36 protein-coding genes, 1 tRNA gene and 1 pseudogene (2 of these 38 only partly in view) are annotated in these 43273 nt (G+C 55.8%); 28 read left to right on the top strand and 10 right to left on the bottom strand.

Going from position 1 to position 43273, the window contains the following annotated elements; all coding sequences use genetic code 11:
• Positions 1 to 231 carry the start of a hypothetical protein gene (locus SELIN_RS05420; protein WP_013505669.1) on the bottom strand. The gene continues 1350 nt to the left of window position 1, outside the view, so 231 of the gene's 1581 nt are visible here — the first part of the coding sequence; its start codon is at positions 229 to 231; its stop codon lies beyond the left edge, outside the window.
• 400 nt (positions 232 to 631) lie between these two features.
• On the opposite strand from SELIN_RS05420, the gene pta reads away from it, so the two are divergent.
• From pta to SELIN_RS05475, 11 genes are all read left to right on the top strand, one after another.
• On the top strand, positions 632 to 1627 hold the full coding sequence (gene pta / locus SELIN_RS05425) for a phosphate acetyltransferase (protein WP_013505670.1): 996 nt from the start codon (positions 632 to 634) through the stop codon (positions 1625 to 1627).
• Between the two features lie 27 nt (positions 1628 to 1654).
• Positions 1655 to 2941: an acetate kinase gene (locus tag SELIN_RS05430; protein WP_013505671.1), complete on the top strand. Its 1287-nt coding sequence runs from the start codon at positions 1655 to 1657 to the stop codon at positions 2939 to 2941.
• 163 nt (positions 2942 to 3104) lie between these two features.
• Positions 3105 to 4310, top strand: a complete 1206-nt coding sequence (locus SELIN_RS05435; protein ID WP_013505672.1) for a lipoprotein-releasing ABC transporter permease subunit — start codon at positions 3105 to 3107, stop codon at positions 4308 to 4310.
• Positions 4303 to 4983 carry an ABC transporter ATP-binding protein gene (locus SELIN_RS05440; protein ID WP_013505673.1) on the top strand — a complete coding sequence of 227 codons (681 nt, stop codon included), beginning with the start codon at positions 4303 to 4305 and terminating at the stop codon, positions 4981 to 4983. The genes SELIN_RS05435 and SELIN_RS05440 overlap by 8 nt, the downstream gene beginning before the upstream one ends.
• Before the next feature lie 77 nt (positions 4984 to 5060).
• The gene (locus SELIN_RS05445; RefSeq protein WP_013505674.1) at positions 5061 to 7715 is read left to right on the top strand and encodes a valine--tRNA ligase; all 2655 of its coding nucleotides are present in this window, start codon (positions 5061 to 5063) and stop codon (positions 7713 to 7715) included.
• A complete protein-coding gene (gene nadC / locus SELIN_RS05450; RefSeq protein WP_013505675.1) occupies positions 7712 to 8542 on the top strand; it encodes a carboxylating nicotinate-nucleotide diphosphorylase in 831 nt (276 codons plus the stop codon). The genes SELIN_RS05445 and nadC overlap by 4 nt, the downstream gene beginning before the upstream one ends.
• A 55-nt stretch (positions 8543 to 8597) precedes the next feature.
• A tRNA-Trp gene (locus tag SELIN_RS05455) sits at positions 8598 to 8673 on the top strand.
• 157 nt (positions 8674 to 8830) lie between these two features.
• Entirely contained in the window at positions 8831 to 9295 is a 465-nt protein-coding gene (locus SELIN_RS05460; protein ID WP_013505676.1) for a hypothetical protein, read from the top strand.
• A complete protein-coding gene (locus SELIN_RS05465) occupies positions 9292 to 9687 on the top strand; it encodes a hypothetical protein (protein WP_013505677.1) in 396 nt (131 codons plus the stop codon). Before SELIN_RS05460 ends, SELIN_RS05465 begins: the two co-directional genes overlap by 4 nt.
• Before the next feature lie 29 nt (positions 9688 to 9716).
• Positions 9717 to 10424, top strand: coding sequence for a response regulator transcription factor (locus tag SELIN_RS05470; protein ID WP_013505678.1), 708 nt, complete (start codon positions 9717 to 9719; stop codon positions 10422 to 10424).
• Complete coding sequence (locus SELIN_RS05475; RefSeq protein ID WP_013505679.1) at positions 10421 to 11791, top strand: HAMP domain-containing sensor histidine kinase; 1371 nt, start codon at positions 10421 to 10423, stop codon at positions 11789 to 11791. Before SELIN_RS05470 ends, SELIN_RS05475 begins: the two co-directional genes overlap by 4 nt.
• A 207-nt stretch (positions 11792 to 11998) precedes the next feature.
• On the opposite strand, the gene SELIN_RS05480 is transcribed toward SELIN_RS05475, so the two are convergent.
• Positions 11999 to 12439 (bottom strand): MarR family winged helix-turn-helix transcriptional regulator, encoded by a 441-nt coding sequence (locus SELIN_RS05480; protein WP_013505680.1) that lies wholly within the window; start codon positions 12437 to 12439, stop codon positions 11999 to 12001.
• A gap of 189 nt (positions 12440 to 12628) precedes the next feature.
• A complete protein-coding gene (locus SELIN_RS05485) occupies positions 12629 to 13855 on the bottom strand; it encodes an HD-GYP domain-containing protein (protein ID WP_013505681.1) in 1227 nt (408 codons plus the stop codon).
• Between the two features lie 197 nt (positions 13856 to 14052).
• Here SELIN_RS05485 and SELIN_RS05490 point away from each other — a divergent pair, with 197 nt between their 5' ends.
• From SELIN_RS05490 to SELIN_RS05515, 7 genes and pseudogenes are all read left to right on the top strand, one after another.
• The gene (locus SELIN_RS05490; RefSeq protein ID WP_013505682.1) at positions 14053 to 14949 is read left to right on the top strand and encodes a hypothetical protein; all 897 of its coding nucleotides are present in this window, start codon (positions 14053 to 14055) and stop codon (positions 14947 to 14949) included.
• 105 nt (positions 14950 to 15054) lie between these two features.
• Positions 15055 to 15108 (top strand): annotated as a pseudogene (locus SELIN_RS15500) (hypothetical protein); the annotation flags it as partial.
• An 86-nt stretch (positions 15109 to 15194) separates the two neighbouring features.
• Positions 15195 to 15359 carry a DUF485 domain-containing protein gene (locus tag SELIN_RS15425; protein WP_013505683.1) on the top strand — a complete coding sequence of 55 codons (165 nt, stop codon included), beginning with the start codon at positions 15195 to 15197 and terminating at the stop codon, positions 15357 to 15359.
• A complete protein-coding gene (locus tag SELIN_RS05500) occupies positions 15356 to 17017 on the top strand; it encodes a cation acetate symporter (protein ID WP_013505684.1) in 1662 nt (553 codons plus the stop codon). Before SELIN_RS15425 ends, SELIN_RS05500 begins: the two co-directional genes overlap by 4 nt.
• A gap of 25 nt (positions 17018 to 17042) precedes the next feature.
• Positions 17043 to 18878, top strand: a complete 1836-nt coding sequence (locus tag SELIN_RS05505) for a putative nucleotidyltransferase substrate binding domain-containing protein (RefSeq protein ID WP_013505685.1) — start codon at positions 17043 to 17045, stop codon at positions 18876 to 18878.
• Complete coding sequence (locus SELIN_RS05510; RefSeq protein ID WP_013505686.1) at positions 18878 to 19498, top strand: 3'-5' exonuclease; 621 nt, start codon at positions 18878 to 18880, stop codon at positions 19496 to 19498. Before SELIN_RS05505 ends, SELIN_RS05510 begins: the two co-directional genes overlap by 1 nt.
• 304 nt (positions 19499 to 19802) lie before the next feature.
• Complete coding sequence (locus tag SELIN_RS05515) at positions 19803 to 23249, top strand: pyruvate carboxylase (protein WP_013505687.1); 3447 nt, start codon at positions 19803 to 19805, stop codon at positions 23247 to 23249.
• 73 nt (positions 23250 to 23322) lie between these two features.
• Here SELIN_RS05515 and SELIN_RS13835 read toward each other — a convergent pair whose 3' ends face one another.
• The 4 genes from SELIN_RS13835 to folD form a co-directional block, all read right to left on the bottom strand.
• A complete protein-coding gene (locus SELIN_RS13835) occupies positions 23323 to 25284 on the bottom strand; it encodes a sensor histidine kinase (protein WP_083805937.1) in 1962 nt (653 codons plus the stop codon).
• Between the two features lies 1 nt (position 25285).
• Positions 25286 to 25618, bottom strand: coding sequence for a hypothetical protein (locus SELIN_RS05525; RefSeq protein ID WP_013505689.1), 333 nt, complete (start codon positions 25616 to 25618; stop codon positions 25286 to 25288).
• An 18-nt stretch (positions 25619 to 25636) separates the two neighbouring features.
• Positions 25637 to 27577, bottom strand: coding sequence for a methyl-accepting chemotaxis protein (locus SELIN_RS13840; protein WP_013505690.1), 1941 nt, complete (start codon positions 27575 to 27577; stop codon positions 25637 to 25639).
• Positions 27578 to 27704: 127 nt separating this feature from the next.
• On the bottom strand, positions 27705 to 28592 hold the full coding sequence (folD, locus tag SELIN_RS05535) for a bifunctional methylenetetrahydrofolate dehydrogenase/methenyltetrahydrofolate cyclohydrolase FolD (protein ID WP_013505691.1): 888 nt from the start codon (positions 28590 to 28592) through the stop codon (positions 27705 to 27707).
• A 187-nt stretch (positions 28593 to 28779) separates the two neighbouring features.
• Between folD and surE the strand changes: the two genes are divergently transcribed.
• Complete coding sequence (surE, locus tag SELIN_RS05540; protein ID WP_013505692.1) at positions 28780 to 29526, top strand: 5'/3'-nucleotidase SurE; 747 nt, start codon at positions 28780 to 28782, stop codon at positions 29524 to 29526.
• Positions 29527 to 30261: 735 nt separating this feature from the next.
• Here surE and SELIN_RS05550 read toward each other — a convergent pair.
• Both SELIN_RS05550 and traF read right to left on the bottom strand, forming a co-directional pair.
• Positions 30262 to 31083, bottom strand: coding sequence for a hypothetical protein (locus SELIN_RS05550; protein ID WP_013505693.1), 822 nt, complete (start codon positions 31081 to 31083; stop codon positions 30262 to 30264).
• A 112-nt stretch (positions 31084 to 31195) separates the two neighbouring features.
• Positions 31196 to 32533: a conjugal transfer protein TraF gene (gene traF / locus SELIN_RS05555; protein WP_013505694.1), complete on the bottom strand. Its 1338-nt coding sequence runs from the start codon at positions 32531 to 32533 to the stop codon at positions 31196 to 31198.
• Positions 32534 to 32774: 241 nt separating this feature from the next.
• Here traF and SELIN_RS05560 point away from each other — a divergent pair, with 241 nt between their 5' ends.
• Together SELIN_RS05560 and lpxB are read left to right on the top strand one after the other, a co-directional pair.
• Complete coding sequence (locus SELIN_RS05560) at positions 32775 to 34385, top strand: CYTH and CHAD domain-containing protein (RefSeq protein ID WP_013505695.1); 1611 nt, start codon at positions 32775 to 32777, stop codon at positions 34383 to 34385.
• The gene (gene lpxB, locus SELIN_RS05565) at positions 34382 to 35431 is read left to right on the top strand and encodes a lipid-A-disaccharide synthase (protein ID WP_013505696.1); all 1050 of its coding nucleotides are present in this window, start codon (positions 34382 to 34384) and stop codon (positions 35429 to 35431) included. The genes SELIN_RS05560 and lpxB overlap by 4 nt, the downstream gene beginning before the upstream one ends.
• On the opposite strand, the gene SELIN_RS05570 is transcribed toward lpxB, so the two are convergent.
• A complete protein-coding gene (locus SELIN_RS05570) occupies positions 35397 to 35789 on the bottom strand; it encodes a nuclear transport factor 2 family protein (RefSeq protein WP_013505697.1) in 393 nt (130 codons plus the stop codon). The two genes, lpxB and SELIN_RS05570, sit on opposite strands and share 35 nt — an antisense overlap.
• Before the next feature lie 135 nt (positions 35790 to 35924).
• Here SELIN_RS05570 and SELIN_RS05575 point away from each other — a divergent pair, with 135 nt between their 5' ends.
• The 7 genes from SELIN_RS05575 to SELIN_RS05605 form a co-directional block, all read left to right on the top strand.
• Positions 35925 to 36398 carry a nucleoside deaminase gene (locus SELIN_RS05575; RefSeq protein ID WP_013505698.1) on the top strand — a complete coding sequence of 158 codons (474 nt, stop codon included), beginning with the start codon at positions 35925 to 35927 and terminating at the stop codon, positions 36396 to 36398.
• A gap of 107 nt (positions 36399 to 36505) precedes the next feature.
• Positions 36506 to 37306: a hypothetical protein gene (locus tag SELIN_RS05580; RefSeq protein ID WP_013505699.1), complete on the top strand. Its 801-nt coding sequence runs from the start codon at positions 36506 to 36508 to the stop codon at positions 37304 to 37306.
• A 153-nt stretch (positions 37307 to 37459) separates the two neighbouring features.
• Complete coding sequence (locus tag SELIN_RS05585) at positions 37460 to 38707, top strand: hydrogenase small subunit (protein ID WP_013505700.1); 1248 nt, start codon at positions 37460 to 37462, stop codon at positions 38705 to 38707.
• Between the two features lie 19 nt (positions 38708 to 38726).
• Positions 38727 to 40439: a nickel-dependent hydrogenase large subunit gene (locus SELIN_RS05590; protein ID WP_013505701.1), complete on the top strand. Its 1713-nt coding sequence runs from the start codon at positions 38727 to 38729 to the stop codon at positions 40437 to 40439.
• Between the two features lie 13 nt (positions 40440 to 40452).
• Positions 40453 to 41172, top strand: a complete 720-nt coding sequence (gene cybH / locus SELIN_RS05595) for a Ni/Fe-hydrogenase, b-type cytochrome subunit (protein ID WP_013505702.1) — start codon at positions 40453 to 40455, stop codon at positions 41170 to 41172.
• Positions 41173 to 41239: 67 nt separating this feature from the next.
• Positions 41240 to 41794, top strand: coding sequence for a HyaD/HybD family hydrogenase maturation endopeptidase (locus SELIN_RS05600; RefSeq protein ID WP_013505703.1), 555 nt, complete (start codon positions 41240 to 41242; stop codon positions 41792 to 41794).
• A 2-nt stretch (positions 41795 to 41796) separates the two neighbouring features.
• Positions 41797 to 43273, top strand: partial view of a hypothetical protein gene (locus tag SELIN_RS05605; protein WP_013505704.1) — the 5' portion only. The gene runs 338 nt beyond the window's last position; only the first 1477 of its 1815 coding nucleotides appear in the window; its start codon is at positions 41797 to 41799; its stop codon lies beyond the right edge, outside the window.

Genomic DNA, 43273 nt, shown 5'->3' on the forward strand with positions numbered 1-43273 from the left:
CATCTGAGGGGAGGCCATGTAGATTCTGTCGGCGTGGGTGGCTTCTTCGGCGAACCAGTCGGCGGGTATTGCCAGGCGTATTCCAAGATCACGGGCGATAATACTCATGGTGTCCTCTTCGGTAAGTTGGTTCAGGGCGTGGGCCATCGCTGGAAGGAACAGGCAGACGAGCAGGCAGGCGCCGGTCAACCTGTGCAGGACTGCTCTTTGCCGCGCCGGTCGAAATTTCATGGGGTACACTCCTCATGGTTTACGGCGAATATAGCACATGCGGGCCGGTGGTTCACTGACAGGCTGCTGAAAAATCCTCATTTGCGTCAGGATGCTTTGCGCTTGGCTTTGGATGATGCCTGCTGCTGGTTCGCGAATTGTTCTTTTGTGCCACTCATCCCGTGAAGTTGTGCAATGATTTGGGAGTATGCTATGTTACAAAAAAGGTAACCATTCACGGTCTCGCAGCTGTATTTCAGCAGGAGCGCCTGTGTTCCGAGAGCGAGCCCGGATGGCGAGCGGCGGAGACTCGAGCCATGGACGAAAGCGAGTGTCTCCGTGAGGAATGCGGGCGCGTGTGCTGCTACAACGTGAAGAGTTACCAAAAAAGCAAAAAACGTCCTAACTCAGGAGGGTACAGATGAGCGTATTGGAAAGCTTTATTGCCAAGGCCAAGGCCAATCCCAAGACAATTGTTCTGCCGGAAGGGGAAGATCCCCGCACCGTAGAAGCGGCTGCCATTCTCACCAGGGAAAAGATCACCAAAGTGAAGCTTCTGGGCAATTATGACACAATTGTGGCGGAGTTTTCCAAACAAGGATTCAGCACCGACGGTATTGATATCATTGATCCCGAGAAGAGCCCCCTCTACGAAACCTACGTGGAAGCATATCTGGAAAAGCGCAAGTCCAAGGGCATGACTCTGGACGAGGCCCAGGAATCCATGAAGCATGTTCTCTTCTATGGCGCCATGGCCGTTGAGCGTGGCGATGCTGATGGATGCGTTACCGGCGCCTGTCACACGACGGCGGATGTGCTGCGTTCCGCTTTGCGGGTTATTGGCCTTCAGCCCGGTATCAAAACCGTATCCAGCTGCTTCATCATGTGTACCCCCCAGGCCCCCGAGTTTGGCGAAAATGGGTCGACCATTTTTGCCGACTGCGCGGTCAACCCCAATCCCAACGCGGAACAGCTGGCGGAAATCGCCCTTTCCACTGCCCAGAGCTGTCGCTCCTTCCTGGGTGTCGAGCCCCGCGTCGCCATGCTCAGCTTCTCCACCAAGGGTTCGGCCAAACACGAGGATGTGGACAAAGTGCTTACCGCCCTCAAAATAGTGCAGGAGAAGGATCCGAAACTCATGGTTGACGGCGAACTGCAGCTTGACGCGGCTATCATCCCCTCTGTCGGCGAGCGTAAGGCGGCGGGCAGCCCCGTGGCGGGCAAGGCCAACGTGCTCATCTTCCCCACCCTGGACGCCGGCAATATAGGCTACAAACTGACTGAACGCTACGCCAGAGCTGAAGCCATCGGCCCCATCATTCAGGGTCTGGCCAAGCCGGTCAACGACCTTTCCCGTGGATGCAAGGCCATGGATATCGTCAACCTTGCCGCCATCACCGCCGTCCAGGCGCAATAATACAATTACGAGAAGGAGAAGAGATTCATGGATATTCTTGCACTGAACTGCGGCAGCTCTTCGGTCAAATACCAGCTTTATAACTGGAGCGACCGCAAGGTTATCGCCAAAGGTATGGTAGAACGCATCGGCATTGGCGACTCTTTTATCATTCATGAAGTCCCCGGTCGCGATACCTATAAAGATGAATACGAGTGCAGCGACCACGAAAGCGCCATCAACCTGATTGTCAAAACCCTCACCTCCAGTGAAGTCGGGGTTATCGCCGACCTGAAGAGTATCTCCGCTGTGGGCCACCGCGTGGTTCACGGTGGCGAGAAGTTCGTCTGCTCTGTTCTCATTGACGATGCCGTGATCCGTGGCATTGAAGATGTCCAGGATCTGGCGCCTCTGCACAATCCGCCAAACCTTGCCGGTATCCGCGCCGCCGAGCGTCTGATGCCCGGAGTGCCTCAGGTGGCCATCTTCGACACGGCCTTCCATCAGACCATGCCGCGCAGCTCGTTTATGTATGCCATCCCCTATCACCTTTACGAAGATCACGGCATCCGTCGCTATGGTTTCCACGGCACCAGCCATCTGTACGTCAGCAAGCGCGCTGCCGCGCTGCTGGGCAAGCCGGCTACCCAGTGCAACATTATCACCATGCATGTGGGCAATGGGGTTTCCAGCTGCGCCATCAAGAACGGTATCAGCGTGGACACCAGTATGGGCCTGACGCCTCTGGAAGGTCTGATGATGGGAACCCGCAGCGGTGACGTTGATCCGGCACTGCCCATGTACCTGATCAACCGCATGGGGATGTCGGTCAACGAAGCCGACTCCCTGCTCAACAAGCAAAGCGGAATTCTGGGTATCACCGGTCGCTTCACCGACCGCCGCGATGTCATCGAAAACGCCCAGGCCAACCCCAGTGATCCCTCCAAGGGCGCCGATGAGCGCTGTATCCTGGCTCTGGACATGGAGGCCTACCGCATCCGCAAGTACATTGGCGCCTATGCCGCTGCCCTTGGCCGTACCGACGCCATCGTGTTTACCGCCGGTGTTGGCGAAAACGCGGGGCTGATTCGCGAAAAGGCCCTGGAAAACCTGGAATTCATGGGGGTAAAGCTGGATCGCGAGAAGAACCTCAAGACCTTCAGTAAGTCCGGTGAGACCATGATTTCCACTCCCGACTCCCCCATTAAGGTCTATGTGATCCCCACCAACGAAGAACTGGTCTTTGTTGAGGATGTTGTCGGCGTTACCAGCGGCACCTACAGCGATCACCTTTCCTACGCCTATACGTTTGCCCGTCCTGACTATCAGGCCTGAGCAGGCTCTTTTCCCGGCCCCCCGCAACAGCTGTTGCGGGGGGCTTTTTTTTGGGGTACAAAAAGGCTGCTCGCCCAGGGCGGTACGCTTTGACGGCTGCTGAAAAACATCCGCGTCAGGGTGCGGCGACAGGTTGCCAGTAAATCGACCACAAGGGAATTCCATGTACGAACTCACCATCGCCTGGCGAAATCTGCGGGGCAAAAAACGGGAGAAATTCATATCCTTCATCGGCCTGATCAGTGTGCTGGGAATCGCCATCGGCGTGGCTGCCCTGATTATTGTTCTCGGCGTTATGAAGGGCTTTGAGACAGAGCTGCGTTCAAAGATACTGGGTGCCACCTCACATATTGTGGTCAGCAGCTATGACGGCGTGATGACGGAGTATCCAGACCTGGAGCGGCGTATCCGTGCCATTGACGGGGTCGAATCGGCATCGGGGGTGCTGCACGCCAGCCTGATGCTCATGGGGCAGCGCAATGTCAGTGGGGTGGTGGCCCGGGGTATTGATCCCGAGTCCCACGCCCATATCGCATCCTATATAGTTGAAGGTTCACTGCAGAACCTGCATCAGCCGGATTCCATCATTATAGGACGTCAGCTGGCCAGCAAATACCATCTGGATGTGGGCAGCGTGGTGACTTTTCTGGCGCCTTCGGGGCGCATCGGGCCTTTTGGCAGTGTGCCCAAACGCAAGCAGATGCGGGTGGCCGGTATCCTGCAGACGGGCATGTATGAATATGATACCTCCCTGGCCTTCGCTTCCATTGAGACGGTCAGCGATATTGCGGGACACCGCGATCTCTCCGTTAATACCATTGAAGTGCGCATCAGGAATATCTTCAATACCGAAGATGCCATGGCGGCTATCCGCGAGGAAATCGGTCCCATGTACTTCACCCGTGACTGGACCACCATGAACGCCAACCTCTTCAGTGCCCTGAAACTGGAGCGGGTCAGCATGTTTCTGATCCTGTGCGTGATTATTATTGTGGCTTCTTTCAATATCATCAGTACGTTGGTGATGATGGTCATGGAGAAGACCCGCGAGATTGGCATTCTGATGTCCATGGGGGCCACCAGACGCAGTATTTCGCGTATCTTTTTCCTGCAGGGAATTCTGCTGGGGATTGCCGGAACCATCCTGGGAACCATCAGTGGCATTGTCCTGAGCCTGCTGCTCAAGCGCTATCAGTTTGTCAAGCTCCCCCCTGATGTCTATATGCTGGACACGGTGCCGGTGCAGCTGGAGCCTGTTATCATCCTCACGATTATCGCGTTGTCGATACTGATCAGTATCCTCTCCACCCTCTACCCGGCTCGCCAGGCGGGCAAGCTCAGCCCTGTGGAGGCACTGCGCAATGACTGACCCCATGACCCCGAATCAACAGCCAATTCTGCAGGGCCGCCAGCTGGCGCGCCTCTACCATATGGCCGGCCAGCACTCCGTCAGGGTACTTGGCGGTCTGGATATCGACATTCTGCCCGGTGAACTGGTGGCCATCACGGGGAAGAGCGGCACCGGTAAATCGACGCTGCTGCACCTGCTGGGGGGGCTGGATCGCCCCGATGAAGGCGAGGTGTTTTTCCGCGGCGAATCCCTGAAGGGTGCCAGTGAGAATTTTCTGGCCCGTTACCGGGCGGAGCATATTGGTTTCGTCTTTCAGTTTCACCATCTGCTCAGTGATTTCAACGCCCTGGAAAATGTGCTGATGCCCATGACCATTGCCGGACAGCGGGACAGTCAGCGGGGGCGTCAGCTTCTTGAACAGGTGGGCCTCGGGCATCGCTGGAATCATTACTCTTCAGAACTCTCCGGTGGCGAGCAGCAGCGGGTGGCCATTGCCCGTGCCCTGGCCAACCGGCCCAGTGTGCTGCTGATGGATGAGCCGACGGGGAATCTTGACGAGGAGAATTCGGCCCATATTCTGGATATCCTCCAGACCATCAGGCGTGAAGAGGGCACCACCATTGTCATCGTCACTCACAGTCTGCAGCTGGCGAGTCAGTGCGAGCGCAACCTGGTGATCGGAGCCCTCTGACAGGAGTTCAAGTTCCCTTCTTGTCAACAGCCAAGCCATCATCTATACTGCTGCGACTTCATTTACAAGGGGAAACCATGTCTTCACTGGCAAAGTACTACGACTCTCAGCAAAGCGAACGCAAATGGTACCAGGCATGGCTTGACAAGAACTACTTCCATGCCGATGAACATAGCCAAAAACCCGCCTATTCCATTGTCATTCCTCCACCCAATGTCACGGGATATCTGCACATCGGCCACGCCCTGTGCATGACCCTGCAGGATGTTCTTATCCGTTACAAGCGTATGGATGGTTACGAGGCCCTGTGGCTGCCCGGCACCGACCATGCTTCCATTGCCACCCAGATTGTGGTGGAGAAGCAGCTGGCCGAAAAGGGTATTGACCGGGTGCAGCTGGGCCGTGAAGCGTTCCTGGAAAAGGTGTGGGAGTGGAAAGAGCACTCCGGCAGCATGATTGTGGAGCAGCTCAAGCGTCTGGGCTGCTCCTGTGACTGGGAGCGCGAGCGCTTCACCATGGATGAGCAGTGCAACCGTGGTGTGATGGAAGCCTTTGTGCGCCTCTACCACGAAGGCATTATCTATCGCGGCAAACGCCTGGTGAACTGGTGCCCGGTGCAGCAGACCTCCCTCAGCGACCTGGAAGTCATCCACGAGGACGTGGAAGGCGCCATGTACTATATCCGCTATCCCGTCGAGGGCAGCGACGAATCCTTTGTCATCGCCACCACCCGCCCTGAAACCCTGCTGGGCGATACGGCGGTGATCGTGCACCCCGAAGATGATCGCTACCGCCACCTGGTTGGCAAACGGGTTGTGCTGCCCCTGTGCGATCGCACCATTCCCGTTATCGGCGACGATTACGTGGACCGGGAGTTTGGCAGCGGGGCCATGAAGGTTACCCCCGCCCATGACTTCAACGACTTTGAAATCGGCAAGCGCCACGGCCTGCAGATGATCAATATATTCACCGACAGCGCCGACATCAATGACAACGCCCCGGTCAAGTATCGCCGCATGGAACGCTTCGCGGCCCGCAAGGCTATTCTGGAAGACCTGGAGAGCGCCGGACTGCTGGTGAAGGTGGACAAACACCTGCACTCGGTGGGCAAGGCAGAGCGTTCCGGTGCCATTGTGGAGCCGTACCTGAGCGATCAGTGGTACGTGAACGTGGAAGTTATGGCCCAGAAGGCCAGCGACGCCGTGCGTACCAAAGAAGTGCGCTTTGTCCCCGAAAACTGGGAAAAGACCTACTTCCACTGGATGGACAATATCCGCGACTGGTGCATCTCACGTCAGCTGTGGTGGGGCCATCGTATTCCCGCCTGGTACTGTGAGGAGTGCGGACATATCACCGTGACGGTGGAAATGGAAGTACAGCGCTGTGAAAAGTGCTCCTCGGCCCACATCCGCCAGGATGACGATGTGCTGGACACCTGGTTCAGCTCCCAGCTGTGGCCTTTTGCCACCATGGGCTGGCCCGGCAGCACCGCAACCCTGGAGAAGTTCTACCCCACCTCGGTGCTGGTGACGGCCTTTGATATCATCTTCTTCTGGGTGGCCCGCATGATCATGGCCGGCTACACCTTTACCGATCAGAAGCCCTTCCAGGAAGTGTATATCCACGCCCTGGTGCGGGACAAGTATGGCCGCAAGATGTCCAAGTCCGTGGGCAACGTCATTGATCCCCTGGGCATCATCGACCAGTACGGCGCTGACGCCCTGCGCTTCACCCTGATTTCCCAGGCCGGACAGGGGCGGGATATCAAGCTGGATATCGACCGCATTGAAGGCTACACCACCTTTGTGAACAAAATGTGGAACGCCCTGCGCTTCACCCTGCATACCATGCCGGAACACCCCTCCAGTCAGTTGCCGGAAAATCTCGCCATCAGCGACGCCTGGATTCTGGGGCGCCTGAATGCCACCATCGCCGAAGTGCGGCGCGGCCTGGATGGCTATCAGTTCAATGAGGCATCCGCAGCCATCTACCGCTTTATCTGGCAGGAGCTGTGCGACTGGTATATTGAGCTTGCCAAACACCGCCTCTATAAAGGCAGTGATGAGGAGAAGGCCGGCGCTTCGGCGGTGCTGTGCCACTGCCTGCTCACCTCCATGAAGCTGCTGCACCCCTTTATGCCCTTTGTCACCGAGGAGATCTATCAGCAGCTGCCTGGCCATGGCGAATCGGTGGTCATCGACCACTTCCCCGTGGAACTCGATCTTTCCGCCCATGCCGAACCCATCGCTGTGATGGAGAAGGTCATGGCCTCCATTGATTCCGTGCGCAGTGTGCGTGGTGAAATGAACATCTCGCCGGCCCAGCTCCTTGAGGCCTATCTCATAACCGATGACCAGCAGCTGCAGGCAGCCGCCAGTCAGTACAGCGATTACTTTATGGCCCTGGCCCGGGTGCAGACCCTGCACAGAGCCCAGGATGTTCAGGAGCTTCGCGGGCGCAAGGGAATGGTCAGTGCCGTTACCAGTTATGGCGAAATCCTGCTGCCTCTGGCTGATATTGTGGACTTTGAGGCGGAACTGCAGCGACTGCAGAAAGAGTATGATAAAGTATACAAGGATTTCAGCGTATATGACAAAAAGCTTTCCAATGAGGGCTTTCTGAAAAAAGCCGCTGAAGAGGTCATTCTCAAGGATCGCCACCGCCACGAAGAACTCAAGGCCATTCTGGAAAAACTGCAGACCAATATGGCCCAAATGAAGGAGCACCTGTGAACCACTTTGTTGATACCCTGCTGGACCTGGCACTCACCGAAGATATCGGCACCGGCGATCTCACTTCCGAAGCCATTTTCCCCACTGACACTGAAGGCCTGGCCTATGCCGTTGCCAAGGAAGATCTCATCTTCAGCGGACAGTTTATGATCAACAAACTCCTGCTGCGTCTTGATGGGAAAACCGTCTATATTCCCTATATGCGCAGCGGGACCATGGCTAGAAAGGGCGACAAGCTCTTTGAGGTGCGGGGCTGTATCCGCAAGATCCTCACCGTGGAACGTACCCTGCTCAATTTTATTCAGCACTTCTCGGGCATTGCCACGCTGACCCGTAAGTTTGTGGACATCGCTGAGCCCTATGGCGTGAAAATCTGCGATACCCGTAAGACCATGCCCGGCTATCGAGTTTTCGAAAAAAAAGCAGTGCGCGATGGCGGCGGCGCCAACCACCGCATGGGTCTCTTTGACGGCGTGATGATCAAGGATAACCATATCGATTTCTGTGGCAGCATTACCGCCGCCGTTGAAAAGGTGCGTGCAGTCATTCCCCACACGATTCGCGTGGAAGTGGAAGCCCGCACCATGGATGAGGTGAAGGAAGCCCTGGATGCCGGCGCCGATATCATCCTGCTGGACAACATGACCCTGGACGAGTATGGCCGTGCCATTGAGTATATTGACAAACAGGTACTGACCGAGATCTCCGGTGGTGTCAACCTCACCAACCTGGAGAGTTACTGCAAACTCAAACCCGATATCATCTCAACCGGATATATCACCCATTCATCGCGCTCCATGGACATCTCCCTGAAGGTGATGAAGTAAAAACCCTTGACCGGCGACGGGATTTCCTTTATAAACTCCCACTGTTGCCCACTACAGGACACTAGCTCAATTGGTAGAGCACCGGTCTCCAAAACCGGGGGCTGGGGGTTCGAGTCCCTCGTGTCCTGCCATTCGTTTCTCATCACCCCTGGCTTCCGGGTCAGGGGTGTTTCTGTATTTTCCCTTCAGCGCTTCACATTTCTTCACACTGGCGAAAAACGTGCGCAAACTTTGTATGGCAGAGTACTCCGTATTCCCGGGCATTGTCCCGTTGAAAGGAGTATTGCCATGAAATGGTACACGTTATTATTGGTGTTTCTTGCCTTTGTGTTTCTTGTTCTTTTTGTGAATGCCTGTACTCACTACCATAAGGGTGGTCACGCAGCCATGCTTTCCGGTCAGAATCAGGAGAAACTGGTGCGACATCTCGACAAGCGTATGGAGAGAATGCTGCGGATGATAGACGCCAGCGAGGAACAGCAGGTGGCGATTCGCGCCATCGCGCATGCGATTATTGAAGACGGGATCGAAGTGCGTCAACAAGGTTCCGCAGATCGCGTTATGCGTATCTTCACCGATTCCCCGGATCAGGAGCTGCTCCACGCTCAACTGAGCGAGCGCTCACGTGACCTGGCGGAATTTGGTCATCGGACCCTGGATCGCGTTCTGGAAATCAATGCGTTGCTGACTTCAGAGCAGCGGCAAAAGGTAGTTGAACATCTGGAAAAGAAACACGCTCGGAGGGGAGTATGAGTGAAGGCAGAACCAAGGGAGACCAGGCGCCAGAGTTAAGTCAGGAAATGAAACAGTATTTTCGCACCTATTGGGGGAACTTCCCCTTTCCTGTCATGCTGGTGCACCGCACGAGAATAATTATGGAGCGTAATGCCCTGGCAGAAGCGCTTGGGTGTGTGCCGGGTGCCCGCTGTTCGGACCAGGGAACGAAAGAGAGTCACAAGGGGTGCCTGGCAAATCTTGCCCTGCGTGAACAGAGTGCGCAACGGCGGGTCGGATACTTGAAGGAATTTGGCATGATCCTGGATGCTTACTGGATACCACTGGTGGACTTTCCCGACTATTTCCTGCATTTCTCTATTGACATCACCGAGTACGCCGCAGAGCATATGAAATTGGTCGAACTGTAGCCCTGTTGGAGTGTATCGGAAAGGCGCCTGTGGAAAATCAACCGCTTATCCATATCCTGATTATAGAAGACGATCGACGTTTGGCTCAACTGATCAGCGAGTACCTGCAGAGTCATGGGTTGGTGGTGAGGGTGGAGACTGACGGAGAACGCGGTCTGCGGGAGGCATTGCGCCACCGTTATGATGTCATCCTTCTTGATCTCGGCCTGCCTGGGCGTGATGGGATATCGGTCTGCCAGCAACTTCGCGGTCATTCCGATATTCCCATACTCATTACCACAGCGCGGGGCGAAGAAGCGGACAAAGTTCTTGGCCTGGAGGTGGGAGCCGATGACTATATCGCGAAACCCTATTCGCCTCGTGAACTGCTGGCCCGCATCCGTGCTTTTACTCGCCGGATGCGGGGGCAGGTGGGTCCGCGTCATGCCGTGTTGCAGGTTGGGAGTCTGTGCCTTGAGCCTGAGGCTTTGCAGGCAACCCTGGACAGTTCGAGGCTTGATCTGACCAGTTATGAGTTTGCCCTTCTGTACGCCCTGGCCAGTAATGCGGGCCAGGTGCTGTCCCGTGAACGTCTTATGGAGCTTGCCCGTGGAAGTTCTGATGATGCCTTTGACCGATCCGTCGATGTGCATATTTCGCGATTGCGCCAGAAGCTGGGTGATAACTCACGTCCTGTGAAGATGATTCGAACCGTACGCGGTGCAGGCTACCAGTTCGTAGCAGGGGGCAGGCAATGAATATTTCCCGTCGTCTTTTCTGGCGCATCTATCTCAATGGATTGTTGCTGCTTATTGTCGTTGCTGCTGCGGGCACCCTGCTGGCTATCTTCGTGCCGGTGGAATCCCGATATGCAGGCCGCGCTGAACAGCTCTCCCGATTTCTTACGCTGGAGCTCTCACGTCACGCCCCGGATCTGGAGGTACTGCAGCCTACACTGGATCTGCTGGCGCAGGAAGGCATTAACAGTGCGATTTATCGTCTGGATGGGCAGCCCATCGCGCTAGCCGGGGATATCATCCCCCGACCCCTTGGGGAGAAGGAGAGAGAAAAAATCGGCCGTTGGCATCCTCTTCGCCAGAAGCAGTGGGTACATGCCATAGCACTGGAGACCACACCACCTGCCTACCTGTTGTTATCCAGTAACACGCCAGCTCATGGCAGCCGCTTTCTACTGACCCTGGCCACGGTTTTCATCACCATTGCGGTGGTATCTTTTCCCCTGGCCAGAGCGCTCACTCGCCCGCTGGAACAGTTGACGCAAAATGCCCGTCAGTTGGCTATGGGGAATTTGCGGTCGCGCAGCGGCATCGTACGTAACGACGAAGTAGGTGAACTGGCTCGGGCCCTGGATGATATGGCGAGTCAACTTGAAGAGCGCATTCAGCGTGAGCGCGAGCTGTTTGCCAATATTTCCCATGAAATCAGAACACCTCTGGCGCGCCTGCGTGTTGCCTTGGAACTCTGCGAAGAAGTCCCAGGAAATGTGCCGCAGACCATGGCGCGATTGAAGGAAATGGAAGCGGATATTCGCGAGCTGGATCATCTGGTGAGCAGCGTGCTTGGCCATACCCGCCGGGGTGAAGCTCCTGTTACCATTGACAGCTTTCCCCTGCGAAGGCATTTCACTGATCTGAGTGGTTTTCTGGCTGACGTTGTTCAGCGCTTTCAGCGCCACCATCCCCACGATTCTCTGCATTTTCTGCAGCCACAATTTCTGCCTGCAGCAAGCATTGATCCGGAAATGATGCATCGTGTCTGTCAGAACTTGCTGGACAACGCAGTGAAATATCGTGCCAGTGGTACGCCGATCAGGTTACACGCGGAAGTTCAGGAAGGTTATTTTTTCCTGAGCGTCTGCAGCACGGGTAACCCTGTACCTGAGGCGGACCTGCCCCACCTCTTTCGACCTTTTTTCCGTAGCCACAAAGAACACCCTGTTACCATACCAGGCACCGGGCTTGGGCTGGCCTTGTGTCGTCGCATTGTGGAGGCCCATGGCGGGGTGATTGAGGCCAGGCGAAATGCTGGTGGAATGGAGTTTCTGGTGAAGCTGCCTTTGACAGGACGTTCGCCGTGGCATGCAACCGAAGCTCAGGGAAATTGAAACGGCTGCCCCTGACAAAAAGGGAATCTCTGCTCTGGACGCTTAAGTGTTCATGTTCCAGGCGTACGTCCAGGTTTGGTCGGTGGGGTAGGTCTTTGCGTCCAGGATACAGCGCAGCAAAGTGATCCGCAATGGTATCGTGAACAACGCAAATAAAAAGGCAGACAGTCTGTGAACTGTCTGCCTTTTCTTCAAGAAACTTCCGGGTTAGAGGGAGTTCGCCTCTACAATGGCCTGCAGGGCGTTCAGGTTATTGATGTGTGTCTTGAGTCGATCTTCGGTTTCACTGCTGAAAATACCACTGACGATTTTCTTGTAGTCCTGGTTCAGCTTCTCGTAGCGAGCGACACCTTTTTCTGTCAGGGAGACAATTTGGGCTCGTGAGTCTTTTTTGTCACGTTTTCTGACCACGAGACCGGCTCCTTCGAGGCGGTTGACCACGCCGGTCAGGGTGCCCTTGGTTATCAGGGTGATGTCAGTGAGATCCTTGTGTTTCATTTCGCCCTGTTCACTGAGTGCTTTGAGCACCTTGAACTGCGAAGGGGTGATGCCAAGCTTCTTGGTGCGACTGTCGATAGCGCTCTTGTAGGCTTTCTCGAATGCGTTAATTTTCTTGATCAGCTTATCTATGGTGTCCTTTTTGGCCATATCATGCCTCCTTGTTTTGATAATTTAATATAATGCGTACTGGTAATATTCGCATCGGTAACTTTATGAGCAGTAAAAAAAAGACAATGATTTACCTGATATCATCCTTGATACGATAGTGTTGGTCTGTGACACAAGGAAAGGTTTTAAGGGGAATGCTGTCATTATGTCCCAGAAGAAGCCCATGAATCAGAGGAGATGAATTTCCATGCTTTTCAGTTCTTCCACTGAGCGCCTTTTCAGCTGAATACTATCATTGGTTGAGAGGTCTATGTTAATGGGTTCTGCCAGTTTTTCCCGGTTTGCGTCAAAAAAGAGGCGAATTACCGGACTGAAGCGATCCTCGGAGTTGCTTTTTACCACTGTTCCCAGGTAGCCCTGGTACTCCCCATGGGGTATCTGGATATTGGCTCCTGGGGGAAATATATTGAGGATGCGCAGGAAAGCGTCCAGGTACGCTGGGTGAAAACGGTTGTAGAAACGGTTGGTCATGATATAGGCGGCATCAATATAACTCAGAGCAGGCCGGTGCTGACTGTCGCTGGTGAGATTGTCAAAAGTGTTGACGATATTGGTTATTTCCGCAAGGTGTGAGATGCCGCTGAGGTGCTTGGTGTCATTGACACTCCAGGGCTCCTGACTTCCCTTCAGGCCATAGGGAAATCCACTGCCATCGTGATATTCATGGTGCTGGGTGACGACGGTGACCGAGCGTATGCGCTGGGATATGCGAGAATTATTCAGCAGCATGCGCCTTCCCAGCAGTGAGTGGGTTTTCAGAAGGGCAATCTCCTGCCTTGACAGGCTGCTGAGAGGACTATCCAGTATTTTGCGGGGTATCATGATCTTGCCGATGTCGTGAAGGATGGTACCAAAGGCCAGATCTTCCAGGTGGCGATCGGGCAGTTTCAGTTCGCGCCCGAGGGTAAGGGCCATGGCGGTGACGTCTATGGAGTGCTGAAAGGTCTGGGCATCATGTTGCTTGATGCTGTTGAGGGCGATGCCTCCCGATGAATTGATAATCTTCTCCAGCAGCTCGCGGGTATAGTCAATGACGGCGTTGAAGGCTGGAGAGTTCTTGATGAAACTGGTGAACTTGCTGTTGTCCAGCGCGGCTTCTGCCTCCCCCTGAACTTCCTCGCGGATGGATTCAAGAACCTCCTGGGTGTCCTGAAAGGCCTGGCGCACCACTTTTGTTCCCTTGCGGTGGGTCTCCTGGTCGATGGTGGACTCCATCTCAATATCCTGGCTGAGGCTGTCGTCTATGGTGACGTTGCTCAGACCCATATGCCGGAGCTTATCTATATAAGGTTGTGTCAGGACAGCGCCACGGGCCAGCATGATCTGCCCGGCAACTTCTATCTGCTCTCCCATGACCATGCCAACTTCAAGTTTGTCAGCAGGGATTATCCTCATCGTGCATGCTCCTCAGGTAATTTGTGCGTATGGTAGCAAATACCCCTGTGCGAGAAAAGAATTATCTGAGAAGCCATCGCCTTCAAGATGGCATCTCAGAAGGTGTTCGGGGGTGAGTTCCGTTGAAGTCTGTGTTAGTCTTGTGGTGATCGGCTGGGGAAAACGAGTGTCTGAGTATGCAAAGAGCGGAGGATATCATGTTCGTGAAGGGGCTTTGGGGGGCGGTCTTTGCGTTGTGGCTGTGCTCGCAGGGGTTCGCCGAGGAGTGTCTGCCTGCGCACGCTTTCTCCCTGGGGGTCACCGCCGTGGTGCTGGGGGTCGATGGGAGCGTACTGAGCGCGCCCTCTGTTCTGTATGACAAGGGGGAGTACTTTCTGATGCCCGCGGCTGTGGCGCGCCTTGGGGACGGGAGCGTGAAAACGGACTATCATGGCGAGTGTGACAACTACCATGGACATGCCGGCAACATCCTGGTGAATGGCAATCCGTTTACGGATAGCGCGGGATATTTTGATCATGGGCAGTATGTTGCGGCCCATGTGGGGGAAATGCCCACTCTGCCGTTGTGGCAGGCAGGAGTCGAATCGGCAGTGCCGCTGGCGTTTGCCGTTCGCGACCGGGATGCCGTAAGTGCCACAGCGCTCTTTGTGCCGCCACTGGTTGCTCCTGCAAGGCTGCGCCTGCGGAATGCCATTGCACAGTACGATACGCAGAATCAGCGGTTTCTTGCGGAGGTGCCGGTCCAGGTGGAGTATTGGGCAGACGGTACCTGGTGGCCCTCCTCTGGTGACGAATTCACTTTCGCGGAAAATTCCCGCCATATGGTGAGAGAAGAGGATTTCGCCGTGATCCCCCTTGCTCACGTGCTTGAGGAAGATATGGCCCATGTGAAATTAACTGTTGACAGAAGTGGTTATGAGCAAGGACAATTGCTCCTGATAATTGAGTACACGGGCCCCGGACAACGGGGAGTCTTTCGTGTAGACGCACTGCTGCCTGATTTGCCATGGTACTCTCCGGCAGCGTCAGCGTACGTGTATTTCGGAAGTATGCCGTCTGATGCTGCCACGGTGCGATCACAGCCTGTTTTCTGAGGGTGCGCCCTTTTCCATAGAGTTCGCTTATGATCATAAAGAAGGTGGTGCGTTATGGATACGAAGGTTGTTAACGCGATATACGACAATCCCAGGTTCCAGGAGATGGTCAAACGCCGCAATGCATTTGTGTGGCGGTTGACTGGCACGATGCTGGGGGTCTACGGTTTCTTTCTGCTCGGTCTGGCTTTTTTCCCGGCCATCTACGCCTATCCTGTTCCTTTCCTGCGCTACCAGGTCATTCCATGGGCATTCCCATTGCTATCGGGGTCATTGTGGTCGCCTTTGTGCTCACCGGTGTCTATGTGCGCCGGGCCAATGCGGTGTACGACACCTTGAATGAAGAGGTGCGCAAGGCCGTCATGGAGGCGGAAGCCCAACGCAAAGAGCACAGTGGAGAGTCTCTATGAAAATTGCGCTGATATGCCTGTTTACCCTGCTGGTCTGTTTGTTTGCCGTTTCTTCTGCCATTGCGCAGCCAATCGTAGAGCTGTCGCGCACCGGTGGGAGCTGGGAGGCGGCGGTGATTTTCTTGGTTTTTGTGTTCATTACCCTGGTGATCGTCTATATGTCAGCCAAGCGTACGCGCACGGCCAAGGATTTTTACGCTTCCGGTGGCGGTATTTCTGCCATGCAGAATGGTCTGGCCATTGCGGGCGACTATATGTCAGCCGCGTCTTTCCTGGGAATCACGGGGCTTATCTATCTCTACGGATATGACGGGTTTATCTTTTCCGTCGGTTTTCTGGTGGGATGGCCCATCATCCTTTTTCTGATTGCAGAACAACTGCGCAACCTCGGGAAATACACTTTTGCCGATGTGGCATCGTACCGGTTGCGTCAGAAGCCCATACGTACTCTGGCGGCCTGTGGTTCCCTTTCCGTGGTGCTGTTCTACCTGATTGCCCAGATGGTGGGTGGAGGGAAGCTGATTCAGATACTCTTCGGTGTGCCCTACAGTGCCGCAGTGATTATCATTGGCATTCTGATGATTGTCTACGTTTCCTTCGGTGGCATGCTGGCTACCACCTGGGTGCAGATTATCAAGGCCATCATGCTGCTGTTCGGCGCAACCTTCCTGGCAGTGGCATCTCTTTACGTGGTTGGTTTCAGCTATGAATTCCTTTCCATGCGCGCTGTGGAAATTCACCGCTTCAGGTGGGGGATCATGGTGCCCGGTAAAATGCTCGCTGATCCGATATCCGCCATTTCGCTGGGGCTGGCGCTGATTTTTGGTGCGGCGGGCCTGCCCCATATCCTCATGCGCTTCTTTACGGTCTCCAATGCCAAGGAGGCGCGGAAATCGGTTTTCTATGCCACGGGCTTTATCGGGTATTTCTATATTCTTACCTTCACCATTGGCTTTGGCGCGATCATACTGGTTTCCACCAATCCCAATTATCTTGATGCGATGGGACGTCTGCTGGGCGGCGAAAATATCGTGGCGCTGCACCTTGCCCATGCGGTGGGGGGAGATTTCTTCCTGGGCTTCATTTCCGCTGTTGCCTTTGCCACTATCCTTGCCGTCGTTTCGGCTCTGACCCTGGCAGGTGCCTCGGCGGTCTCCCATGACCTCTACGGAAGTATCCTGCGCAAAGGAAAGGTCTCCGACAGCGAGCTGATGAAGATCTCACGCCGTGCGGCACTGGGCATTGGCATCCTGGCCATTTTGCTGGGTATCGCCTTTGAACATCAGAATATTGCCATTATGGTGGGGGTGGCCTTCTCCATTGCCGCCAGCGCCAATTTCCCTGTCCTGTTCCTTTCCATGTTCTGGTCAAAGCTCACCACGCGGGGTGCTGTCATCGGCGGTGGCCTCGGACTCGTCAGTGTATTGCTGCTGATTCTGACTGGTCCCATCGTCTGGAGAGATACCTTCGGCTTCGCCGAAGCCCTGTTCCCGTACGCTTTCCCAGCCATCTTCACCATTCCCCTTGCTTTTATCGGTATCTGGTTTTTCTCGATAACCGATAAGAGTGAGGAGGGGCAGAAGGAGCGAGAAGCGTACAAGGCTCAGTTCGTACGGTCACAGACCGGCATTGAGTCAGAGGGAATAAAATACATATGAAAGCGGTTGCAGTGGAGGTTCCGGCATGTCTTTGAATACCCTCGACCATCGGGTCTTTTTTTCAAGTGTAGAGCCCTTCTGTTCCCTTGAGGAAGAGCGTTTCGGGAGTGTGCTCGCCAATATAGATGTGGCGTATTATCGCAATCGCGACATTATCATGCAGCGTGGCCAGGAACCGGAATACTACTATATCATCGCCAAGGGCATGGTTGAGGAGATTGACGAGGAGGAGAATTCCTCGTTTTACGCGGTGAAAGACAGTTTTGACGCCGCGTCCCTTCTGCAGAACCGCGTTCGGCATCAGTATATAGCTGCCGAGGAGACACTTTGTTTTGTCCTGAAGAAAGAGATCTTTCTGCAGCTGATCAAGAGTGATGCCGCATTTGAAAGCTACTTTCTCCATAACCTTTCGGAAAAGATGAACGCGCTGCTGGAGCGGGACATCAATAAGGAAATGGCGTCGTTCATGGCCACCAGGGTCAGGGACTGCGTGGTGCATCCTCCGGTGGTTGTCAGCCATGACGCCAGTATCCGCGATGCGGTCGCCTGCATGAGTCAGAACAAATCGGACTCGCTTATCGTGCAGTTTCCCGATGGTGGCGAGGGCCTCGTCACCAACACGGATCTGCGGGAAAAAGTGATTCTGCCCGATCTCTCCTACGATACCGCTATCGGCACCATTGTGGTCAAAAAACTGATCACCATCGAGGAGTCGGACTTCCTCTTTAATGCTTTGCTGCTGCTGATCGAGCACTCAATCAAGAGAATAATTGTTCAGCGTGACGGGAAGACCGTCGGCGTTCTGGAGCAGATTGACCTGCTCAGCTCCATCTCTTCCAAGGCGCACCTGACCAACATGCAGATTCAGCAGGCCAGGACGGTGGACGAACTCAAGGCGGCCAGCAGTGATGTGGTTTATCTTATTAAATCCCTTCAGCAGCAGGGCGTGAAAGTGCGCCATATCACCAAGCTCCTGGGTGATCTGAACACGAAAATCTATAAAAAACTCTATGAACTGGTGGCCCCACCGGAGCTCATCGAGAACTCCGCGCTGATCATTCTGGGCAGTGAAGGACGCAAGGAGCAGACGCTGCGCACTGATCAGGATAACGCGCTGATACTGCGCGATGGCTTTGAGCACCCCGAACTGCGCCAGATAACAAAAGACTTTACCGATGCTTTGATATCCTTTGGTTTCCCCGAATGCCCCGGTGGTGTGATGGTGGTGAACCCCTACTGGTGCAAGAGTCTCGCGGCCTTTGACAGTGAGTTGCGGCGCTGGGTCAGCGAACCCGCAGGCGACAATGCCATGAATTTCGCAATTCTCATAGACGCCAGCTTTGTGGCCGGTGATGTCGCCCTGTATGAAGGATTGCGCGAAGCCATGCATCGCTATATCCGCCAGGATAACCTGTTCTTTGCGAATTTTGCGAAAAACGCCCTGATTTTTGAGACACCCCTGTCGCTGTTTGCCAATTTCGTGACGGAGAAACGTGGACGCAGTGAAGAGCTGGATATCAAGAAAGGCGCCATTTTTCCGATTGTGCATGGCGTGCGCAGTCTGGCCCTGGAGCACTACTGTCAGCACACCAATACCATCGAGCGCATCAAGGAGCTCAACGACAAGGGTGTGCTGGATACGGCATTTGCCACGGAGCTGATCGAATCGCTGAGCTTCCTGCTGAGCCTGCGACTGAATATTCACCTGCAGAAGTATGAGCGCGGGAAGGTTGTGGACAACTATCTCAACCCCAAGGACCTCAGTAATTTTGAGCGCGACCTGCTGCGCGATGTTTTCAAGATCGTTGACCGTTTCAAGAAGTACATCACCCATCACTTCAGAATCAATATGGTGCGCTGATGCTCCACACAATAAAGCAGTATTTCAACCGTAAGGGGTTACGTGACCCTGAGTATGAGTTTCTCTTTGAGCCCTACACCGGTGAGGAGGCGGTTTCGTTTGACTGCGAAACCACTGGACTGGATGTTCACCATGATGAAATCATCTCCATCGGCGCGGTGAGAATTCGCGGCAATCAGATCCTCACCAGCGAAAAGCTGGAGCTCTTTTTCAACCCCCAGCAGGAAATGCGCGTGGAGAGTATCAAGATTCACCATCTGCTGACCTGCGATCTGGTGGACGGCGTTCCCCTTGAAGAAGGGATCAGGCAATTCCTGAACTTTATCGGCAACAGACCGCTGGTGGGATACTACCTGGAATTTGATGTGGCCATGGTCAATCGGGTTCTGAAGCCCATGCTGGGGATTACGCTGCCCAATCGGCAGATTGAAGTATCGGGACTTTACTACGACAAGAAAATTGCCGCTATTCCCCAGGGAAACGTTGACCTGCGGTTCGATTCCATAATGCATGATCTTGACCTTCCCCCCTTTGCCAAACACGATGCGCTGGGCGATGCCATCATGACCGCCATGATGTACGTGAAACTGCAGCACATCAAGTATCTTGAGAAGTTCTGACCATCTCCTCTTCCTCCGGATTTCCTTCGCCGACTCTCTGTTTGCATCCTCCTCTGCCTTGGGGCGCGGGCTCCACATGGTTTTGGTCACTCTTGGGGCAGGATGCCGGCAGATAAGTGGCGATGTATTTAATGGCGAATTTGCGCACTTCGTGGCAGCATGGTGGAGTTCACGGTAGTTTTTCTGCGATTTATCGTTTGACAAACGTTGTTATTTTCTCTAATTGTATTGGTGTATGGGGAAAACTGGCACTCCGCCCTGATGGTCGGGGTGCCAGTAAAACACGCAAAATCAAGAGGGAAAAATGAAACGAACGATCAAAAGACTTCTGGTTGCCAATCGCGGGGAGATTGCCATCCGGGTATTCCGTGCCTGTACTGAACTTGGCATTACCACCATCGCCATTTACTCCAAAGAAGATCTGCTGAGCCTGCATCGCTACAAGGCCGATGAGGCATACCTGGTGGGTGAAGGCAAGGGGCCCATAGAGGCGTACCTGGATATCGACGGGATTATCGCCCTGGCCAAGTCCAAAAATATCGACGCCATCCATCCTGGCTACGGATTCCTGGCAGAAAATGCTGAGTTCGCCCGTAAATGCGAAGAGAATGACATTAAATTTGTCGGCCCCAGGGCCGATATCATCGAGAAGATGGGTGACAAGGTTACGGCGAAGAATATCGCCATTGAGGCGGGTCTGCCCGTTATTCCCGGAACCGCTAAGCCCATTAAGAACCAACAGGAAGCTTTGCTTTTTGCCAAGGAACACGGATATCCCATCATGGTCAAGGCAGCTGCCGGTGGCGGTGGTCGCGGCATGCGGGTGGTGCGCTCCAAGGATCAGCTTCTGGAGAATATTGAGTCCGCCAAAAGCGAAGCTCTGAAGGCGTTCGGCAGTGACGCGGTCTTTCTTGAGCGGCTGCTGGAGCGTCCGAAACACATTGAGGTGCAGATCCTTGGTGATGAACACGGCAATATCGTACACATGTATGAACGGGATTGCTCCATTCAGCGTCGACACCAGAAAGTTATCGAAGTTGCCCCCTGCCTGACACTCAGCGATGTCCAGCGGAAAGCCATCTGCGATGACGCCGTGCTTCTGGCGAAAAAAGTCGGCTATATCAATGCCGGTACGGTGGAATTCCTGGTCGATCAGACCGGCAAACACTACTTCATTGAAATGAACCCGCGCATTCAGGTTGAACACACGGTCACGGAGATGGTGACCGGCTGGGATATTGTACAGGCTCAGATTAATATTGCCAGAGGCCTCAGCATGGATGCGCCGCAAATCGGCATCAAGAGTCAGATGGATATTAACCTTCACGGATACGCCATTCAGTGCCGCATTACCACAGAAGATCCCACCAATAATTTCCTGCCAGACACAGGGCGAATTACCGCCTACCGCAGTGCCGTTGGCTTCGGCGTACGCCTGGATGCGGGCAGTGCCTTTGAAGGCTCGGTGATATCACCCCATTACGATTCGCTGCTGGTGAAGGTGACTACCTGGGGCAAAACCCTTGACAAGGCTGCCCGCAAAATGCACCGCGCCCTCATGGAGTTTCGGGTTCGCGGCGTGAACACCAACCTGCTCTTTCTGGAAAAAGTGGTGCGCGATCCCCGTTTTCTGCTCGGAGAAACTGACACGGGCTATATCGAGGACAGCCCCCACCTCTTCCAGTTCCGTGAGAAGCGTGACCGTGCCACGAAAACCATCAGGTATATCGGTAATATTGTCGTCAACGGCACCGATGGGATTCCCAAAGGCAAGCCAGCCGGAGTGACTTTTCTTCCCCCGGTGGTACCAAAGACTGCTGGAATGACGGTTCAGGATGGTACCAAGCAGATTCTCGACCAGCGTGGCCCGGAAGGCCTGGCCAAGTGGATGAAGGAGCAGAAGCGCCTGCTCTTAACCGACACGACCATGCGCGATGCCCACCAGTCGCTTTTTGCCACGCGCATGCGCACCCGTGATATGACACGCATCGCCCGTGCCTGCTCCGTACACATGCCCGAGATGTTCAGTTATGAAATGTGGGGCGGGGCGACCTTTGATGTTGCCTATCGTTTCCTCAAGGAATCTCCATGGGAGCGCATGGCGCAGCTGCGTGCAGAAATACCAAACACTCTCTTCCAGATGCTGCTGCGCGGCGCGAATGCCGTGGGATACACCAATTATCCCGACAATGTGGTTCGTGAGTTCATTCGCATTTCTGCCCGCGAAGGGATGGATATCTACCGCATATTCGACTCCCTGAACTGGCTTGACGGCATGAAAGTTGCCATTGAGGAAGTCGGAAAAGTCGGCAAGGTCGCCGAGGCGTGCATCTGCTACACCGGTGATATTCTCGACAAGAAACGCTCCAAGTATGACCTGAAGTACTATGTCACCATGGCGAAAGAACTGGAGAAGATGGGAGCCCATGTACTGGGCATCAAGGACATGGCTGGCCTGCTGAAGCCCTATGCTGCCACGGAGCTGGTGAAGGCGCTCAAGGACGCCATTGATATTCCCATCCACTTCCACACCCACGACACCAGTGCCAATGCGATCACGACCGTGATGAAAGCGGCAGAAGCTGGCGTCGATGCTGTCGACCTCGCCATGGCCAGCATGGCGGAGCTGACCAGTCAGCCCTCTCTGAACGCCATTCTCTACGCACTGCAGGGCACTGAACGCGATCCGGGCATTGATATCGCCCAAGCCCAGAAAATATCCAACTACTTTGAAATTATCCGCGATTATTACGCGCCCTTTGAAAGTGGCCTGAAGGCGGGAAATGCGGAAGTCTATGAGCACGAAATCCCCGGTGGCCAATACTCCAACCTCCGACCCCAGGCCATATCCCTTGGACTTGGCGAGCGCTTCGACGATATCAAACGCAAGTACGCCGAGGTCAATGATATCCTGGGCGATATCGTCAAGGTGACCCCGTCCTCAAAGGTTGTCGGCGACCTGGCCCTCTTCATGATCCGCAACAACATCGAGACAAAAGAGCAACTGGTGGAACGCGGAGCCAAGATGGGATTCCCGGACAGCGCCGTTTCCTACTTCAAAGGCATGATGGGGCAGCCCATGGGCGGTTTCCCCGCCGACCTGCAGAAGGTCGTTCTGAAAGGGGAAGAGGCTATCACCTGCCGGCCCGGTGAACTGCTTGAGCCCGTTGATCTGGAAGGTCTGCGCAGAACCATCAGTGCGAAGTTCAACTTTGAAGCCAGTGACATTGATGCCATCAGCTATGCCCTGTATGACCGCGTTCTTGAAGATTACTTCAAACATGTGGATGAGTATGGCGATGTCAGCGTCTTTGACACTCCTGTTTTCTTCTATGGACTGGATATTGGCGAACAGGTGGAAATTGAGATCGAAGAGGGCAAAACCCTCGTGGTGCAGCTGATCGCCATCGGTGAACCCAACGAGAAAGGGTACCGGCCCGTGCGCTTTGAACTCAATGGTGTGGCGCGCACGGTGTACGTCAAGGATAATGAAGCGTCCAAGAATGTGGTTAGCCGTGAAAAAGCCGATCTCGCCAATGCCGGTCACCTGGCGGCGTCCATGCCCGGCAAGGTCTTCAAGGTACTGGTCAAGGAAGGTGACAGCGTGAAGAAAGACCAGGCGCTGGTGATCACCGAGGCCATGAAGATGGAGACCAAGGTGTCTGCCGGGAAGGCCGGCAAAGTCAGCCGTATACTGGTTGGTGAGGGAGATGAAGTGGATTCTGGCGATCTGCTGGTCGTCGTGGAATAAACCAACCGCTCGTGTTGCGAAAAACACAGCCGCCATGGCACTCGTGCCATGGCGGCTGTTCTCTTCTAGATTTTCAGAGCTCTATGCGAAATTCCGCACCCACCTCGGTATTGCGCACTCCAAGTTTTCCCCCCATGCTCTCTTCAATGATGACCTTGGACATATAGAGACCGAGCCCGGTGCCGGAGCTGGTGGACTTGGTGGTGAAGTATGGTTCGAAGATATGATGCACAAGGTGTTCCCTGATGCCACCGGCATTGTCGGCAATGGTGATGACCGGCCTGTTGTCCACATGGAAAAGCCGGATGTCGATGAAAGGACGCTCCACGCCACGGCTTATCAGGGCGTCACGGGCGTTGTTCAGGATATTCATGATCACCTGGGAAAACTCATTGAGGTAACCCAGAATGGTGTCATCCTGCCCCTCCAGATGAACCTCAATGTTGTGGGAACGAAGTCCCGGGCTCAGCAGGAAAAGGGTTTCCTCCACCGCTTCACGCAATGAGAAAAAGACCTTGTCCTTGTCGGGTTTGAAAAAGTTACTGAAATCATCAATGGTGCGCGACATAAAGCGAATTTGCTCCAGGGAGGGAATGATCGCCTCCTGAACCGTGGCATTGTCGACGCTACCGGCTGATTCCGCTTCCATCTGCAGGTCCTGAATGTGCAGGGACACCGCAGTCAGAGGCTGGCGCCACTGGTGGGCTATGTTGGCGACCATCTCCCCCATGGTTGCCAGCCGTGATTGATAGAGCAGCAGCCGCTCTTTCTCCCGCACGGCTTCCACTGCACTGGCAATGCGGTTTTCCAGTTCCTCATTGAGGTGCATGAGAGCCTGTTCAGCCGATTTACGTTCAGAAATATCCTGTGCCAGTCCCACCACGATATTTGAGGAAGCGCTCATACTGCCGTCGGCTTCGCGAAAGCGCAGTCGTCCGGCAACCACAGAGAAGTAGCCGTGGGAGCCATCGGGCCGCAGAAAGCGGTATTCAAAGGCGTCCTGGTAGGTGTCATTGGTCCGGTTCTCCCTGGCATACTGCAGTCGTTGCTGGAGCAATGGGATATCATCCGGGTGCACATAGCCTTCACTGTAGGCGGGAAGCGTTGTGATCAATCGCTGCTGGCTGGTATCGGGGTAGCCCATCAGGCTCAGGTGGAACTCATCAAGGCGCAGTTCCAGGGTCTCCAGGTGAATGCTCCAGGTGGTGATGCGCCCCAGCTGCTGGGTCTGTTTTAAAAGATGTTCGCTCTTGCTGAGCTGTTCCTGACGCTCCCGCAGCAGCAACTGGGAGGAAATCTGCTGGTGGCGGAAAAGGGTGTGGCCGATGGCGACGACCAGGGCAAAGGTGAGAGCCAGGGCAAAACCGGCAATGCCAGCGCGGCGCACATGGGCCAGCCGGGTTTTCAGCTCCCGGTCATTGATGTCGACACCCACGATGCCGTGAAAAATACCATCCTGGTCGCGGAGCGGGGCGTAGGCGCTGAGAAAAGTGCCATATTCATCATCATGGAGCTCGGGCTCCGAGGCGACATGCTGGCGGGAGAAGGCCTGGTGCAGCGTGGGTGATGGATTTTCGTAGACAACGAAGAGGCTGCCGTCCTCAAGAAGATCTCTCTCGCCAATGGTTCCAAAGACATCTGTACTGCGGGTGTCCAGCACAAAGAAGATAGTATGGTCTTGCCGTATGGCGGTATAGACATATTCGAGGCTGGGGAACTGCTGATGAAAACGCACCAGGGGCTCCAGGAGCTCATGGTGCAGGTCGCTGCCGGTCTGTTCCGGTGAGCGCAGCAGTGCGTGGCGCTGTGGATCGATGACGGTGGCGGCAGCCTGGGCCAGCCTTTCCAGATCTTTGCGTTCACTTGCCAGAACGGCCTCGTAGGCCTTGAGGTAAAACCAGCCGATGCTGACGGCGGCGAAAAGAAGGATGAGGAAGGAAAGAAAAAAAGACTCCCAGCGTATCTGCGCCTGCCGTCTCTGGGAGGACGAAGAGGTTCCGCCCATGGCGATGCCTGACCCGCGGGAGTCTGTCATATCAGTTTTCGAGCTGGTGGCTGTTGTCGGAAGCAGATGAAGATTTCTCCTGCACGCGGAACATCTCTATCAGTTGGAAGTCGTTGAGAAGTTGCCACAGTCGATGGTCGCTGATGGTCATGGAGACCTTCACTCCCTCTTCGTTGATGATTTTCATCAGAAAGCCAATAACGGTAGAGGTCATGGAGAAGGAATCTTCGATGATCAGGTGAATGGATTTCACGCCGCCACGCAGACACTGCTCCACACTCTCCCGAATCATCTGGGAATGGCGGATGCTCTTTATATTCCCGGTAATCACCAGCGTGGAAGAGTCTTTTTTCTGGATATCCATAAAGTACTTTCCTTTCCGTTACATTTTAAAGCGCTGGAGCATGGCCAGTTGCGTGTTGGATTTCTCCGCCAGGGTGATGGACACATCGGTGATGTTGTCTCCGGCGTTCTTGTTTTCCTGGGAAAGCTCGAACATTTCACGCATAATTTCAATGAGATCTTTGGTCTTCTTGGCGATGAAGGTGCTCTTGCGTACCAGTTCCGAGGAGGACTCCACGGTGTTGCGCAGCTTGTTCTGGGTGACTTCCGCCTGCTGCATCAGGTCCTGGGAGCTGTCGGCAATGCCCAGGATATTGGTGGCCACCTGGTCGACCTCGCCGTGGATACCATTGATGCTGCGGGTAATGCTGTTGATGATGGAGCGGATCTCGCCCAGGGAGCTCTGGGTTCTTTCGGCCAGCACGCGAACCTCGTTGGCGACAACGGCAAATCCTCGCCCCTGATCTCCGGCGCGGGCTGCCTCAATGGATGCGTTCAGCGCCAGCAGGTTGGTCTGGTCAGCCACATCGGAGATAATGGAAAGGACATCTTCAATCTTGCTGGCCTCCTGGTTCAGCGCCTGCATCTTGCGGGCCATCTCCTGCTGCGCCTGGCTGTCGTGCAGGATCTGATTGTTGACCTTTCCAAGATCGCTGATCAGCGAAGTCAGCATCTTGTAACCATCTTCAAGAACTTCGGTGGAGGTGACGGCCAGCTCTTCGGTAATATCGAGGTTTTCTCCCACTTCACTCACGAGAGTTCCCGTGCGCTCAACCAGCTCAAACTGCTGGCCGATGTTGCTGGACAGCGATTCAGCCGTCGCGGAAAGTTCCTCACTGGCAGTAGCGGTCTCATGGGAGCCATCAGTGGCTTCGCGTACGATCTCCTGGGTCATGTCCAGGAAGCGGTTCATGGCGTCATTGGCCTTGGAGATTTCGTCAGCGCCGAACACCGGAAAACGCTGCGTCAGGTCACCATCGCCTTCAGCCAGATCCAGGAAGGCGTCCTGCATCTTATTCAGGGGCCGCGTAATGGCAATGGCAATGGCAATGGCACATATCATGGAGAATCCAGCCAGAACCGCTACGACAGCGCTGGTGCGCAAAAAGGCAGTCCACTTGGCAGCATGCAGATTGTCCCGGGGCAACAGATTCATGGTAACCGCCGCCAGGCGACCCCGTCCGTCGTTCATGGGCAGGTAGGAGACGTTATAGGATGTGTTTTCAATGGTCAGAATACCAAAGGCGACTTCGCCACGTTCAACTTTCCTGAGAGCCTCGGCAGGGATCGTGTAATCACCACTGAACCCCGCAATCGTAGAGGCGTTGATCCGGTTATTGGCGACAAAGGCCACTTCCGTGTTGGAAATCTCCGCCAGGGATCGGGCGGTGTTGGAACGCAGGTAGCTGCCCACTTTTATGGTGCCCACGATCTGCCCCTGGTAGTTCAGGGGCATTACGGCGTCCATGGCCATCTCACCAGTGGTGATGGAGACGGTCAGACCATTGCTGGCTCTTCCCTGCAGCGCGTCGCGCACCATGGGCACCGCCGACTTATTGTCGCCGCTGCGGCCAGGATTGTGACCGCGCAGGATCACAATCCCCTGGTCGTCGGTAACTTCCAGAGTGGCAATGGTCGGGTCGTTTTTCGCAAGGGACTGATAGTCCTGGGTCAGGAGGCGCTCAAGGGTAGCCGTATCGCTGAAGGCCGTGGCCGTGGCAATCTCATGCTTGCGGGCGTGAATGTCGGCATAGGTGGTTACCCGCTCCTGCAGGGTCTGCAGGGCAGCGGCTGTACTGGTGGCGGCATTCTTGATGATGATTTCATAATCATCTTCAATGGTGGTGTGGGTGGCCAGCATGACCAGACCCACCATAACTACAGCCACAGAAGAGACCATGGCCACAAAAAAAGCGATCAGCTTGAACCTGATGGTGAGATTGGGAAACAGATACCATGGCCGCCTGTGAGTGATGTTCATCGGAGATTTCCCCTGCCTGAACAGAGTCAGCTGTTTCTGATGAGCCTGTGATGCCAAAAGTCCCCCCTTGTATGACTGCACCGCCATGATCGTGCCATGGCGCCCTCGAGTAAGTCGGACAGTTCGTTTATGCGTGCGCCAGTTTCGCGCTCTTGACCGTGTTGTACATCAGCATGGCAATGGTCATGGGCCCGACACCGCCGGGAACCGGCGTGATGGCGGATGACTTCGGTGCCACCTCGTCGTAGGCCACATCACCCACCAGTCGATAGCCCTTGCTGTTATCAGCGTCTATGCGATTAATGCCGACATCGATGACCACAGCGCCCTCTTTGACCATATGGGCCTTGATGAATTCCGGCTTGCCAATTGCGGCCACCAGGATATCCGCCTGGGCGCAGACCTCTTCCAGGTTGCGGGTCGCACTGTGGCAGATGGTCACCGTGCTGTTGCAGCCCATATTGGAGCCCGAGTCCTTCTGCAGCATCATGGCCGCCAGTGGTTTGCCGACGATATCGCTTCGGCCCACAATCACCGCGTGCTTGCCGGTAGTCTCAATGCCCGTGCGCTTGATGAGCTGCACCACGCCATGGGGCGTACAGGGCAGGAAGCGTGGCGCTCCGATCAGGACGCGGCCGACATTGTCTGGATGGAAGCAGTCCACATCCTTCTGTGGCGCGATGGCATTGATCACCTCGCTCTCATCCAGGTGGTGGGGCAGTGGCAGTTGACACAGAATTCCGTGGATCTGTGGATCGTCGTTGTACTGCTGCACCACGGACAGCAGCTCTGCCTGCGAAGTGGCAGCGGGCAGGATGGAAGACTTGGAGAGGATGCCGATCTTTTCGCAGGTCTTCTGCTTGCTGCCGACATAGACTTTACTGGCAGGGTCGTCGCCCACCAGGATAACCGCCAGGCCTGGCTGGATGCCTTGACTTTTCAGCGCGGAAACTTCTGCGGACAGCTCGTCCAGTATGGTTTGTGAGAGTTTTTTACCATCGAGAATAGTTGGCATGTGAACACCTTGTGAATGATTTTACGCACGTGGCCAAATGAAGGCAACCGTGCGTAATGTATACAGAATATTACCGTTTAACGGTACAAAAATCCATAAGTAATTACGCCCAGTGAGAATGTAACAGGGGCGCTTGCATCTGCCATTGTAGCGAGGTACGCTGCGGGTAATACTCCAGGAGGCATTTATGCATATACTGATAACCAATGATGATGGCATTTTCAGCTGCGGGCTCCAGGCTCTGGTGGATATTTTTGCTCCGGGCAACGAAGTCACGGTGGTGGCACCGGACACGGAACGCAGCGCCATCGGGCATGCCATTACCATTTCTACACCATTGTGGACGGAAGACGTTGAATTTCGCGGCGCAAGCCGCGCCTACAAGACCACCGGCACCCCGGCGGACTGCGTGAAGCTGGCCCTGCGGGGCCTGGGAATCAGACCCGATATGGTTATCAGTGGCATCAATAAAGGCCCCAACTGTGGCAGCAACATCATCTATTCCGGCACCGTCTCCGCTGCCACCGAAGGCCTGCTGCAGGGCATACCCTCCTTTGCCGTCAGTGTGGACGACTACCGCAAACCCAATTACAACGCGTGTCACGGTCACCTGCGTTCCCTGGTGGAACGGCTGTTGCCCTTTGACACCGGACGCTTTCTCTTTAACATCAACCTGCCCTCCACAGACGCCGATCGTATACAGGGCGTGCGCATTACCCGCCAGGCCGTCTCACGGTATCGCGATGTCTTTGAAAAACGCCACTGCCCACGCCAGCGAGAGTACTGGTGGCTGACCGGAGAAGAACTGGAGCACGAATCCGCAGAGGAAACCGACTGGGTTGCCATGAAGCAGAACTACATCAGCGTGACCCCCGTGCAGTTTGATCTGACGGATCATGAGAGTTTTCAGGTGCTCAGGAACAATGGATTTTAATCTGTGCGCGTACAGTAAGGCGCTGATTGCCTGATGTCCATTTCGACGAAACAGACTGAATAGAGTAACAGGTTTTGGTGTGTGTTTTGCTACTTTGGACCCGCCCAAAGTAGCTGGGAAGCGGCCCCCAGTGCTGCCCTTTTCAGCCGTCCGCTTGCCTGGAACTGGGGACCGCAAACAACCGCCCTCCGTGGCTTTTGGTTTGCGGTTGCCGCCCTCGTGGCGTCAACCCTGCGGGTCCATAGCGTTCCAGTCTTCGCGTCCTGGCTGGGCCAGCCCACGGGGGAGAGACAGAAACAGGCCGTTCCCCCCTGAGCCCGTCCGGTGAGTGCGACGCCTGGCTGGCAAGACCCGAAGGGACACTCACAGGAAGTGAGTGGTCCGGCAGCACTGCAGGGAAGCAGGGGTCAGGCAACGCAAAGAGGCCCAGGTGCAAGGCGCGGGCAAAGCGAGGAGCGAGGCGTACCTCCCTGTACGTCGCAGTGACGAGCGATGCCCGGCAACGCAGCAGATGGGCCTCTTTGAGCAGCCTGCTGCCGGATCTCCAGAACAGGCGAGCAATGACCCGGAAAAACGGGCGTTCGGGGGGCGCGTTTTTGTACACTTTTTGCGCGGTCAAAAAGTGTAATGCACCTGTTCAAGATGAGTATGGAAATGTGTGACTCGCTGATCAGGAACAGCAGAGTTTCGGTTTCCTGTCAGGACCGTTATGCAGAAGAAAAGTTCTTCTGTTAATCAGAAATACCACAGCACTTGTACTCCCCAGATATCCTGGTCGCTTTCGGGTTGGTAGGCGGGGTTGTCAAGCCAGGGTACATCCACGGGCTTGGAGGCGGAGAAGCGGTAGGAGTCGTAGTAGAGGGATATGGCGTAGCGGTTGCGTCCGCTTTCATCTACCCGCACGCTGGTTATCCGTGCAAAGGTGGAGCTCAGGCGTCCTGGTGAAAGCTGGGCACCTTCAACGTATTCGTTGGTATAAAAGGGGTACTTAATGCCCATGCGCCCGTGGAATCGCCATTGGGGTGTCATATGGGCCAGCCCCACCGCGAATCGGGAGTAGAGGATAAAGTACTCCTCCAGGTAACCACTGGCTCGAACGGTGTCGCCGGTGGAGGTGGTGACGGTAGTACTCTGGATATCCCGTTCCCACATCTCCAGACCGCCGCCCAGCAGCAGATCGCCATAGAAATCTCCCAGCTCCTTGCGGTAGCCCAGCAGTCCATCATAGCGGTTGCCGAAGTACTCCGTGGTGGAGGTGGCGGGATCGCCGTCCATGGTGGCTCCGTCGTAGTCCACGCTGCCGAAGTAGAAGCGCCCTTCCAGAGCCAGCAGGGGGCCTTCGCCGGCATGGGTCATATTGTCCCATCCCAGGGCCAGGACATGGCGCAGACCGCTCTCCTCCAGGAGCTTGCCGCCGCCGTGGTACTCTTTCCAGGTGTAGTTTTCCAGGCCGTAGGACAGGGAAAGCTGGTGGGAAGTCGCCCAGGAAAAAGAAAACAAGCACAGTATTGACAGTGTCAGGAGTGACAGGGATCGCAGGAATTTTGTCGGTGCCATGGTAACCTCCCGGCGGTGGGCAAAGAATTCAGCCTGTCCAGAATATACCATGGACAGGCTGAATGGAACGATAAATGTGCTGGTCAACGATCGGCTGTATTGAACTGCCTGCTCAGAAGGTCACTTCCAGACCCAGGTTGAACATCATTGCCCGGGGGACGCTGTCGCCGTCGGCACTGTCAAGGCTGTAGGCCAGGTCGAGGTTCAGGGCCTTGAAGAGGGTGACACCGCTGGTCAGGAAGCTGAGCTCTTCGCCCGCCAGGTTTTGGCGGTAGCCCACGCGGAAGCCGGGAATCCACCAGCTTTGGGTGGCGTAGGCGGCGCTGAGGGTCATCCACTGGTAGTCGTCGCCCACCAGGTCGGCAGCGCTGTTGAGGTCAAGGCCCGCGCCCAGCACCCAGTTGCGGCTGGCGGTATAGAGGGCGCCCTCGGTGCGGATCTGGCGCTCCAGCTTGCCCTTGCCGATATACCCGTCGGGGGTATCGAAGCTGGGTTCATTGAAGTTGACCAGGGTGGCGCCGACGCGGTAGTTCTCCGCTGCCCAGATCACGCCCACGTCGAGGCCGAGGCTGGTGCTCTCCACCAGGTTGGCGTCCATATTGTCGCGGATGGCGTCGATGGCGTCGTCCTCATCCTTGGTGGAGACGGAGACATAGGAGAGTTCGGCGTTGTAGTGCTTCAGTCGGCCACCCACATAGAGGAGGCCCTTTTCGTGCTCGTAGGCGCGGGCGCTGTAGGCCACGCCCAGCTCACGCAGCATGCCGCCGTGGATGCTCAGGTTGGCGTTTGTGTCGACTTCAGGAGTATTGCCTGCTGCTATCCATGTGGCAATCTGCTCATCAGTCATGCCGCTGTCAGGAAGATTTGAGGTGATCTGGGCTGGTGTGCCAATGGTGTCGCCGTGAACAAACATTTTGCCCTGGCCGGAGAAGTTGGCGTCAAAGGTCAGGCTGCCGCGCAGGGTGTCAAAGGTGGCGATGACGGGCATCAGGGGAGCGTGGGCCGAGAAGCCGAACTTCACATAGCCCTTTTCGTGGGCGTCGGCGAGGAAGGAGTTAAATTCCCCTTCAAGGTATTCGTAGTCGGCCAGAGCTTCCCTGACGGTGTTGACGTCCTGCTGGGCTTGAATTAACTCAAGGCCAGGAGTGTAATTCGGGAAGTTAAGCTCGTAGTCCTTAAATTCATAGTCCATGAAGTCGTCCAGCTTATCCATCATGTCTTCCACGTTGCCCACTTCGATGGCGAAGCCCACGGAACCCAGCAGGCCGAAGCGAAGTCCGCGCTTCTCCGCGGCGGCGCCGGCGGCGGGGTTGGCGGTGGTGGACATGATGGTCTGGGGATTACTGATATCACCAAAAGTCAGGTTGGGACCGGACGGATGGAAGTGGGGAGCCGCCAGGGCTGAGAAGGGAAGCAGGGTGACGAGCAGGGCACTGCTGATGCGTTTCATTGGGGTAACCTCCGTGAGTAGTGGGCGCAGCTCCTGATTCGCATTCAGGGGCTGGTCAGAAAAGAAATGCGATGATTTGAACCATCGCTATGGTACATTATGGGACGTTAGGGGTTTTTGATCTTTGACGCATTCCGTTGATATGGTGAAAATATAAAAGCGTTTCGGGACACTGTCAACGGATACTTTGCGTGCAGATAAACACCGTGGTGCCGTAACCATGACTCTACAGGGGAAGCAGATGAGGTTTTTTACGCCATTTTCCGGGAATCTGTTTGTTCTTCGCCGTCACTCAAGCGCGCCGGAGATGGAGGCGTTGCTGGCGAATTTTTTCCATCTGGGCGCGGTCGAGGTTTTTGACTGCGATATTCAGTGCTGCGATACTTTTGACTGGCGGTTGTGGAGGGCGGGTTATCACCTGCAGGCGGTACAGGAACACCAGAGCTTTGGGCTCAGCCTCTGGCGCGATGCAAACCAGGTGGACACTGCCGATATATCGGGAGTAATGCCGCGCTTTGCCGAGCAGTTTGCCCCGGGTGCGCTGCGCAGGCGTCTGCGGAAACTTGCGGGAAATCGGGCTCTGCTTCCCTTTCTGTCCGTGGAAGGTCGCCAGAGCTGCTGGCAGCTGCGTGACGAAGACGGAAGCGGTGTCACCCTCGCGCTGATAGAGGCCGAACTGGAGTTCGCACGGCAGGGCGAGGCGCGCCGGGCTGCGGGGAATTTTCTGCAGATTGTCCCCCTGGAGTCCTGTTCTGCTGAATTTCTGCGGCGGGTGCTGACGGTGTGCTGCTCTTTACAGGGGGTGGAGTCCCTTGATGGTGGCCTGGTGGGTTTTGGTATCGAGGCACTGGGTATGGTTCCCGGTGATTACCAGCCATGGCAGGCCCAGCGCTTCGATGCCTCCATGGAGTCGGCTCCATGTGTGCGCTCGATACTTGGCCAGTGGGTGGCGGTGATGGGGCGCAACGAACATGGCATGGTGCATGATCTGGATGCGGAATTTCTCCACGACTATCGTGTCGCTCTGCGTCGCCTGCGTTCGCTGCTGCGCTCCATGGGAGATGTGCTGGACGCGGAGGTTGTCCAGTCGCTGCGTGTTGACCTGGCCTGGCTCAGCAGCCGCACGGGCCTGGCCAGGGATCTGGATGTCTTCCTTGAGTCCCTGGAGCCGTTGCAGCGCCAGCTGCCCCCGGGGAGTGGGGAAGTGTTGCTGTCACTGAAGTCGCTGCTGTGGCACAAGCGCCGCCGCGCCTATGGATCGCTGCAGCGGCTGCTGAGTTCCGCCCGTTACGCGCGTGTTCTGGATCGCCTGAATTCGCTGGTGCTTCGCGAGGACGATCAGGCTTCATTGATGACGGCGGCTATGGCCGATATTCCCATCAAGCAGCTGGCGGACCTGTGTATTGGTGATGCCCTGGCGCGTTTACTGAAGAAGGGTGGCAGAATCCGGGCGAAGAGTTCCGACGAACAGCTGCACGAGGTGAGGATTGCCGCCAAGCGGCTGCGCTACCTGCTGGATATCTTTCCCTCCCTGTACGGGGGCTCTGGCTTTGAGCGGGCGGTGCGCGCGCTGAAGGAGTTGCAGACCTGCCTGGGCGAATTCAACGATGTTGCCGTTCAGCTGCAGGCTCTGGAAGAGTACGCTGCGCAGATGTATCGCAGTCAGGCTGAGGGCGGCTACCGGCTGTATATGGCACTGGGTTATCTGCAGGCGCTGCTCCATCAGCGTAGGTCGCACTGTCGCGGGGAGTTTGCGCGGCAGTGGAAGAAGTTTGCCGACAACCGTGTTCAGAAGCACTTTTCTGCTATGCTTGGCGATATATTGAAAAAACGAGATGGGGAGGATACGTGAAACTTCTGGTCAGTGCTCTGGAGCCTTCGGCCAATGTGCATCTGGAACGGCTGATGTCCCAGCTGCCCGGTGTGGAAATTCAGGGGATTTTCAGCGATCACCTGGGCAAGCCGCTTATCGACAGCCGGGAGTTTTCGGTGATGGGCTTTGTGGACGCCTTTGCCAAGATTCCCTTTGCCCGCAAGGCCATTGATATGATGACCCGGCAGGCTCCCCTGCATGATGCGGTGCTGCTGATCGACTCTTCGGGGTTTCACATTCCCCTGGCAAAATCCATCAAGAAGCAGCATCCCCATGTGAAGATCATCTACTACATCCTGCCCCAGGTATGGGCCTGGCGGTCGGGCCGGATTCCCGTGGTGGAGGCGGTGACCGATGTGCAGGCGTCGATTCTGCCCTTTGAGAACCAGTTCTGGAAACATGCCCATTATGTGGGGCATCCACTGATGGAGGAGATTCGCACCTGGAAGAATGACGTCAGTCAGGGCAGTACCGTGGCGTTTCTGCCGGGCAGTCGCCGCAGCGAGATCGGCAAGCTGATGCCGGTGTACCGTGAGGTGGCCGCCAGCCTGTCGGGGCGCAAGCTGCTGGTGATTCCACCCCACTATCGAGAGAATGATATTGCCGAGATGTACGGGGATTTGCGGGGGTTCGAGGTGGCGCGTTCCACCCACGAAGCTTTGCTGGAGGCGTCCTTCGCCTTTGTGTGTTCGGGCACGGCTACCCTGGAGGCGACTCTGATCGGGACGCCCTTTGTGCTGGCGTACCGGGCCAAGGCGCTGGACTACTTCCTGGGGCGGCACTTTGTGAAGCTGCCCTATATCGGGCTTTCCAATATGATCTTCCACTTCGCCGGACGACCGCCCATTCATCAGGAGTTTCTGCAGGACGAGGTGACAGCGCAGAACCTTCTGAATGCCATGGCGCAGATCGATGGTCAGGATTTTCTGGAGCGCTCCAGGGAGATGCGCGCTCTGTTGCAGGTGACGCCGGAGCACAGTCTGTCCCAGGTTATTGATCGTCTGGTGCGGGAAGGTCGGGCATAACCGACGAGTGGTGGTCGACGATGGTCCATACGCCGTTGTGCAGACGCAGCGTAAAACTGTAGCGTCCCTGGGCGGACTTTGACTGGCCATTTTCCGTCCAGCTGAAGGTGAAGTGGCCGGAGCAGGCGGCGGAGTTTTCCCACTGACGCGTGTGCGCGGGGTGGAGGACAATACGGGGCTGTTCTTTGGTGAAGACCGTGGCGAAGTAGTTCCGGATTGCGTCGGAGTCCTGGCGCAGGGTGGTGGAAAAGGTTCCCCACAAGGTTCCCCGCTGCGGGTCATAGGTTCGCACCAGGGCTTCGATATCCTGGCGGTTGAAGGCGTCCTGCCAGTGGGACAGAAAATGTTCCGGCTTCATGGTTGCCTCCTGTGCGTTTTTCTTCCATGGTAGCAAGTCCCGGGGCCTGGGGCAACGCCGCACATGGGGGGGCCGCTGCCTGTCAATGGGCTATACCAAAGTCAAAGGGTGCGAAATTTCAGGAAGGAGCTGTGTGTGAGTGACCATCGGGTCTATATGGAGCAGGCCATTGCCATGGCAAGGCAGAATATTGACAGTGGAGATGGCGGCCCCTTCGGGGCGGTGATCGTGCGAGAGGGGCAGGTTGTCGGTCGGGGGCGCAACGGGGTGACCAGTAGCCTGGACCCCACGGCTCACGCTGAAATCGTGGCGATACGCGACGCCTGCGCCAATCTGAAAACTTTCCACCTTGAGGATTGTGATATATACACAAGTTGTGAGCCCTGCCCCATGTGCCTGGGGGCCATTTATTGGGCGCGGTTGCGTGCCATTTACTACGCTGCCAACCGTCAGGATGCGGCCAGGGTGAATTTTTCCGATGAGTTCATATATGAGCAGATTGGCGTAGATCCACGCTTTCGGGTGATACCGGCGCGTCATGTTGAGCATCCGGCCGCGCTGGAAGTATTCCGGCTCTGGCAGGACAAAGAGGACCGGATCGACTACTGACGCGCATTCTGTGTTGACAATTGTCCGTATTCTCGTATTTTTGACTCTTATCTCCTCTTGTGACACGGATGTGCAGTTCACCGCATGGAAGCGCGTGAGGATGCTTCATGGCGGTTCAAGGTGTCGCCCACTCCCATGCATCGTTGGTTGATGTCTCCCGCAGAAAAGGGCCTCTGGCCTCCGGCGGGGGAGGCACTGCTGTTGGCGAAGACGCTTCCGGAGCCACGGATTTTGCGGAACAGGTAGAGATTCAGCGTCATGGCAGTCGCAGCGCCTCTTTCTTTCGCCTGGTGCTGGAGGATATTCAGGAGGGCCTGAACCTGGTGCGCATGGCAAAGGAACGCATTGACGGTCAGGAAGGTCTGCAGAATTCCCTGTTGCGCCTGTACAGCGTTTCCTCGAAGGCTGCCGCTGGCCGGGAACTGGTTCCTGCTGATCGTCAGCGCATCAGTGAGGAGCTGACATTTCTGCAGAGTTACATTGGCCGGATTGCCGGGGAGAACACCAATATGGGCTCACGGGTGATTCCGGTAGTCGACTCCAGTCATGGTGGCATTGTGGACTCCTTTGTGGTGCACGCGCAGTCCCTGCGCCTGGAGCCTTTGGTGAGCAGCGAGGGAAATGCGGTTTCTGCTGCGGAGGTTGCGGCGTTTTCACAGCGCTCTCTGGAGCGGGTTGCCCGTGAATATGAGCGGTTGCACGAACTGGAGGAGCGGGTGGTGGCTTCCCTTGACAGCGCCCTTGAGTCCTTGCGTCCTTCCGTTGCCCTGGAGGGACCTGGAATTGTTCGGGATTTCATACAAAACGCTGTTCGAAATTCAGAACAATTCCGTCAATTGCCTCTGGATGCCTCTAGACTTGATGCCGGACGCGTCATGGCCCTGGTGACTCCTTCACTCTCCAATTGACTTTTTCTGCAATGAACCCCTATTTTATACCAGCTGGTAAAAATATTGTCAGTTTACTGGGCATGACTTGTATTCTCACCATGCGGGCATGCCGGTTCAGAACGGTGTTCCCGTCCGTTGAGTAATCAATAGAGAGATGCGAAGGAGTTGATTATGGTCAATGCAGGAGTTTCCAAGCATACGAGAGGGGAAGAAGGGCAGCGCCGTAAACTGGACGCTCAGGCGGAAAAACGCCTGCAGGAACTGCGCGCTATGCCTTCATTGAAAAGTGGCCCGACTTTCAGTGAAAAGCTGAAAGAACGGGGTATTTCACGTCGTCAGTTCATGCAGTGGGCGGCCACGATTACCGCAGCGATGTCTTTGCCGGTGACCTTTACCCGCCGCGTTGCGGAAGCAGCGGAGCTGCTGGATCGTATTCCGGTCATCTACCTCCATATGGCGGAGTGTACCGGGTGCAGTGAGAGTCTGCTGCGCACCGACTCTCCTACCCTTGAATCCCTTATCTTTGACTACCTTTCCCTGGAATATCATGAAACCATCATGGCCGCATCGGGCTGGCAGGCGGAAGAGAACCTTGAGCGCGCCATGGATGTGCATCAAGGGAAGTACATCCTGATGGTGGAAGGCGCTGTGCCGGCTGGTCGCGACAGCTTCTACCTGACTATCGGTCCCCATGCCCACACCGGTGAGTCCATTGTGAAGAAGGCAGCCGATGGCGCGGCCGCTGTGATTGCTGTGGGCGCCTGCGCCACCTATGGCGGTATTCAGGCTGCCCGTCCGAACCCCACCAATGCCCGCCCGGTCAGCAAGATCATCAGCAAGGCCGTCATCAACATCGCCGGCTGTCCTCCCAGTGAATCCAATATTGTCGGAACCATTCTCCACTACATTCTCTTCGGGACTCTTCCCGCCCTTGACTCCTTCGGACGCCCCCGCTGGGCTTATGGCATGCGGGTACATGATATGTGCGAACGTCGGGGTCGCTTTGATGCTGGTGAATTTGTGCAGCGCTTTGGTGACGATGGTGCCCGACGCGGTTATTGCCTCTACCGTGTCGGCTGCAAGGGCCCCTATACCTTTAACAACTGTGCCATTGAACGCTTCAACCAGCATACCAGCTGGCCGGTTCAGGCGGGTCACGGCTGCATCGGCTGCAGTGAACCCAACTTCTGGGATACCATGGCGCCTTATGAAGAGCCCCGCAAGGACCACCTGTACTCTGGTGTCTTTGGTGGAATGGGCGCCGATGCCACGGCTGACAAGATTGGCATTGCCCTTCTGACGGCCACGGCGGTGGGCATTGGTGCTCACGCTGTCTACTCTGTTGTGCAGGGGAACTTCCGGAACCCCAAGGTTCTTGACCATGAAGATGAGACCAAGACCTCTGCGGACAGTAAATAAGATTTAAGGAGCACGGAATATGTCAAGACGTATAGTGGTTGATCCCATCACGCGCATTGAAGGCCACCTGAGGGTGGATGTGGTTATCGACGATAACAATACCATTACCGATGCCTTTGCCAGCGGCACCCTGTTCCGCGGTATTGAGGAGATTCTCAAAGGCCGCGATCCTCGCGATGCCGGTTTTATGACCCAGCGTATCTGCGGCGTCTGTACCTACTCCCACTACAAGGCGGGTATTGAGGCGGTCGAAAACGCCCTGGGGATCATTCCCCCCTATAACGCCCAGCTGGTTCGCTCGCTCATGGGTATCGCGCTCTTTATGCACGATCACCTGGTGCACTTCTATCATCTCCACGGCCTCGACTGGTGTGACATCACCCAGGCACTGGCGGCTGATCCCCGCAAGGCGTCGGATCTGGCGTTCCGCTACGCCGAATTCCCGGTTTCCACAGGTGCCGATGAGCTGAAAGCGGTGCAGGCCAAAGTGAAGACCTTCGTGGACAAAGGCCACCTGGGTCCATTTGCCAACGCCTACTGGGGCCATGGCACCTACCACTTCACCCCGGAGCAGAACCTGATTGTTCTCTCCCACTATCTGAAAGCGCTGGAAATCCAGCGTACGGCTGCCCAGATGCTGGCCGTATTCGGCGCCAAACAGCCCCATCCCCAGTCCCTGACCGTGGGTGGAGTTACCTGTATCATGGATCTGGAGAGCCCGGCTCGCCTGGGTGAGTTCCTGACCCGCTTTGAGGAGACGGCCGACTTTATCCGTCGCGCCTACTATGCCGACGTGAAGATGGCGGCTGAGGCCTATGTGGGTGAGGACAGTGTCCTCAAGGGATGCAACATCAAGAACTTCCTCTCGGCGTCCCAGTATCAGATCAATCGCACCGAGACGATCTTCGACAGTGGGTATATACTGAACGGCGACCTGAGCCGGGTCTATGAGGTTGATGAGCAGATGATCACCGAAGAGGCCACCCACGCCTGGTATCGGGACAATGCTCCGCTGCACCCATATGAGGGGAAAACCAACCCCAACTACACCGGCTTCCAGGATGGCGATACCGTAAATGGACGGGCCAAGATTCTCGATGGCGATGGCAAGTACACCTGGGTCAAGGCACCCCGCTACGATGGCAGGCCCATGGAAGTCGGGCCGCTGGCTCAGATGCTGGTGGGCTATGGCAAGGGCAACCCCCGCGTACAGCGCATCGTCAACACCTTCCTGCAGGAAACCGGCCTGCCCACCGAAGCGCTCTTCAGTACCCTGGGCCGTACGGCAGCCCGCATGCTGCAGACCATTCTCATGGTGGATTGCGGCAAGGAGACCTTCATGAATCTGATAGAGAACCTGAAGGTGGATCGCGAAACCTGCGCGCCGTACTCCATTCGCAAAGACCGTGAATATCGCGGCAGCTTCAACGGTGATGTGCCCCGTGGCGCGCTGAGCCACTGGGTCAGTATTAAGAATGGCGTCATCGACCACTATCAGGCCGTTGTCCCTTCCACCTGGAACGCCAGCCCCAAGGATGCCCAGGGGCAGTCCGGCCCCTATGAGGCCGCGCTGATCGGAACCCGCCTGCAGGATCCCACCAAGCCCCTGGAGATTATCCGTACCATCCACTCCTTTGACCCCTGTCTGGCCTGCGCCATTCACGTTATGGATGTGAAAGGAAACAGCCTGGCTCAGTACAGGGTTGATCCGCAAACCGGCCTTTCTTCGTAGAAGGGGGGAGACCATGGCAACAGCGATAAAAAAAGTGAAGAAAAAACTGCTCTACAGTGATGAATTTGACCGCCAGTACCGCTTTTCGGCGGAAATTCGCTGGGCGCACTGGATACGGGCACTGGTAATCTTTGTGCTCATTTTTACCGGTTTCTATCTGGCCAGCCCGTTCATCACGCCAGCGGCAGTGGATGAGCCCATCAAGTTTCAGAACGCGCTTTTTCGCTTCTGGCATATGGTGTGCGGTTTTATTCTCATGGCCATAACCACGTTTCGGGTGTACCTGTACTTCTTTGACGCCCGTTCACGCCAGTATGAGTGGGCGTCCATGGAAGATGCCAGGCATATTACCTCCTGGATACGCCAGATCAAGAGCTACCTCTACCTGGATCAGTTCCCGAAGCGCGGCATGTACGGTCCCCTGCAGAATGCCTCCTATCTGATCCTGATGCTTATTGTGATCGCTGAAGTGGTTACAGGGGCCATACTCTACTCCCATGTGTACCACAATGGCATGGGACACTTCTTTGGAGTGATTTTTGGCCCCCTGGAGTACCTGATGGGTGGTCTGGCCAACGTGCGGAATATTCACTACATCTTTATGTGGTGCATTATCATCTTCATACCGATCCACATCTATATGGTGTTCTGGTATGCCAACCGATATCCGGGCAGTATTGATGTTATCTTCAGCGGGAACACTTTCCGCCCCCATGACCCGGAAAAAGACTGAGTCTTTTCCGCTACCGCATGACAGGGTGGGGCCCAGGCCCCACCTGTTTTTTTTGGAGTAAACCTGTATGAAAATACTGATATTGGGCATAGGGAATATTTTGCTGGGTGATGAGGGAATAGGAGTGCAGGCGGCCATGTGCCTGCGTCAGAACCTTGAGTTCATTGGCCCCCATGAAGTTGACATCCTGGACGGGGGAACTCTGGCGCACCAGCTTATCCCCACCATGGCGCTGTACGACCACCTGGTCATCATTGACGCCATTCGCGCCGATGACGTGGCGCCGGGAGAGGTCTATTTTTTTGACATGGATCGCGTCCCCACCGGAGTAACCTGGAAGAGTACCGTGCATGAAGTAGAAATGCTGCAGTCCCTCTCCATGATGGAGCTGGTGGGTGACCGTCCCCAGACCTTTGTGCTGGGAGTTGTTCCCCTGGAAATAACGGGTCTTTCCTTTACGCTGTCACCAGCGGTTACGGCAGCCTATGGGGTCATTGAGCGCACGCTGACCGAACATCTTGTCGGACTTGGGATGGATGTGCGCAAAGTTCAGCACCATCCCGTCGAAAAGATTGCCGATGTACTGCGTCAGCGCTGGGAAGAAAATGAGGGAGTGAAGTGACCATGAAGGTTCTGGTATTTGACTTTGAATATGTTTCCTGGAACGAAGTGCTGGAAAAAAGTCTGCTGCGCTGTGCTGAAAGTTTTGGACTGACCTGCCATCTGGAGCGTTGCGGCACTACCGTCAGCCTCTATGTGCAGGCCACCCAGGAAACGCTGGCGGAGTTTGCCGATCTGCTTGGGAGTCAGGTTCCCCTGTCCCTGTTCCTGAAATCTGCCGCAGTGCGCGAGGTGCAGCAGCTGCCGGCTTCATTGTCGGTATGGCGAAGCCAGAACCCCCCCGCTGTTGACATGCCCTTTTGTCCCCAGTGTCTTGAGGCCTTCAGTGATCCCGCTTCCGATGCCTATGCCAATCCCTTTCTGAGCTGCGAAATCTGTGGATATGCGCGGCGCGTCCAGCAGGTTCCCGCAGCGCTTGTGCTGGAAGGGGCTGACGGGCAGCTCGCCCAGGCGAACAGGGGCCAGGCTGTGCTGGACCTGGTGCGCGACGCGGTTGACCGGCTTCTGGAAAGGGAGGTCATGGAACTGGATACCCTGAGTGGTCGGTATTGGGTGTTCCTGAACCACGAAACCGCCGCGCGCACTGGTGAAGAACCCGTACTGCTCTTCAGTGAAGCACGCTCTGTGGACATGATGGTGTTTCCCCATGAAGGGGCATTCCGGGCAATGGCCAGCCTTGAAAAGCCACTGGTGAGGCTGACGTTGCTGCCGGAATACCGTGAGCGCTGCGCGATTGTCGCGTACAGCATCCAGTGTGGGTTGGCCGATGATTTCATTCTGCTGCTGTTTTCCCGTGAACTTGCCGCGCGGGAGATCCCTGGAGTTTTTCTGACCCCTGCAGCGCCGCAGTGCCAGGAAGGCGTAGTCAGAGTGCGCACTGATGGTGTGTTGCTGGAGCCCCAGGGGCGCCCGCTGGTGAATACGGCAGGTGGCATGGCATTTCTGGAGAGTGGCGAGCGCGGTCTTTTTCCCGCCCTGCAGCCAGCCTTAAATCCAAAACACATGTATGCCCAGAGTGCAGGCTTTGTCGCTCAGGTGCGCGACGAGAATTTCTGCAGGATTGAAAGAATCCAGACTGACCAGCGCCGGGAAGAGGTGAGCAGCGCCAGCGTCCATGAGTCCGTCGCGCGGGAAAATGGCTGTAACCCTGGGGATCTGCTGGGGGTATTTGTGGCAGATTTTGCGCAGTGTATCGGTCGTGCGGACGACAGTGGCTACGAGACCCTGTGGGTCGCGAAGGGATTTGGGAGCACTGGCTGGGAACTGGTGGAATCTATCGGCCAGAGTGAAAGCGGAGCGCGCTTGCTGGAAAACTATCGCAGCGAGTATCCGGGCAACTGGAGTGCCCTCGAGGGTTCCGGTGTGCTCAATTATCCTGTGGACTCCATGGTAAGCCTGTGGAATCTCTGTGCCCTGGTGCTGGAGAGCAAAGGGGAACTGGCTGAGCTTGCGGCGCAGTTTGCCTATACCAAGGCTCCAC

It is taken from the genome of Desulfurispirillum indicum S5, from assembly GCF_000177635.2.
GTDB classification, from domain to species: domain Bacteria; phylum Chrysiogenota; class Chrysiogenetes; order Chrysiogenales; family Chrysiogenaceae; genus Desulfurispirillum; species Desulfurispirillum indicum.

Bases quoted from the DNA above. Each gene is read 5' to 3' on its own strand.
- SELIN_RS05600 (WP_013505703.1), top strand. From the start codon at position 41,240: ATGAAAATACTGATATTGGGCATAGGGAATATTTTGCTGGGTGATGAG.
- SELIN_RS05505 (WP_013505685.1), top strand. From the start codon at position 17,043: ATGTCTTTGAATACCCTCGACCATCGGGTCTTTTTTTCAAGTGTAGAG.
- SELIN_RS05475 (WP_013505679.1), top strand. From the start codon at position 10,421: ATGAATATTTCCCGTCGTCTTTTCTGGCGCATCTATCTCAATGGATTG.
- SELIN_RS05465 (WP_013505677.1), top strand. From the start codon at position 9,292: ATGAGTGAAGGCAGAACCAAGGGAGACCAGGCGCCAGAGTTAAGTCAG.
- folD (WP_013505691.1), bottom strand. From the start codon at position 28,592: ATGCCAACTATTCTCGATGGTAAAAAACTCTCACAAACCATACTGGAC.
- SELIN_RS15425 (WP_013505683.1), top strand. From the start codon at position 15,195: ATGGGCATTCCCATTGCTATCGGGGTCATTGTGGTCGCCTTTGTGCTC.
- SELIN_RS05480 (WP_013505680.1), bottom strand. From the start codon at position 12,439: ATGGCCAAAAAGGACACCATAGATAAGCTGATCAAGAAAATTAACGCA.
- SELIN_RS05585 (WP_013505700.1), top strand. From the start codon at position 37,460: ATGGTCAATGCAGGAGTTTCCAAGCATACGAGAGGGGAAGAAGGGCAG.
- SELIN_RS05570 (WP_013505697.1), bottom strand. From the start codon at position 35,789: ATGAAGCCGGAACATTTTCTGTCCCACTGGCAGGACGCCTTCAACCGC.
- cybH (WP_013505702.1), top strand. From the start codon at position 40,453: ATGGCAACAGCGATAAAAAAAGTGAAGAAAAAACTGCTCTACAGTGAT.
- SELIN_RS05560 (WP_013505695.1), top strand. From the start codon at position 32,775: ATGAGGTTTTTTACGCCATTTTCCGGGAATCTGTTTGTTCTTCGCCGT.
- traF (WP_013505694.1), bottom strand. From the start codon at position 32,533: ATGAAACGCATCAGCAGTGCCCTGCTCGTCACCCTGCTTCCCTTCTCA.
- SELIN_RS05525 (WP_013505689.1), bottom strand. From the start codon at position 25,618: ATGGATATCCAGAAAAAAGACTCTTCCACGCTGGTGATTACCGGGAAT.
- SELIN_RS13840 (WP_013505690.1), bottom strand. From the start codon at position 27,577: ATGAACATCACTCACAGGCGGCCATGGTATCTGTTTCCCAATCTCACC.
- SELIN_RS05430 (WP_013505671.1), top strand. From the start codon at position 1,655: ATGGATATTCTTGCACTGAACTGCGGCAGCTCTTCGGTCAAATACCAG.
- pta (WP_013505670.1), top strand. From the start codon at position 632: ATGAGCGTATTGGAAAGCTTTATTGCCAAGGCCAAGGCCAATCCCAAG.
- SELIN_RS05510 (WP_013505686.1), top strand. From the start codon at position 18,878: ATGCTCCACACAATAAAGCAGTATTTCAACCGTAAGGGGTTACGTGAC.
- SELIN_RS05445 (WP_013505674.1), top strand. From the start codon at position 5,061: ATGTCTTCACTGGCAAAGTACTACGACTCTCAGCAAAGCGAACGCAAA.
- SELIN_RS05435 (WP_013505672.1), top strand. From the start codon at position 3,105: ATGTACGAACTCACCATCGCCTGGCGAAATCTGCGGGGCAAAAAACGG.
- SELIN_RS05460 (WP_013505676.1), top strand. From the start codon at position 8,831: ATGAAATGGTACACGTTATTATTGGTGTTTCTTGCCTTTGTGTTTCTT.
- SELIN_RS05440 (WP_013505673.1), top strand. From the start codon at position 4,303: ATGACTGACCCCATGACCCCGAATCAACAGCCAATTCTGCAGGGCCGC.
- SELIN_RS05515 (WP_013505687.1), top strand. From the start codon at position 19,803: ATGAAACGAACGATCAAAAGACTTCTGGTTGCCAATCGCGGGGAGATT.
- SELIN_RS05485 (WP_013505681.1), bottom strand. From the start codon at position 13,855: ATGAGGATAATCCCTGCTGACAAACTTGAAGTTGGCATGGTCATGGGA.
- SELIN_RS05500 (WP_013505684.1), top strand. From the start codon at position 15,356: ATGAAAATTGCGCTGATATGCCTGTTTACCCTGCTGGTCTGTTTGTTT.
- SELIN_RS13835 (WP_083805937.1), bottom strand. From the start codon at position 25,284: ATGACAGACTCCCGCGGGTCAGGCATCGCCATGGGCGGAACCTCTTCG.
- SELIN_RS05490 (WP_013505682.1), top strand. From the start codon at position 14,053: ATGTTCGTGAAGGGGCTTTGGGGGGCGGTCTTTGCGTTGTGGCTGTGC.
- SELIN_RS05590 (WP_013505701.1), top strand. From the start codon at position 38,727: ATGTCAAGACGTATAGTGGTTGATCCCATCACGCGCATTGAAGGCCAC.
- surE (WP_013505692.1), top strand. From the start codon at position 28,780: ATGCATATACTGATAACCAATGATGATGGCATTTTCAGCTGCGGGCTC.
- SELIN_RS05550 (WP_013505693.1), bottom strand. From the start codon at position 31,083: ATGGCACCGACAAAATTCCTGCGATCCCTGTCACTCCTGACACTGTCA.
- SELIN_RS05580 (WP_013505699.1), top strand. From the start codon at position 36,506: ATGGCGGTTCAAGGTGTCGCCCACTCCCATGCATCGTTGGTTGATGTC.